The sequence below is a fragment of the Psychrobacillus sp. NPDC058041 genome (assembly GCF_042885655.1).
In the GTDB taxonomy this organism is placed as follows: domain Bacteria; phylum Bacillota; class Bacilli; order Bacillales_A; family Planococcaceae; genus Psychrobacillus.
The window spans coordinates 32,653-90,323 of sequence record NZ_JBHVRO010000010.1; the positions used below are offsets into that span (position 1 = coordinate 32,653).

Consider the following 57,671-nt stretch of genomic DNA (forward strand, 5'->3'; position numbering starts at 1 on the left):
ACTGATTTATGTGGTGCTCAACCTGGGGTATGTGGCAATCAAACTACTTTATGAGGTATTCAGCCTAGATATGTGGTGCTCAGCTGTGGTTATGTGGTATTCAAACTGATTTATGTGGTGCTCAACCTGGGGTATGTGGCAATCAAACTACTTTATGAGGTATTCAGCCTAGATATGTGGTGCTCAGATGTGGTTATGTGGTATTCAAATTGATTTATGTGGTGCTCGTCCCAATTCATGTGGTACTTAACTTGTAGTTTGTACTACTCAAACTACTTAATGCTTTCTTCGCCACAAATAAAAGAGTGAACCGAATTAAAAATTCGACTCACTCTTTATTTTTTACATATTTTTTAACTCTTCTAAACGCTTCATTACTGCGGCGTGTTTCTCTAAATAATCCTGCTCTTTTGCACGTTCTTCGGCTACTACTGCTTCCGGCGCTTTAGAAACAAAACGTTCGTTCGATAATTTCCCTTGAACTAACTTCACTTCTTTTGCCCATTTTTCTAATTCTTTTTCTAAGCGGGCTTTCTCAGCATCAATGTCAATTAGTCCTTGTAATGGTAAGAATAATTCTGCTCCTGAAACAACTGCTGACATTGACTGCTCTGGTGCCACAATTCCTTGGCCAATTACAAGTGGCTCAGGATTGCAGAAGCGTTCTAGATACTTCGCATTTGCCTCTAATACTGTTAAAGTTTCATTATCTTTAGCTGAGATGTACAATGGTACTTTTTTACTCATTGGCGTTTGTACTTCTGCTCTAATATTACGAACGGATCGGATTATTTCCGCTAATAATTTCATACTCGCTGCATCTTCTTTATTGGAAAGTGCCTCATTTACAGTAGGCCAAGGAGCTAATGTAATAGACTCTCCTTCATGCGGAAGGTTTTGCCAAATTTCTTCCGTAATGAAAGGCATAAATGGATGTAACAAGCGCATAGTATTGTCTAATACATAGGCAAGAACAGACCGAGTCATTTTCTTCGCTTCTTCATCTTCTCCATTTAAAGGAAGTTTCGACATCTCAATATACCAGTCACAAATATCATCCCAAATGAAGTTATATAGCGCTCTACCCACTTCGCCAAATTCATATTTTTCGGATAGTCTTGTTACTTGGTCTATTGTTTCATTCAAGCGAGTTAAAATCCATGCATCTGCAACGGACTTTTTACCTTCTAAATTAATTTCATCAAACTTTAAGCCATCCATATTCATTAATGCAAAACGAGACGCATTCCAAATTTTATTAGCAAAATTCCATACTGCTTCTACTTTTTCTGTAGAAAAACGTAAATCTTGCCCTGGAGAAGAACCAGTACTCAAGAAATAACGAAGCGAATCAGCACCATATTTATCTATCACTTCCATTGGATCAATACCATTTCCAAGTGATTTCGACATCTTTCGACCATCTTCTGCTCTTACTAACCCATGAATCAGAACATCCTCAAATGGTCGTGTTCCAGTAAATTCGATACCTTGGAAAATCATACGAGAAACCCAGAAGAATATAATATCATAACCAGTTACAAGAGTATTTGTTGGATAGTATTTTTTAAATTCTTCATTCTCAGCATCTGGCCAACCAAGTGTAGAGAATGGCCATAAAGCTGAGGAGAACCATGTATCTAATACATCATCATCTTGTCGCCAGTTTTCAACATCCGCTGGCGCTTCATGTCCAACATACACTTCTCCAGTTTCATTATGGTACCAAGCAGGAATTCGGTGTCCCCACCATAGTTGACGAGAAATACACCAATCATGAATATTTTCCATCCATTGTAAATACGTTTTTTCAAATCGTTCAGGTACAAAATTTACTTTACCTTCTGCTTGCTGTAATTTAATAGCCTCGTCTGCAAGTGGTTGCATTTTAACAAACCATTGCGTAGAAAGATATGGTTCAACAACTGCTCCACTACGCTCAGAATGACCTACAGAATGAAGATGTTCTTCAATTTTGAATAATACACCAGCGTCCTGCAAATCTTTTACGATTTGTTTACGGCAAGCAAAACGATCCATTCCTTCGTAGCCAGCAGCATTTTTATTCATCGTTCCATCTTCATTCATTACTAAAATACGTTGTAGATTATGGCGGTTTCCAATTTCAAAGTCATTTGGGTCATGTGCAGGCGTAATTTTTACTGCTCCACTACCAAATTCCATATCCACATAGTCATCCGCGACTATTGGAATTTCACGGCCAACAATCGGAAGTTTAACCATTTTTCCAATAAGATGTTTGTAACGAGAATCTTCTGGATGAACAGCTACTGCTGTATCTCCAAGCATTGTTTCTGGTCGAGTTGTTGCAATATTTATAAAACCAGTACCATCTGCAAGTGGGTACTGCATATGATAGAATGCACCCTGTACATCTTTATGGATTACTTCGATATCAGAAAGAGCCGTTTTGGTTGCAGGATCCCAGTTAATAATATATTCACCGCGGTAGATTAGTCCTTTGTTATACAGCTTTACAAATACCTCTTTTACAGCATTTGAAAGACCTTCGTCTAATGTAAAACGTTCACGTGAATAGTCTAAGCCAAGACCTAGTTTTGACCACTGCTCACGAATATGCCCAGCATACTCTTTTTTCCACTTCCAAGTTTCTTCTACAAATTTTTCACGCCCTAAATCGTAACGTGTAATATTTTCTGAACGCAATTTTTCTTCTACCTTTGCTTGTGTAGCAATTCCAGCATGGTCCATTCCCGGTAACCAAAGTGCATCAAATCCTTGCATACGCTTCATACGTATTAGAATATCTTGTAATGTAGTATCCCAAGCGTGACCTAAATGTAATTTCCCTGTAACATTTGGTGGGGGAATTACAATTGTATACGGTTCTTTCGCACTTTCAGGATGCGCTTCAAAGAATTTTCCTTTTAGCCACCACTCATAGCGACCTTTTTCGATCGATTTCGGATCGTACTTTGTGGGCATTTTTGTTTCATTTGTCATAGTTTGCTCCTCCTAAAAAAGAATATAAAAAAACTCCTGTCGTCACTAAAGGACGAAGGAGTTTGTTCGCGGTACCACCTTTATTCGCAGATGCAAATATCACATCACGCTCTCAATTAGATAACGGCTTCAAACCGACTTTTGCTACTAATCGTTCACAAAAGTTGCTCCTGGGCTACCTTCAAACGGTGATTAACAGAAACATTTCAGCAAATTGTTTCCTTTCTTTCGATAACCAATTCATTTTACTCTTCCCAATCTTTGCATCAATATTTAGTTGTTCATATTGTACCTAATCTTATGTTATGTCGTCAAGTCAATTCACGTGAAAGGAGAATGTACGATGAGAAGAGGATATAACCCTCATTTACTCCCAGAGCGGTTACGAATAGTACGTTTTTACGTCAAAGGAATTATTGTTCCTGTTTGTGGGTTTCAAACAATACGTGTATTAATCATACCGTCGACTTGGGATTTCTTTTTACTTGCTTTTTTGTTATTGCTCTGCTTTTTGTTTTATAGAGACATAATTTGATGGAAACGTTAATTTTGACATTCCATCATCTAGATTAAATATAAATTGAAGCTCCGATTCCACAACATTTGAGCTTTCTACATGTTCTGTTTCTTTCGGAATTGTTTGTTTTACTTCTTGTTTTAATTCATGTTCTACTTCATGTTGTACTTTATGTTCTGCTTCTTTTTTTACTTCTTTCACTAATTCCTGCACTACTTCCATTTTCTTTTCTTCTGGAGCTTCGTATTCACAACGTACTAACCAAGCTATTTCAATAGACGCATGCTCGGTTGTATTTGTATTTACATGTTTAACATTCAAAGTTGGAGAACTGCCAGTTTTCACTTTATCTTTTGCGATATCCACACTCATAGGCACAGCATATTCAAAATAGCCTACTTCGCCCTGTACATCCAAATCCTCAATTTGAGTAAACTCACTTGTAGCATGATGTGCATGTTCTCCTTCTTCGAATTCAACATGACATGTGATATGATAGATCCCCATTATTTGAATAGAGTCTCCTGTTACTTTATGTTCGTATTGTGGGGTAACTTCTACCTTTTTAACTTCTTTTGGTATTCCAAAGCTTTTTGGAAAAAGAAACTGTTCTTTTACGTCCCATACTTTCACTTCCATTTGTCATCCTCCTTTATATAGGACAACTTATGTAAGAACTTCTTAAAATATGAAAAAGCCTCATAAATAAATATGAGACTTTATCTTCTTTATTTTTTTGAAAGTTTTTCGAAGACAGTATGGAAAGCTTGTACCGTTTTTTCGATATGCTCTTCAGTATGTGCACTTGATAAGAACAATCCCTCAAATTGAGAAGGAGGTAAATAAACACCTTCTTCGGCCATTAAACGGAAATATTTAGCAAACAGTTCTAAATCAGATGTTTTAGCAGTATCGAAATTAATTACATCCTCATTTGTGAGGAAGAATCCAATCATAGATCCAGCACGGTTCACAGTATGTGGGATATTATATTTAGTTGCTGCTTCACGGAAACCTTTCTCAAGTAAATCACCAAGTTTAATAAAATGCTTATACGAATCTTCCGTTAAACGTGTCAGTGTTTCATATCCAGCGGTCATCGCAAGTGGATTACCGGAAAGTGTTCCCGCTTGATAGACAGGGCCACTTGGTGCAATCATTTCCATAATTTCACGTTTACCACCGAAAGCACCAACTGGTAGACCACCACCAATTACTTTACCGAGGCAAGTTAAATCAGGCGTAACACCAAAATATCCTTGTGCACAATTATAACCAACACGGAATCCTGTCATTACTTCATCAAAAATTAAAACAGTTCCATATTGTTCCGTCAATTCACGAAGGCCTTCTAAGAATCCTTCCACCGGAGGTACAACTCCCATGTTTCCTGCAACTGGTTCTACAATTACTGCGGCTAAGTCATCACCGAAGTTTTCGAATACATGGCGAACACTTTCTAAATCGTTGTACGCTACAGCAATTGTATTTTTCGCAATCGATTCTGGAACACCAGGACTATCTGGTAAACCTAGTGTAGCGACACCAGATCCAGCTTTAATAAGCAAGCTATCACCATGTCCATGGTAACTACCTTCAAATTTCAATATTTTATTTTTCCCTGTATAACCTCGAGCTAATCGAAGTGCACTCATTGTCGCTTCTGTACCAGAAGAAACCATGCGTACCATTTCAATAGATGGAACACGTTCCATCACAAGTTTTGCAAGTTTGGTTTCAATCAAAGTAGACGCTCCAAAGCTTGTACCAGTTTCAGCAACTTGTTGAATAGCTTTGACGACATTAGGTTCAGTATGACCTAAAATAAGTGGTCCCCAAGATAGAACATAATCGATATATTCGTTGCCATCAATATCTGTAAGAATAGCTCCTTTTCCACTTTCCATGAAAATTGGATCCATATCCACAGATTTAAATGCACGGACTGGACTGTTAACTCCACCTGGCATTAATTCTTTCGCTTCAGTAAATGCTTGTTTTGATAACTCATATGATTTAGTCATTTATTTCTCCTCCAACCAACGCGCAACATCTTTTGCATGATATGTCAAAATGATATCTGCTCCAGCACGTTTCATACCTGTTAATGATTCTAGAACAATCTCTTTCTCATTAATCCAACCGTTTGCTGCAGCAGCTTTAACCATTGCATATTCACCACTTACATTATAAGCTACGATTGGCGTAGCGAAGTTGTTTTTTACATCACGAATAATATCTAAGTACGCAAGGGCTGGTTTCACGATTAAAAAATCTGCCCCTTCTTCTACATCAGACGCTGCTTCGCGAATTGCTTCCATACGGTTAGCATAATCCATTTGATATGTTTTACGATCACCAAATTTAGGAGCACCGTCTGCAGCATCACGGAATGGTCCGTAATATGCAGATGCATATTTTACAGCATAAGACATTATTGGTACATCGGCGAACCCGGCTTCGTCTAATCCTTGACGGATTGCTGTTACAAATCCATCCATCATATTTGAAGGTGCAATAATGTCCGCTCCTGCTTGCGCTTGGCTAACGGCAGTTTTCGCTAATAAGTCTAATGATGGATCATTTAAAATTTGTTCGTTAGCATCAACTACACCGCAATGTCCATGATCTGTGTATTCACATAAACAAGTGTCAGCAATGACTACTAGGTGTGGATGACGATCTTTGATTAAGCGAATACCTTCCTGAACGATTCCATGGTCATGGAATGCTTGAGTGCCCACTGCATCTTTTTCTTTTGGAAGGCCAAAAAGAATAACGGAAGGGATTCCAAGGTCAACTACTTCATCTACTTCTTCTCCTAAACGATCTAATGAAAATTGGTAGACACCTGGCATCGAAGCTACTTCATTTTTAATATTTTCCCCTTCTGCCACAAAGATTGGATAAATTAAATCTTCTTTATGTAAATATGTTTCTTTTACCATTGCTCTAATTCCAGCAGTTTTTCTTAATCGACGATGACGTTGAAAAAATAATTCTTTCATTACTCTCTCCCTTTCCAGTCCACTAATTTATGGATTACTTCTGTTAATACATAGACTTCTGGCATTACTTGAACAGAAGCACCTAAAGATTCTAAATGTTCTTTTGTAATATGTCCGATCGCACATACGGTAAGTGCCTTATACCCTGTCCTCTTTCCGATATATTGATGAAAGACATTTACAGTTGATGGACTTGTAAAAATAATAGAACAATTTCCATCGTTTTCAACTAACTCTTTTACTTTTTCAATATTCTCTTCCACTTCTATGGTTTCGTAAATGATCCACTCATCTACATGGTTTAATAAGCCACTTGTAATTGTATCTTTTGCAAGACTTCCCTTTAAAAAAATACATTTTTCATTTGAAGAAGATACAGTAGGAAATTCCTTCACAAATACATCTGCACTAAAAGTGGTTGGCATAAAAGTTACATTTAAGCCTATTTTTTCAGCTGCATATGCAGTTTTAGAACCTACCACTGCAATTTTGGATTTGAACAATGAAGGTTCCAGTCCATGTTTTTTCAATTTCGAATAAAAAGCATGAACACTACTTTGACTAGTAAAAATCAACCAATCATAATTTTTGCATGCATTTAATTGTTCCATATCTGTTCTTGAAACAATTTCTTTTGTCGCAATAAGTGGAGTAACTATTGGGTTTCCTCCATATTGAAGAGTAAGTTCTACAGCCTCTGAAGACCTTAATATACCTGTAAATATGACGTTCTCTCCATGCAAAAGCATCTGTTTAGACATTTAAATCTGCCTTTACTTTTTGAATCAGGTCATATGCTCCTTGCTCTGTAACTAAACGCGCTACTTCTTTACCTGCTATTTCCGCATCTTTACTTGTAACTACTTCTTTAAACACAATAGATGCGTCAGGAGCTGCAACTAAACCAGTCATTGTAATTCCATCGCCACTAATTATTGCATGTCCTGCAATCGGCACTTGACAACCGCCGTCCATCGCTGCTAAAAATGCGCGTTCTGCATGCACGGCATCCCATGTATCTTTATCGGATAATTTTCTCAGCTCTGCAAGTAATTCTGTGTCTTCTTCTCGACATTCAATAGCAAGTGCCCCTTGACCAACTGCTGGAACACAATCTTCAATTGATAAATATTCAGTGACTACTTCATCACTCCAACCAAGACGTTTTAGACCTGCTGCTGCTAGTATAATCGCATCATATTCGCCGTCTTGAAGCTTTTGTAATCTCGTATCTACATTCCCTCTTATCCATTTGATTTCGATATCTGGACGTAACAACAAAAGCTGTGCGCTTCTTCTTAAACTACTTGTCCCAATAACTGCTCCTTTTGGAAGATCAGCAAATTTTACATGTCCTGTTGAGATGAATGCATCTCGCTCATCTACACGTTTAGGTGTACATCCCATTACGAGCCCTGGCGGTAATACAGAAGGCATATCCTTCATACTATGTACAGCAAAATCTATTTCTTTGTCATAAAGTGCTTGTTCAATTTCTTTTACAAAAAGACCTTTTCCACCAACTTTTGATAATGTCACATTTAAAATTTGATCGCCTTTTGTTACGATTTCTTTTACTTCAAATTCAAAAGGTACTCCAATATCTTTCATTTGCTGAATGAACCAATTTGTCTGTGTTAAAGCTAATTTGCTTCTTCTAGAACCTACAATAATTTTACGCATGATTTCTCTACCTTTCTTATTACCAAAGATGAAATTGTGATAATGGACTGATTAATAAAAAATTAATTAAAACAAATAAAAATGCATATATGTGAATCCATGCATAATTCGTTCCTTTAAACCTTGCTTGTTTTCTTAAAAGAAGGACAACGATATAGATTACCAACAAAACTAGGGAACTAACAATTTTAAAGTCAAAAATAGAAAATACACTTAATGATACATATGCCCATTCTAACCCAAGGACCAAACTTACAAACAACAGAGGGATTCCAATTAATATTGCTAAGGTCATACCTGTTTCCGCCTGTTTTAAAGATGGTAACCTTGAAAATTGCTTAGACCATTTTTTCTTTTTTAGTACACGATACAAGATTAAATATAACGATGAAAAAACGAAAGAAAGTGAAAAAGCTGCATATGCTAACATCGCAAATATTATATGAATTACTAATAATTCAGATTGGAGTGCACCACCAACTGCCGTTTGTTCTAATTGATTTGGTGCAAATGTATGTATCGTCATGAAAATAAATCCAATTATATTTAAAAAGAATGCAGGCAAATCAAGTCGAAATACTAATTGCAATATAATGGATAATGTAATAATAAGCCAAGCATAAAAATAAATCCCTTCAAATAGCGATAAAATCGGGAATCTCTTAGTTTCTATAATATACATTACTAAAAAAACCGTCTGAAGAAATGACACTATGGAAAGTAGCAACACTGCAATACGATGTGCACTACGATCTTTATTTAGATAATCGACAAAATAAAAAACAAGGCTAACGGATTGTAGAATGACCATTATCTCGTGTAGCCTTATCATCGCAAGATCAGTCATTAATATGCTCCTTTATTATATATAAAGCGGAAGTGCAGTGTTTAAAGAAATATATTCAAAAATCTCGACATCTTGTGGTCACCAACAGTCATCGCCTAGAAAGGTAATGCTTTTTAATATATAAAAAGACGTTTTCTATATCTATTATGACATACAGATACAAAAACGCCTCCTTTTTTACTTCATTAATATGATACTTCTTCTTGTAGGTTATGGGATGTCAATAATGATTGCTTTATATCAACTTTTGCTTTTTCTGCTTGTACACTAATTTCTCGCTTTACATCCTCTTCAATTCCAAATATTTGTTGGAACAATTGAAGTTGCTCAGTAGATTCTTTAACTGCCGATAATTCTTTCACTTGCAAAATCGGCTCTTTTAACAACTGATTAATGATTGATTTTGTATGCTTACTAAGCACTTTTCGCTCACGTTCTGTTAAATTAGGCAGCTTGTTATCAATTGAAGCCATTGTCTCTTCTTGAATACGATTTGCTTTTTGTCTAAGTGCCGAAATTATCGGTACAACTCCTAATGTAGTAACCCAGTCATTAAATTGGTTTATTTCTGTTTGAATCATCTCTTGAATTTGAGCAGCTGCACGTTCACGTTCTACAAGGTTTGCTTCTACAATGCCTTGTAAATCATCAATATCGTAAAGAAATACATTCGGTAAATCACCGATTCGAGGATCTAAATCTCTTGGCACTGCAATATCTACCATAAATAATGGTTTTCCTTTACGCAGACGTTCTACAAATTGCATTAGCTCATAATCAATCACGAAATCCGTTGATCCAGTTGAACTAATTAATATATCTGCTTCTAATAGAGCACATTGTAGTTCATCCATAGGTTTTGCTGTGCCATCAAATTTAGAGGCTAATGCTTCTGCTTTTTCAAATGTACGGTTAATGACCGTCACTTTACCTGCTCCACTACCATGCAAGTTTTGAATAGCAAGCTCACCCATTTTTCCTGCACCGATAATTACTACATGCTTATGATTTAGTGAACCAAAAATTTTCTTGCCCAGTTCCACTGCTGCATATGAAACGGAAACTGCATTTTCTCCGATAGCTGTTTCTGCATGTGCACGTTTAGCAAATGTAACCGCTTGTTTAAATAATTGGTTGAAAACTGTTCCTGTCGTTCCGTTCTCTTGTCCATTTAGAAAACTCTTCTTCACCTGACCTAATATTTGAGTTTCACCAAGAACCATCGAATCAATTCCAGCCGTTACTTGGAATAAATGATTATTCGCTTGGTCATCTTCGTGAATAAATAAATAGCGGGAGATGTCTTCTAGTGGTATACCAAACCAGTTTGCTAAGAACTGCTTAACATAGTATTTCCCTGTATGTAACTGATCTACAGTCGCATAAATTTCTGTACGGTTACAAGTAGAAACTATCACGTTTTCTAATATGCTTTTTTGTTCTTGTAACGCTTGCATTGCATTCGGAAGCTCTGTTTCAACAAATGAGAGCTTTTCTCGAATTTCCACTGGAGCAGTACGGTAATTGACACCCACCACGATTGTATGCATGGAATAATGCCACCCTTTCACGTTCATTTCTATAAATTCAATTATACCATAGCATTTTCTTTCGATCAGAAACAATTGTGAACAAGCTATGAAATAACTACTACCTAAATTAGAATTATTATAATTTAATTTTAACAAAATACGTTGATCAATACAAGGAAACCAACCAATGTTCCAAAAAACGCATTATTCAAATAACTTTATTCAAATTCAATACTACTGATGAGATCTATAGGAAAAACTCCGAGTTCGAAAATATCATATATGCCAGGTAGATATATTACCGAGGATTTCCGTTTTAGGTGGACGCTTTCCGCGGGGTGAGCGCTGAACCATCACCGCCGCTTTCGCGTCGTTGTGATGGTTCATCTGTCTCACAGAGGAACAAAGGCTAAGAGCGCCACATCGTGTGGCGACGCCTTCGTGACCAACATCCTGTTGGCCTCCCGCTGGAGTCGCCACCTTTCACTACAATCCATTAAGTGTTCACAAAGAGGATTGAATTATTTGTAAACATAGTGAACATTCCATCTTGCAATCCGAAAAAGAGATGCTATTTCACAGGACGATATTCCATAAACTCTCTTTTAAGAAAAGACGCTAGCACCATTTAAGTCTGTTTCTGATCGCATAAAAAAAACTGATTAGTTAGAGGATATTATTCCCTAAATAATCAGTTATAATCTCATTTTTAAATACTATTACATTCTGTTCTCAATTTCTGCCCAAGCAGCATCAAAACCAAGACCGGTTTCAGAAGAAAATACAACTAAAGGATCAGTTTTATCCATTTGCAGTTCATCTCTTACCATTTTCTTATGTTTATCCCATTTTCCTTTTGGAATTTTATCTGCTTTAGTAGAAATAACAATACACGGAATATTATAATGCTTCAAAAAATCATACATCATGCAATCATCTGCACTAGGTGGATGTCTTAAATCAACAATTAATAAAACCGCTTTTAAAATAGAACGAGAAGTAAAATACGTTTCAATCATCTTTCCCCATGCAACTCGTTCTGACTTAGAAACTTTCGCATATCCATATCCAGGTACATCTACAAAAAGTAAATCTTCTTCTAACTTATAAAAATTTAATGTTTGAGTTTTCCCAGGTTTTGATGAAATACGAGCCATGCTTTTTCGACCAATCATTTTATTAATGAAAGAAGATTTCCCAACATTTGATCTTCCTGCTAGGGCAAATTCAGGTAAATCTCCTTCCGGATATTGTGCTGGCCTTACAGCACTTATTAATAGTTCTACATTATTCACTTTCATGCTCTCACTCCTCTAATGCTATTTGAAGTACCTCTTCAGCATCGGAAACAAGCTTAAAAGTTAAGACCTCTCTAACACTCTCTGGTATATCTTCAATATCGCGCTCATTATCTTTTGGACAAATAATTGTTGTTAAACCTGCGCGATGTGCACTTAATGTTTTTTCCTTCAAACCACCAATCGGCAAAACTCGCCCTCTTAGTGTCACTTCACCCGTCATACCGACTTCTCGTCGAATTGGACGTTTAGATAATGCTGAAACTAATGCAGTGACAATTGTAATCCCCGCAGAAGGTCCATCTTTTGGTACTGCTCCTTCTGGAACATGTATATGAATATCAAATTTTTCGTGGAAGTTAGGATCAATTCCAATTTTTTCTGCTTTCGAGCGGACAAATGACAAAGCTGTTTGTGCTGATTCTTTCATAACATCACCAAGCTTACCAGTTAGCTGTAATCTGCCATTACCAGGAGATAAGGAAACTTCAATTTGTAAAGTATCTCCACCTACCGTAGTATAAGCAAGTCCAGTTGCTACACCAATTTGGTTTTCTGTCTCTGCTTGTCCATAACGGAATTTTTTCTTACCAATTGTTTCTTCTAAGTTTTTAGAAGAGATTATCACACGCTTTTTAGTGCCGGAAACAATTTGAAGAGCTGCTTTCCTACAAATATTCGCAAGTACGCGCTCTAAACTTCTCACTCCTGCCTCGCGGGTATAATGACGGATTACGTCAACAATCGCTTCATCTTTTACTTGGAGTTGCGTTTTCGATAAACCATGTTCTTTCACTTGTTTAGGTAGTAAATGATTTTTGGCGATCGAAAGCTTTTCTAATTCAGTATAACCGGCTATCGAAATAATTTCCATTCTATCTCGAAGTGGACCTGGAATTGTACTTAGATCATTGGCAGTTGCAATAAACAAAACATTCGATAGATCATATGTTTCTTCGATATAATGATCACTAAATGTACTATTTTGCTCCGGGTCTAACACTTCCAACATTGCTGCAGAAGGATCTCCTCTAAAATCATTCGACATTTTATCGATTTCATCTAATAAAAATAATGGGTTTATAGTGCCTGCCTTTTTCATCCCTTGAATAATACGTCCAGGCATTGCCCCCACATACGTTCTACGGTGTCCACGAATTTCTGATTCATCGCGAACTCCACCAAGCGAAATCCTGACAAAATTACGTCCCAATGATTCTGCAATCGATTTTGCTAATGAAGTTTTCCCTACCCCAGGAGGGCCAGCTAGACAAAGAATTGGTCCACGAAGTGATTTCGTCAATTGACGAACAGCTAAATATTCTAAAACTCTTTCTTTCACTGACTCCAAGCCTTCGTGATCACGGTTTAATATTTGTTCTGATCTTTTTATATTAAGTGTGTCTGCAGTTGCTTTGGACCACGGTATAGAGACAATCCAATCAATATAGTTTCGAATGACGCCGCTTTCAGGGGCTTGAGTTGGAAGTTTTTCATAACGATCTAATTCTTTTAAAACATTATTTTTCGTAGTTTCTGGTAAACCTGCATCCTCAATCCTTTTCTTCAATTCTGCAACTTCACCGGTTTTACCTTCCTTATCACCTAGCTCTGTTTGAATGGCTTTCATTTGTTCACGAAGATAAAATTCTTTTTGCGTTCTTTCCATTGCATTCTTTACACGGTTACTAATTTTCTTTTCCAAGTTTTGAATTTCTTGTTCATTGTACAGACGGCTTATTAATGTTTCTAAACGCTCTTTTACATCCATAATTTCTAAAATTTCTTGTTTTCCAGAAATTTTTAAGGGTAAATGAGAAGCAACCATATCCGCCAGTCTACCAGGTTCTTTAATATCTACAACCGACTTATAAGTCTCTTCTGAGACGCTCTTCGATGCCTTTGAATACTTTTCAAAATTATGTATTAAAGTTCGCATTAGCGCTTCGTCTTCTTGATCTGCTTTTTCTGGTTCAATATAGGAAGACACTGAAACTTCATCGTACGTTTCTCTTTCTTTGTAGTCATCCCAAATAGCTCTTTGCAATCCTTCAACTAAAACTCGAAAAGTTCCATTTGGCAACTTTACCAATTGTTTGACATCTGCTAAAATCCCAACATCGTATAAATCTTCTACCTTTGGATGTTCTAAATTCATATCCCTTTGGGCAATAAGAAACACTTTTTCTTCACGTAACATTGCTTCGTTTATAGCAGCAACAGAACGTTCTCTACCGACATCCACATGTAGAACCATTGTTGGATACACCAGAAGGCCTCTTAGTGGTAGTACAGGATAATAAGTTTTATTTTTTTCCGCCATTTTGGAAAGTCACCTCCCTTTAATTCTGTCCGATTTATGCACTAATTAAACACTAACCTTCCTTACCAGTTACTATCTTCTCATCCTATTTCTAAGCTCTTTGGAGGAGAACTTCGGCTTGGTCTAAGTGGACTACTTGCGCATTTATAACATAAGGAGAAAAAGCCGACATCCTTGATTGCACTTAGCAAGCGCATATTGGAAGCCAGCTTATTTCAATGGCTTATTAAGCCGATGTTTTTTCATTATCTTTTTTTACTTCAGTTCCATCTTCTAACAAAAGCTTCGGCGTTGCTTGCTCAGTAATTGTTTCTTTTGTAACAACACATTCCGCAATATCATCTCTTGAAGGCAACTCGAACATTACATCAAGCATAATATTCTCAATAATTGAACGAAGTCCACGAGCACCCGTTTTACGCTCGATTGCTTGTTTCGCTATTTCTACTAATGCTTCATCTTCAAATGTTAATTTCACATTATCGAGTTCAATCATTTTTTGATATTGTTTTGCTAGAGCATTTTTAGGTTCCGTTAATATTTGCACAAGTGCTTGAACGTCTAATTGTTCTAGACTAGCCAATACTGGTAAACGTCCTATAAATTCAGGAATTAAACCGAATTTTAATAAATCTTCTGGTATTAGTTGAGCAAGTACAGAGCTCGACTCCACCTCTGCTTTATTAGGATTTGCTCCAAACCCGATAACTTTTTCGCCTAAACGACGTTTAATAATTTGTTCAATCCCATCAAATGCCCCACCAACGATAAATAAAATATTCGTTGTATCAATTTGAATAAACTCTTGATGTGGGTGCTTACGTCCTCCTTGAGGCGGAACACTTGCAACTGTACCTTCTAAAATTTTTAGAAGGGCTTGTTGAACACCTTCACCTGAAACATCTCTAGTAATGGAAGGGTTTTCGGATTTTCGTGCTACTTTATCTATTTCATCGATATAAATAATCCCTTTTTCTGCTCGTTCTATATCGTAATCCGCTGACTGAATTAATTTTAAAAGAATATTCTCTACATCTTCACCCACGTAACCCGCTTCAGTTAATGATGTAGCATCAGCTATTGCAAATGGAACATTAAGAATACGTGCAAGAGTTTGAGCAAGTAATGTTTTACCACTACCAGTCGGACCTATTAACACTATGTTTGATTTAGATAATTCGACTTCATCTATTACGCTATTTGAATTAATTCGTTTGTAATGGTTATAAACAGCTACTGCAAGTGATTTTTTTGCTCGCTCTTGTCCGATTACATATTCATCTAGTATAGATAGTATTTCTTTTGGCTTTGGAACTTCTTTAAATTCTATTTCTTCTTCTACACCAAGTTCTTCTTCTACAATCTCCGAACACAAGTCGATACATTCATCACAAATATATACTCCTGGTCCCGCGACTAACTTACGAACTTGTTCTTGTGGTTTACCACAAAAAGAACATTTTAAGTTCCCTTTTTCATCATTAAATTTGAACAAAATATTCACCCCTATTCAAGCAATTATCTTACAAGATTCTTTAGAAGGAATCAAATAATAAGTTTAAGTATGTCTAATAAAGTCAGAAAATTTATGTATAGATAAAACAAGGCACAGACAATAATACTGTACCTTGCTCTATTTATTATAACGCTCTTTACTCGAATTATGAAATTTTTGCGTTTTCTACTAAGAAGTCAACTGTTTTTTGGAAACGTAAATCGTTTTCAAGTACAGCAGTACCACCAAGTGCTTTCTTAATATCTTCAGCTGACATATTAAATTGTGCACCCATTTTTTCAAGTTCTGCATTTATATCTTCTTCATTTACTTGAATTTCTTCTTTTTCGCCAATTGCTTCAAGTGTTAATGAAACTTGTACGCGTTTTTTAGCATCTTCTGCCATTTGTCCACGTAGTGCTTCTTCATTTTGACCTGAGAACTGATAGTAAAGATCTAAGTTCATACCTTGTTGTTGTAAACGTTGACCAAACTCTTGTAGCATGCGATCAGTTTCAGACTCGATCATTACTTCTGGAATATCGATTGTTGCGTTTCCAGCAGCAGCCTCTACTAGATCATCACGAAGAGTTTGTTCAGCCAATTGTTTTTTCTCTTCAGCAGTTACTTCTTTTAGTTTTGCGCGTAATCCGTCGATACCTTCTACTTCAGCATCTACTTCTTTTGCAAAGTCATCATTTAATTCAGGAAGTTCTTTTCCTTTTACTTCCTTCACAGTTACTTTAAATACAGCCTCTTTACCAGCTAATTCAGTAGCGTGATATTCTTCTGGGAAAGTTACTGTTACGTCTTTTTCTTCACCAGTTTTTGAACCGATTAACTGTTCTTCAAAACCTGGGATAAATGTGTTAGAACCGATTTCTAAAGAGTAATCTGTTCCAGCTCCACCTTCAAACGCTTCTTCTCCAACAAAGCCTTCAAAGTCAATAACTGCAGTATCGCCTTCAACAATTGCATCTTCTTTTACTACAAGTTCTGCTAATCGAGCTTGTTGACTTTGAAGTTGCTCTTCGATTTCTGCATCTGTTACTTCTGTTTGTAGTTTAGTTACTTCTAAACCTTTGTAATCTCCAAGAGTAACTTCCGGTTTTACAACAACTTTTGCAGTAAACACAAGTGGTTGTCCTTTTTCCATTGTTACGATATCGATTTCAGGACGATCAACTGGATCAATCCCAGCTTCTTCTACAGCACTTCCATAAGCATCTGGAAGAATGAAATCTAAAGCATCTTGGAATAAAGATTCTACACCATACATTTTTTCAAACATTGGACGTGGCATTTTCCCTTTACGGAAACCTGGTACATTGATTTGTTTTACTACTTTTTTGAACGCTTGGTCTAAACCTTTTGTTACTGCATCTGCAGAAACTTCCACAGTTAAAAGACCATTATTTCCTTCTTGTTTTTCCCATTTCACTGACATATATTCTACCTCCAAAAATAAATTACATAATTTAGCAGCCTGTAAAATAAGTAACAGGACAGGTTTTCACTAATTATATTGACAACTTGTATATTATAGCATAGTTGAATAGACTTTCAACATTAATCATTATCTATTATTGCGGTAGACTCGTCCAATATTTTGATGAAATCATACAACTCATTTGGTTGCTCGTTTTCTTTTCCTAATAATGTCTCTACATAATTTATATAGCCCTCTGCTACCTCTTCATCACTGTATCCCTTCCAATCGAACGGGAACAATGAATAAGCATGACTACGAACTAATCCAATTGTCATCTCGAATTTAGAAGGATTTTTTTCCGAAAATTTATGAACACACTCATTTATAGATTCAATTCTATCCACTGCATTTGGTGCTGGTGGCATTACCGGGTTGATCTTTTCTTTAAAGCCAAACTTTTCAATTAATACCTCTGTTGTTTCACCAATTGCTCCAAGGACTAATAAAGCAAGTGACTGAACTGCGGGATAAACTTTTTTGCTTTCAGCAATTTGAATTATATTCGGTATAGCTTCCGTTACATCTTGGAAAAAGGAATCTTGCAATAATTGCTCTTGCTCCTCTAATCGTAGCTTTGTAAATACATCTAATTTGAATTTTTCCAATTCTATATTAGACGTATAAGAACTATTCTTCTCTAATAGACTTTCCTGCTCCATTGCTAGTTTTCCACTTAGTTCTTTTAACTGAAGGAAATTTTTTTTCCTTTCCTTCGAAAATCTTTTATCTACCAGTAGTTTATTTAATACAGTATCAATTTCATTGTAGTCTTTCAAATCAAGTAAAATAGTTAAATATAATTCAACAATTTGTTCAAGCATAGGAGATTTTTTCTTCATTAATCTCTCACAAATTTCTTTTGCTTCTTGTTGACGTTTTGTTTCTAACAAAGTAAGTATATAAACACTCAAAATCATATCATCTAGTTCCACATGCTTCTTCGCTTCATCAAAACATCCTGCCGCTTTCACATAGTTATTTTCTTCAGCAAAAGCTAAACCATCATTTATTAATTTATTAACCATTCCTGGAAAGAAAATAACATTTTCATTGTTTTTTAGGCCATATTTTTTTTCCTTCATTTTACTCGCCTACCTTTACCATCGATATGTATATACTATATCATTTTGTACTTTTTTCCTATGCTTTCTTCAAAATAATTGTAAATACTCTCCTATCTTTGAGAAAAGGAGGGTATAAACTTAAATGCTGGATAAGAAAAACCGGGCAAAAAAACGCCCGGTCCTTTTAAGATGAGTAATCTAGAAATGTCTTTGATTGCCGCTATGGCGGACGCTTTTCGCGGGCATGGCTTCAGTCTCCTAGGCCAACAGGATGTTGGTCATGAAGGCGTTGCCTCAGGGAAGAGGCGCCTTTAGCATTCCTTCCCTCTCCTGCGGTGCCTTCCGCGCGTATAATCAAGCTCGCTATTTATATTCCCACTATAGATTGTATTAAACATATTTTTTTATATTTTATATCCATTACATCTCGGTGTTATTTCCACTTCTTTTTGTTCTACTCAAATATAGTCACGTCAACTATTTCACTCAAAGTTAATGTAAATGATTGAAAGGTATCTTCCATTTCAATTACTCGTCGATTTAAATCCACCCAAGTAATCCTACCCGCCCGATAAAAAAATTCACCGTCTTTCCATGTTTTCATTTCCACATCTACATTTCTTTTCATAGCAATTTCTATTAGTTCTTGTATTGTTTCTAAATCCCATTCATCTAATTGTGGACGTGGTGCTTTCTTGGATTCTTCGTTATATTGTCGAATGAGTTTAACATGTTCCGGTAACATCATGGCCACCCACTTTTTTGAACCTCTATCTTGGACTTTAGATAAATCGAGTTTTTCATCGAAGTGATCATTTAAATAAGTCATTAGATTATATCCTTCTTTCTGTTCATGACAGGAATGCAAGCGAGAATATTTTCAATAAGGAAAGTACGTTTTGCATGTCGCGTGAAACAATATGCTTGAAATGATTCACCTTGTAACTTCAATACTTTTATCCGCCGTTTCGTGACTTCGCCACTTCTCGATAAATACATAACATCCATTAATTGTCCATAACGCATGGTTTTCAAAAGACTTTCTTTCACATTGACCCCTCCACAAAGAACGTTTGTTCTTATTTTATACAAACATATGTTTTATATCAATGGAAAATACTTCTGTACTCAAATTATTTATTCTTTAACTGGTTAAGAACATTTGCAAACTTTTGACCATCTATTTCTTGTCGAAAACCATGAAATGGATTAGCTTGCTTATTCAAACGATCTAGAACGGATGGAATTGTAAATAAATCAGGCTTAAGTGAATCGCACACTTCATCCCATTTTAACGGGGTCGCAATTAACCCCTGCTCATTCCCCCTTGGAGAATAGGGTGCAATTATCGTTTTACCTTCATGATGCTGAACATAGTCCAAGTACAGTTTATTATTACGATTCTTTTTTAATCGTTCAGTAGTAAACCATCGTGGATCTTGTTCACATAAGAAATCACAAACAAACTTCGTAAACACACGAGTATCCTCATAGGAAAAAGTATTTATAGGCAGCGGAATATAAATTTGAATTCCTTTACCGCCAGAGGTTTTCACAAAAGATGGTAGTTCAAAATGATCAAATATAGCTTTCATTTGTAATGCTGCTTCGACTGCTAAAGAAAATTCTTTAACAGAAGGTGGATCCAAATCAAAGACAATTTCGGTCGGTTTGCTTGTTTGGATAGTTTGGAAAGGAATGTGTAGTTCTAAAGCAAGTTGGTTTCCAAGCCACAATAAAGATTCCACATTATTACATAAAACAAAACAGTTATCATCAACTTTCTCTGTTGTTATAAAACTAGGGAGATTATCCGACCAATTTTTTTGATAAAATTTTTCTCCTGGAGATCCATGTGGAAATCGAATGACAGTAAGTAGTCGGTCCCTTAAAAATGGAAGAAGATAAGGAGAGACAATTTGTAAGTAATATAAATAATCATCTTTTAAAATATTTGTTGCTGGCCAAACTGGTTTTTTAGGATGAGTTACTTGTAATTTTTCAGGAAGTGGATAAAGTTGCCTTAGCATTTGCTGCCAATAACATTCGCTTGCCTCCTTTTCAAAATTAAATGCATGAAAACTTGGTTCTCTTAAACTTTTTCCATCAAAATCTATACAAGCTATCTCTACACAAATGGATGGCTCAAGAATCCAAACATTTTCAGATGTTTTTGTTCCATTGGCTTGAAATAATGCATTTAAAGTTTTTAACTCCTCTTCTTTAAGACCGTGACGGAAAGTAACTACTTCCACAAGTTGTTCATTATGATATACGGAACCATGAAAATAGCTATTGCTTTTATCATATTTTATTAAGACAACACTTACATATCTCCAGTTCTTTATTTTTAACCAGTTAGCACTGCGTTTATCTTTATCCCAACTACTTGTTTTCCTCTTGGCAATTATCCCTTCTCCGTTATTTACAACTATCTCGTCCCACAATATTTCACTATTTTGAAAAACATTTATTGCTTGTATACGATTAATATCTTCATAATCTATTGAAATAGGTAGATTAATGCTTTGAAAGAGTTTACTCAATTGTTGCTTTCGTTTTGTAAAAGAATTACTAGTTTGGCTTTCTCCTTTAAATTTCAGAAGGTCAAAAGCAATATAATGGCAAGGAAAAGATTGAGAGTGATTCCTAATACTATTTTCATTTTTCATTCGTCCTCTTGCTTGAACAGTAGAAAAGTTACTTTGAAAATTATTCTTCAAGTAAACCAACTCCCCATCAAATGTTAATGGCAAGAAAGGACAAATACGTTCATACATTTCCTGACAAAATCGAATGATCTCAGGAAACATTGAATTTAAATTTTTTCCATTTCGGCTTATAAGAATTGGTTCGTTTTCCCAAATTAATATACACCGAAAGCCGTCGTATTTTGCTTCATATAACCATTCTTTACCTATCGGGATTTCCGTTGCATCCGTTAGTAGCATTGGCTTCAATTTTTTCCCCTCTTTTCTATCTCTTTCTTCTAGCTTTTGATTATTTATCATGACTAATACATAAAATCATCAAAAGATTACATAGTAAGAATAAAACGAAGAAGGTGAAGATATATGCATACGGTTTGGAAAGGAAGTATTAGCTTTGGTCTAGTCAATATTCCTATTAAGCTTCATTCTGCGACCGAGAATAAAGATATAAAACTAAGACAATTGCACAAAGAATGTCATACCCCAATTAGTTATCAAAAGGTTTGTGAAGGTTGTAAAAAAGAAGTGCAAAACGAAGATATTGTAAAAGCATATGAGTACTCTAAAAATAAGTTTGTCATTTTAGACGACGAAGAGTTGGAGAAATTAAGAAAAGAAAACGAAGACAAAGCAGTGGAAATAATTGATTTTGTGAAATTAGAGGAAATTGATCCTATTTATTTTGAACGTAGTTATTTTATGGCTCCGGATAGTGGTGGAGGAAAAGCCTACTCACTTTTGAGAAAAACTTTGCTCGATTCCGGGAAAATAGGAGTAGCCAAAATAATAATCCGCTCCAAAGAGCAATTGGCTGTCGTTCGAGTATATAAAGATACACTATTGATGGAAACTATACATTTTCCAGATGAAGTGAGAAGCAGTGCAGATGTTCCCAACATCTCGAGTGAACAAATAGTTGTTCAAAAAGAACTTGATACAGCGCTTCTATTAGTAGAACAACTAACGACAACTTTTGATCCCGAGAAATATACAGATGACTACAGAACCGCATTAATGGATTTAATTGAAGAAAAGAAAGCTGGTAATAATACAATTACAACTACCGAAAAACAACCAGTCGTAGCATCTAATGTGACCGATTTGATGGCAGCTCTCCAGGCATCCCTTGATAAAACAAAGAAGAAAAAGCCTACTACAAGAAAAAGAACAGCGAAAGCAAAGACATCATAAAACTAAGAAAAGCGTAAGAGTCTTTAAGGTGCATCTTGTTCTTCAGTATTGCCCGTAGATTGGCTCGTGAAATGACGGTGTCGCTTTAATAGCGCCAACCATGACAGGTATCAAGTCTGTGTATGTATTTCCAATATCACATACTCATCGGAGAGATCTAAAACTTTTTCAAAAGTCATGCCATGATAATATGTCTGCATGGTCGCTTGTATGATTAGTAATAGATTTCCAACCATGGGTATTTCACCAGTTTCATTTTCCTCCTAATATAAAAGCACCCTCGAATGAGAGTGCTTTTTTTGATATTTATTATTCATTTAAAGCATCTGGATAAACGACAGTATCTAATACTTCTCCTGAAGTTTCATCTTTAATAATAATTGTAACTTTATAGTTGTCTGGATTAACACCATTAAATAGTTGAAAATACATACCAGATATACCTAAACCAAAACCAGCAATCCCGTCAAAGCTATTTTGAAATTTTTCTTTATCTACAAGCAAAACAAATTCAGAGAAATCTTTATTGTACGTAACGTCTTTTATAGAGACGAAGTCATCGCTGTTCTTTGTTTCTTCTATCCCTTCCAAAATGCTGTCCTGCATTTCTTTCAACATTTCTTTATGTTTAGCCTTAGACATCTTATAAGTGAGTGAACCATCATCGTTTTTTGTAACTTCATCTACACCATCTTTTTTTGCTTCTGAAATAACTGACTCAATGTCTTGTCCTTCGAACATTGAAGCTGGCAACTTAATTTCCACGTTCAGTAATCCCTTATCTACTTCTATTTTTTCGCTTTTTGTTTCACTTTTTTCTTCTTTTTCAGTATCTGCTTGCACTGAGTCACTTTCTTGAATACTTTTAGTGTCTTCTTTCCCACAAGCTACTAACACAGACCCCATCAGCATAATCAATATTAATACTAAAACCTTTTTCACGTACTCTCCTCCAAATGTGTTCAAATATGTGAAAATCTTACCACAATGTGTAGGTTGATCCAACAAATTTTAAACTCCAGTAGGGTTTGTGACAGTGATATCACTTTGCAAAATCATCCCTGCCGTGACAGTCATTGCCGTATTAACTGCTGCGGAATCAATCTTCACATTTAAATACGCATTAAATTGAAGTCCTGTTCCATCTGGATATTCAACTTTAATTCTTCTTGTAAACCTCTTAAAACAAGGTAGTTACTAGTTGCAGTTTCGATGTCATACAGGAACTTAAAATGCTAGATCTTCTAAATCAAGGATTCCTTGAATGTGAAGTGTTAGTATCTTTTCATTTAAAATCTGTTTTAAAAGGTTTCTTAAATAAAATAAAAAACCTCATAAACGTTGGCGCAACAACATTTACGAGGTTTTTTATATATACTCATTTGTACTAATTTGTTACTGTAAACGTCCCAGGAGAGATTCGAACTCCCGACCGACGCCTTAGAAGGGCGTTGCTCTATCCAGCTGAGCTACTGAGACTTAAGAAAAAATAAAGTAAGCTTCATTGGAACAATATCTTCATAACGACCAAATTTAGCTACTTAATTATTATAATGGAAATATAACTTTTTGCAAGCATTAAATAACTTTTTTAATGCGGATGATTTGCTCAAATAGCAAATTAGAATCTAAAAGTTGCTAGTAATACAGTTTTTATCATTCATTTACTAAACTATAAGCACAAGGGATTAGCACAGATGACCCCACCCTATTAAAAAATCGGACATTAAGAAAATTGCACTTCATTACTCAGCGTCAACGAGTGGTGACTATTTTGCTTTTTGTAATAACAGATGAAAAGATAGTCTTGATTTTTATCAAAATAAAATTCAACTCTGTTAGACCAAGTAATTTCTTAAACAGAAGTGAACTCTCAGTCAGTAAATTGTATTAGTAGCTGGTTAAACTTATCTTTTTCTTCCAAGAAAGGAGCGTGACCGCTGTATTCAAATGGAACAAGCTGTGAATTTTTTATTAGCTTGTTAGTTTCTTGCGCTTTACTAAACGAAACAACTTTATCGTGTATGCCGTGAACAATTAGTGTAGGAACTAATATTTTGTCCAGGTCATTGTACACATTCTCATCTCTTAATGTCATCATAATCGCAGCAGTCGACCAACCTGCAGCTTGTAATCCTAGCTGAAATAACCAATCGGATAATGGGGCAGTAATATACTGAAAGAAGAAAATATCCGGTACTCCTCGTAACATTTTAGGACGATCATTAAGTGTTTCTGTAATAAACATGTTTGCGAATTCTTTTGCAACACTAGAAGGAGACGCAGCGTCTATTAGGACTAGTTTTGACACACCATAACCTTGATATCGAGCCATATATCGAATCGATATCGCGCCTCCAGTGGAGTGTCCTGCGAGTGTGAAATCTTCTAACTGCAAAGCTCTTATTACTACATGAATATCATCTGCCAATCTGTCAAAATTGTAGCCACTGATTGGTTTATCCGATTTACCATAACCCCTCCAGTCAATTGCTACACATCTATATCCCATTGATGCAAGAACATTAAACTGATATTCAAACTGCTTATGATTTAATGGCCAACCATGTATAAATAGTATTGTTTTCTTTCCCTCTGGGTTGACATCCTCTACGTATATATTGACTCCTTGCTCTACTGTAACAAAGTACCCCACACAATCCCCTCCAGTTGTTCAAAGTATTATTAACAATAAGATACTCTTCTGGGGAGCTATAGGTGAATACCTATCTTTTTTTAGCGATGATTGCATAGCTGGGCAGATATTACTGAACAATCCGTTATCTCATTCGGTCCTTCACTATCGTTCTTTGTTTTTTGGATACGCTCCTGATTTGTCATGTTTATTCTCATTTTAATCGACTTGCCTATTACGTTCTTCCCATATCTGCATAAATTATTTTGAAGCCTTTACTTGCTATTACTTTACTCAAAAGAGAGGAGTATTAAAATGAATATCGACAACCAACCACCTAATCCTCAACAACAAATTCTTGCTATCATAAGTCCAGCTGTTAGACACGGATTACGAGAAGCTCAATACCTGGGGTTTGATCACGCGTTAACAGAAGCAGTTTCTATTGGATATTTAATGGGGAAAGGTTACAGCTATAATGATTCCTGGAAGATTGTTGAATCTTGGTGGAGACCGCAGGGAACTCCATTACCTCCAATGTATTAAGGTAAATATGAGCTGTTTGAAAATAAAGCTTACTTATTGATTCAAACAGCTTTTGTCGCACGTAAAAAGTCATTACTGAATATTAAACTGGCCTGCCTCTTTAGTTTGATAAGAAAAATCGAAATTTAGATAATCCGGTACATCTTTTTTGTAAATGGTTCAACTTTCTTAGGGAATATGTGAATAGTGAAATAAAACTTGTTAGACCTTGAAAAAGGTATAACAAGTTTTATTTAGCTTCAAGTCTGGTTATTATAGGACCTACCTAATAATATCTTTATAGATTAACTGTTCCTTTTAAGGACAGTTCTTTTTATTATAGATAACTACTTTGGTGCACATTTTGTTTCGAACTGTTCACTACTTAATTTCTTTTACATATTCCCCACAGTCCAAATACTAATCTGAAGAGTGATTTAACAAATGCTGATAATGGCGTTCTGTATGCACATAATTTATTAATACACCTGCAAACGACTTAATAACCAATTCCCCTATGTGTAAAATCTACTTACTAATAACTCAATCTTTTATCCTGTATGATATAATTTTTTAGGTTCCATACATACAGAAAGGAAGATTAGATGTCCAAAATATCAAATGTATATATACGTCCGCTTATCCTCTCAGATGCTGCCGAATTACTAAGTATAGAAAAGCGAAATCGAGCTTTTTTTGAAAACTATTCCATTACTCATCCAGAAAATTACTGGACTTTAGAAACTCAAAAAGAATTAATCGAAAAATGGGAACAAAATACAAAAAAAGATATAGAATATCGATTCGGAATTTTTAAAATAAATGGTGATGTTCTTATAGGTACCATCGGCTTATTTCAAATTTTTCGTGGACCTCGTGAAAGTGCGCTTTTAGGCTATTCCTTAGACCAAGAACACAATGGCAAAGGTTATACTACTGAAGCTACCAATTTGGTTGTTAATTATGCTTTCGAAATTCTTAACTTACATCGAATTGAAGCTGGAGTGATGCCAAATAATATTGGTTCCATTCGAGTATTAGAAAAAGCTGGTTTCCATAAAGAAGGAATAGCTAAGAAAAACGTTAAAATTAATGGGTCTTGGGAAGATCACCAAATGTTAGCTATAATAAATCCGAATGACTAACCTTGTAATTCATACTAATTATTAGTCAATCTTTATCTCCACTCATTTAAATTATGAGTGGATTTCTTATTGTTTATGACGTATTTTGTGTTGCGGTTACACACTGGCTTAATCCATCATCTGTAGTTACGCTGCTATCTTCTACGATTGAGATAACTGAAATATTATACCTATGTTTTAAAAGAGATAAGAAAAGAAGAGGAAGAAAAATCAGGTAGTGTAGTGTGAAGTGTTTGTGTAGTATCTTTTCGTTTTATATGGTTTCTTTAAAAAATAAAAAGCCTCATAAACGTTGATGAAACAACATTTACAAGGCTTTTTATATATTCTCATTTCTTACTGTAACGTCCCAGGAGAGATTCGAACTCCCGACCGACGCCTTAGAAGGGCGTTGCTCTATCCAGCTGAGCTACTGAGACAAGTACTCCCCCACCACACAGATAGGAAAGACAAGATTTATTATATAATGACAAACAATTTAAGTCAACGCTATTTCGAATTTTTTCTATAAATTTAATAATATGCATTGATCCTGACTTTTAGAATAATGAAAAAGTAGAGAGTGGATTGGTTAAAGCTCCTATTCTTCTTTTTCAATTTTAGTAGATCCAATTACACTTTTTCAGATGATACCTTGAGTTGTTTGGAGAAGCGTCCGCTCGTCTCCTGCGGGAAAGCGGAGTAATCGAGACCCCGCAGGAGACGAGGATAGGAAGGAAGGCTAAGGGCGCCTCGTCCTGAGGTGACGCCTTCATGACCAACATCGTGTTTGCCTAGGAGGCTCGATTCTTCGCCCGCGGAAAGCGAGCGGTAAGCTTCGGAAAACATAAGCTATTTTTAGATTGACTTACAAATTAATAACCCATTTTAAGCTTAAAATTCAAAATAAACTTGTTCTAGTAATTGATGTTCTGAGGAAAAAAATAACACAACACATTTTTTGTCCAACTTTTCAACGATTGCATAGCTTTTTTCTTTTCTTCCCCGTGGCAAATGTAAGCTACCTGGATTCACAAAAAGAATGCCATTATTTACTTCAGCACCGAGTAAGTGTGAATGACCAAAGCATACTATGGACGCTTGTACTTCTTGTGCACGATAAAATAATGGCATAAGCGTCGATTTTATTTGATATAAATGACCGTGAGTAACATAGATTGTTTCGTTTTCCACTTGAAAAATAACTTCATTAGGAAAGGAAGTATCAAAATCACAATTTCCTTTCACTACATGGATTTGCTTGTCCTCAAAATAAGAAAAGTCCAGCTCACTATCACCACAATGAATAACAGCATCCACGTCTTTGTGATACTGCATAACCTGCTCCATCGTTTTACTATTGCTATGGGTATCACTCATTATTAGTAATTTCATCGGAGTACCTACTCGATTTAAAATAATTCTGCAAGATTTTCGGACAATTTTTTAATCGCGTTTCCACGGTGAGAAATCGCTCCTTTTTCATCCGAGGAAAGCTCTGCCATCATTCTATTTTCAGAAGGAACATAAAAAATTGGGTCATATCCGAATCCATTAGTCCCTTTTCTTTCTTTCGCTATGACGCCTTCACATGTACCTCTTACCGTTAATGGTTCAAGGTTAGGAGATACTACTGCAATAGCACAGACGAATCTAGCAGTTCTTTCCGACTTTTCTACGTTAATAAGCTCTTCAAGTACTCTATCGATATTCGCCTCGTCACTTTTCTCTTCTCCTGCGTATCTCGCAGAATAGATACCTGGTCGACCGTCTAAAGCGTCAATTTCAAGTCCACTATCATCAGCTATCACCATTGTTTGTAAGCGCTCAGAAAGGGCTGTCGCTTTAATTAATGCATTCTCTTCAAACGTAGTGCCTGTTTCTTCGACATCCATATCGTCTGCCACATCATGCAATGTTAGTACTTCATATCCGAGAGGTCCGAATAGTGCTTCAAAGTCCTTTGCTTTCCCTTTGTTCTTAGTAGCAATAATTATATTTTTCATTCTGTTCCCTGCCCTTTATCACCAATTTTAGCCGCTAAATCACCAAGTGCAACACGCTGCAATTCCATTAATTGCTGAATACCAACTTCCCCGTATTCAAGTAACTCCAATAATTGATTTTTCGAGAAAGTTGATTCCTCACCTGTACCTTGAAGCTCTACATATTCTCCACTGCTCGTTTGAACAATGTTCATATCAACGGATGCTGTAGAATCCTCTTCATAATTTAAATCTAATACTACTCCAATATTCTCTACGATCCCAACGCTTGTTGCAGCTAAATATTCACGAACTGGAAATACTGGTAAACCCTTTTCGTAGTATAGTTTTCCAAGTGCGATAGTAAGGGCGACAAAAGCTCCTGTAATACTTGCAGTTCTTGTCCCGCCATCCGCTTGAATTACATCGCAGTCAATCCAAATGGTTTTCTCTCCAATGCTTTCCAAATCTACAACAGAACGCAATGCTCGTCCTATCAGACGCTGAATTTCCATTGTTCGACCTGTTACTTTCCCTTTTGAGGCTTCTCGTTGTGTACGGGATTCTGTAGCTCGTGGAAGCATGGAATATTCCGCGGTAATCCATCCTTTACCTTGTCCTCTTAAAAAAGGTGGTACCCGATCCTCTATCGTTGCATTACAAATAACTTTTGTTCTACCTACCGTTATTAAAACGGAGCCTTCTGGATGAATTAAATAATCGGTTTCAATTTGAATCTCTCTTAATTGATTTACTTCTCTACCATCTGTTCTCATTGTTATAAATATCTCCTTTTTCAAACTGACACATAAGCAAAAGAAAACCCCGTTATTCGAGGCTTCTCAAGCTAACAGGGTCATGTGAATGATATGGTTCTTACATCTGCATTCGTTAATTCCAACCACTTTTCTACAATTGTTTTAAAAATAGGAATAGATCCAGTTGTATAAAATATTGGTTTTTTATAGCCAACAATCGGATTATGCATGTGATGGAAATTTAAGTATTCCAATACTTCTTGGGCTGTTTCCTCTGCAGAAGAAAGCACTATCACATGGGGACCAACTGATTCCTCAATATATTTTTGTAATAAAGGATAGTGTGTACAACCAAGAATAACGGTGTCAAATTGTTCGTTTTTTAATGGTAATAACGTGTTAAAAACCATATTACGAGCAAACTCACCTTCATACTCATTACTCTCGACAAGAGGCACAAAAGTAGGACACGCAAGTGGAATAACTCTGCTCGACGAATTTAAGGACGCTATCGCCATTTCATAAGCTCCACTTTTTATTGTACCGCTTGTACCTAACACTACGATTTCATTTTTTTTTGTAGCTTTCATAGCTGCACGTGCTCCCGGAAAAATAACGCCAATTACTGGAAAAGGCATTTTTTTACTCAATGAATTAAGTGCTACTGCAGTAGCTGTATTACAAGCTATGACAAGCATTTTTATATTCATCTTAGATAAAGCAATTGCCAGCTGCCAAGTAAATTTTCGTACTTCTCCCTCAGAACGTGGTCCATATGGACATCTTGCAGTATCACCTATATAAATAATTTCTTCATTCGGCAAAAGTCGCATAATTTCTTTTGCGACAGTTAAACCGCCAACTCCAGAGTCTATAACGCCAATCGGGGCTTTCACTTGAATTCCTCAGTTCTTTTTCATCTCTTGGTGTAGTTTTCCTAATAATGTAGATAGATTTGCTACTTCGTCTGAATTAAATTGATCTAGTATGTCTTCTAAATACTGTTGTCTTTTAGCAATTACTTCTTCAATAATACGTTCGCCTTCTTTTAACAAGTGTATACGCACTACTCGACGATCTTGTTCATCTCTAACCCTTTGAACAAGTGCGCTCTTTTCCATACGATCAATTAAATCTGTCGTTGTACTAAAAGCTAAATACATTTTATTTGATAAATCACCAATTGTCATGTCTCCGTGTTCAAAAAGCCATTGTAATGCCACAAACTGTGGGGGAGTAATTGTATAGGCATGTAACATTTGACGCCCTTTTTGCTTAATAATACCGGATATATGTCTAAGTTCTTTTTCTAAAAATGCAACCTCTTCATGATTATGATTTACATTCTTTATTTCTTCTGCCATCTGATCCTTCACTCCTCAAAACAATACATACTAGTTATTATTGTGACGTGTTCTGAGGAAAATGGCAAGGATTCTAAATAAAATACGTCTTTAGCCGCTCAGATAATGTAGCATACTACATAAATCATTACTAACAAAATCTGCGGCTACCGACCGAATGACCTACCTTATTCAACAAACATTGCTTCGAGTTTCTGGATAAGGTTAGTTTAATGATAATTCACCTAAACGTAATAATTCAACAATTGCTTGCGACCTACCCGATACTCCTAATTTCTGTATCGTATTAGAAATATGATTTCTCACTGTTTTTTCACTAATAGATAACTGAATAGATATTTCTTTCGTAGAATGATCTTCTACTAATAACTGAAAAATTTGACGTTCCCTGTTCGTCAATATTGATCGATGCTGATTACTATCATACAATGCCATAGCCCCCTATCCACTCTTCTACTAACGTATGTAGTATAGGGAGAGTAGGTGACGGCTAGTTATGCTTACTTTTTAAATTTTTTTATTTCTTCATCAGACCATTTTGAACCCTTTCCAGTCTTTTTATCAATTTGAACAATTGTTCCTCTACCAGTAAAAGTAATTTCATCTTTTTCATTTTTTGCCATGTAGTGGAGATCAACGGAAGACGAACCAACTGAATTGGCTTTTACAAAGATCCGAAGTTTTTCATCAAAAAAGACCTGCTTCATGTAATCACATTGTAAATCAGCTACAACTGGAATTTTTTCACCGTTTGGGTTCAACCAATCATTCATTAATTGTATATGTTTTAAATATTCTATACGTGCATACTCAAAATATGCAAAAGTTACTGTATTATTTAAATGACCGTACATATCCGTTTCTGAAAAACGTACAGATACCTCTGAATAAAAAGTAAATTCCTTTTCCCAACTCTTAATATCTTCTATGTAACTCGATTTCAAGCTAACAACCTCCCAATAAATGATGACTATTCACTTATTGTATCAAAATGAGAAAAACCGGGCAAAAAGACGCCCGGTCCTTTCAAGAAGAATGGCATATGAATGTCGTTGCTTTCCGCTAGGGCGGACAATTTATAATTGACTAAATAAGATAGATGACATTTAAATCCTATGTTAGGGAACTACAGAATGGAATGATCACTACTCTTATCCCCTTAGCGATAGCTGGACTAAATCTTCTCGTTAGGTACTACTCACTTAATGGATTGTAGTGACAGGTGGCGACTCCAGCCGGAGGCCAACAGGATGTTGGTCACGAAGGCGTTGCCACACGTTGTGGCGCTCTTAGCCTTTGTTCCTCTGTGAGACAGATGAGCCATCACACCGAACGCATAGCGGCGGTGAGGGCTCATCGCTCACCCCGCGGAACGCGTCCACCTGAAACGAAAATCCGAGGTATTATTTAATTCTTTAAAGTACTATCAACATTAGTTAGGGAACGATATATTATCCGGATACACAAAATTTTATAAGGAAATGCATCTCTTATTCAACAACGATTACAGAATGGCATGTAACTACGTTTACTTAAACATTTCTACCCGCTTAGCGATAGCTGAGCTAAATCCTCTATTAGTTACTACTCACACAATGGATTGTAGTGACAGGTGGCGACTCCAGCGGGAAGAGTGAGACAGATGAGCCTTCGCAACGAACGCGTAGCGGCGGTGAGGGCTCATCGCTCACCCCGAGGAAAGCGTCCACCTAAAACGGAAATCCCGGTATTATTTAATTCTTCAAAGGACAATGCACACTGGTTTCGCAGGACGCTAATCCATATACTTTCTTATCTTTAAACAAAAAATCTGCATAGAAATATATTCTACACAGATTTTCTATTATTTAATTAGTCTACCATGTGATCGCTTCCGAAGAAGTTTTTGAACATTTGAACAGTTGTATCACGGTTTAAAGCTGCAATGGAAGTAGTTAACGGAATACCTTTAGGACATGCAACAACACAGTTTTGTGCGTTACCACAGTTTGCAAGGCCTCCATCACCCATAATAGCGTTTAAACGTTCGTCTTTATTCATAGCGCCAGTCGGATGTGCATTAAATAAACGAACTTGTGAAAGTGGTGCTGGACCAATAAATGAAGAACCACTATTAACGTTAGGACAAGCTTCCAAACATACTCCACAAGTCATACATTTTGACAACTCATATGCCCATTGACGTTTACGTTCAGGCATGCGAGGACCTTCTCCAAGATCATAAGTTCCATCGATTGGAACCCAAGCTTTTACCTTTTTCAATGAGTCAAACATACGAGTTCTATCAACTTGAAGATCGCGAACTACTGGAAATGTTTTCATCGGTGCTAAACGAATTGGTTGAGTCAATTTATCTACAAGTGCAGAACAAGATTGTCTCGGTTTATCATTAATGACCATTGAACAAGCTCCGCAAACTTCCTCTAAACAGTTCATGTCCCAAGTTACAGGAGTTGTAGCTTTTCCATCTGCATTAACAGGATTTTGACGAATTTCCATTAAAGCAGAAATAACGTTCATATTAGGACGATAGTTCACTTCGAACTTTTCCCAATATGGTGTAGATTCAGGTGTATCTTGACGTAAAATTTCAAATGCTACTTTTTTTGTCTCAGTTGCTGTAACCATTATTAATGCTCCCCTTTCGAAGAATAATCACGAGTACGAGGCGCAACTAGAGAGATATCTACTTCTTCATAATGGAAGATAGGTGCTCCAGTTGTTGGATCGAATTTAGCCATAGTTGTTTTCAAGAATTCTTCATCATTACGTTTTGGGAATTCCGGTTTGTAATGCGCTCCACGGCTTTCATTACGATTAAGTGCACCTAGTGTAATTACACGTGCTAAATAAAGCATATTTTTTAATTGACGAGTGAATGATGCACCTTGGTTAGACCATTGTTGTGTATCATCCATATTAATATTTTCAAATCGTTCAAGTAACTCTTGGATTTTTTTGTCGGTAGCTTCAAGTTTGTCATTATAACGAACAACCGTTACATTATCTGTCATCCACTCACCTAGTTCTTTATGAAGTAAGTAAGCATTTTCAGTACCTTTCATCGCTAACGTTTGATCCCATTTCTCTTGCTCAAGTTTAACTTCCGCTTCAAAAATAGAAGCATCCATATCTTCAGCATGTGTATCCAGTTCACTCATGTATTTAACTGCATTTGGACCTGCTACACTACCACCAAATACGGCAGAAAGTAAAGAATTTGCTCCTAAACGGTTTGCTCCATGTTGAGAATAATCACATTCACCTGCAGCAAAAAGTCCTGGAATATTCGTCATTTGATCTTCGTCTACCCATAGTCCGCCCATTGAATAGTGAACTGCTGGGAAGATTTTCATCGGTACTTTATGAGGGTCATCACCAGTGAATTTCTCATAAATTTCGATGATACCACCAAGTTTAACATCAAGTTCATGTGGATCTTTATGAGAAAGATCTAGATAAACCATGTTCTCTCCGTTAATACCTAATTTTTGGTTTACACATACATCAAAGATTTCACGTGTTGCGATATCACGTGGTACTAAGTTCCCGTATGCAGGGTATTTTTCTTCCAAGAAGTACCAAGGTTTTCCGTCTTTATATGTCCAAATACGTCCACCCTCACCACGAGCAGATTCAGACATTAGACGTAATTTATCATCACCAGGAATTGCAGTTGGGTGAATTTGAATAAATTCACCATTTGAATAATATGCACCTTGTTGATAAACAATAGATGCTGCCGATCCTGTATTAATGATAGAGTTTGTAGTTTTGCCGAAAATAATACCAGGACCACCTGTAGCCATAATTACAGCGTCGCCACGGAATGCACGGATTTCCATTGTTTGAAGGTTTTGTGCTTTGATACCGCGACAAACACCTTTTTCATCTTTAATTATTCCAAGGAATTCCCATCCTTCAAATTTCGTCACAAGTCCATCCACTTCATAACGACGAACTTGCTCGTCTAAAGCGTAAAGTAATTGTTGACCAGTAGTCGCACCAGCAAAAGCCGTACGGTGCATTAAAGTACCACCGAAACGACGGAAATCTAATAACCCTTCAGGTGTACGGTTAAACATAACACCCATACGATCAAATAATTTTATAATTCCAGGTGCCGCATCCGCCATTGCCTTAACAGGACGTTGGTTTGCTAAGAAGTCTCCACCATAAACAGTATCATCTAAATGAACTGCTGGTGAATCACCCTCACCTTTTGTATTTACAGCTCCGTTAATACCGCCTTGAGCACAAACAGAGTGTGAGCGTTTTACAGGAACTATTGAAAATAGGTCTACGTGCGTGCCATCTTCGGCTGCTTTCATTGTTGCCATTAATCCAGCTAATCCACCGCCGACAACAATTAGTTTACTTTTTGCCATGCTAATCTCACTCCTCATTTAATAGTAGTTGAACTTGTAGAAGGATCTTATCTAAACGCCAATAGAGCTTGTACACCAACTACAGATAACGCTAAGAAGATTACTAATGTTACATATGTTACAACTTGTTGCGATTTAGGTGAATGCGTGATACCCCAGCTAACTAAGAATGACCAAATACCATTAGCTAAATGGAAAGTAGCAGCTACTATCCCTACGATATAGAAGCCTAACATCCACGGATTTGATACAATATTTGCCATCATATCATAATTAATTTCTTCCCCTGCCATTGCCGTTTGAATCTTCGTTTCAAAAACATGCCAGGCAATAAATACAACAAGAAAAATTCCAGTAAAACGTTGTAAAATGAATAAATAATTACGAAGAGTACCAAAATTTTTCGGATTATTTTTCGCTGTAAATGCAATGTAAATTCCGTAAAATGCGTGGAACAATAATGGTAAATAAATTATGAAGATTTCCATTATAAGCAAAAACGGCAAACTTTCCATAAAATTCGATGCGTTATTAAATGCATCTGCTCCTCTTGTAGCAAAATGGTTTACTACTAAATGTACCGTCAAAAACAAACCAACAGGAATTATTCCTAAAAGTGAATGTAATCGACGCCAGTAAAATTCGCGATTTTTCGACAAAACAGTTGCCCCCCTCAATTTTCCGTTTGGCTTTCTTGAATACTTTTGTAAAAAAGCAATTGTGTACATTACTTTTTCACATCATCATGTTACGTATTTATGACATATCCATTGTACTCTCATCATTTTAGAGCGTCAAGGCATCTTTATTTTTTTCTATAAATCTTAAAGGCTTCATTTTTTAATAATGATTCGTTTAATTTTTCACAAACAATTCCTTTACCAACTGAAATTTTTTCTGATAAAATAAACAAGAACAAAAGAAATTTCCTTTTAGAAAGAAGGGTTGCTACTTGAATGAAAAGGAACATTCACATGTAACTTCCTTTGGATATGAATTAATACGAGATCACGTTCTTGCTTCTATTCTCGGAAAACATGAAAAAGATATTTTATACTGGGCTGGTAAGGATCTTGCCCGAAAGTTTCCACTATATACTATGGAGGAAGCAATGACATTCTTTCACGAAGCTGGTTGGGGTACTTTGCAATTGGAAAAAACAGCAAAGGATTCCGCTTACTATACTTTAGAGACGTATAATATGCCACAAAGTGGGATTAGTAGAAGTCATCGATTGGAAGCTGGTTTTTTAGCTGAACAACAACAAAAAATTGGTGGATATATGGCAGAGTGCTTTGACGAACAAGTAAAGAAAAATGGAGTTGTTACATTCCATATCAAATGGGATTTGAAAGCAACTATCTAAAATTGACAGATATTTGCTAGAAAATTATTAAGAAAAAGGCTAGCTTCCTTTAAATGCATCTTATCTTTACTGTTTCCAGATTGCATTGGACAAAATATTAGCTACACTATTAACGTAAGAGTAATGGATCGTGAAGTGACTGCGTCACTTCATGATCCATTTTTTCGGTCATCTTGTGGCGAATGTTTGTCCGTCCCCCTCTTGGAATTTGTGAAGACATGATGCGTTTGGTTTGGGTAATTAGAGAAAAAATACTTTCATACTCGTTTAAAAGCGGACGAAGATACAATTTCGTCCGCGGCTTCACTACTATAATAAACGATACTTCCTATTTTTCTCTAAGTCTATATGACATTTAAATCCTATGATCATTAGTTTGAGAACTACTTGTTATGTAATACCCACTTTATGGATTGTAGTGTAAGGTGGCGACTCTGGCGGGATGAGTGAGACAGATGAAACATCACAACGAACGCGCAAGCGGCGGTGATGGTTCATCGCTCACCCCGCAGAAAGCGTCCACCTGAAACGGAAATCCGCTGTATTATTTAATTCTTTAAAGTACTATGAACACAGGTTTCGCTGGGCAATACTGCATTTACTTCTTTCAAAAAAAGGATCTGGAAGCGAAGTAGTCGCTTCCAGATCCTCTTTAATAGTCTTCGTTAAAAGTGTAACTTATGTCTAGTTCAAATCACTCGACCAGTTGCACTTAAAGTGTACCTGCGCTTTTCTAATTAAACAATAGCTAACCCGAACTCATCATGCAAAGCATTTGCAGCTTGTATCATTTCGTTTTGAGGTACGACAACAGAGACTTTTATTTCCGATGTGCTTACCATTTTCACTGGAATATTCTCTTTTCTAAGGCGATCAAACATCTGTGCTGCAACACCAGGATTAGAAACCATTCCCGAACCAACAATGGACACTTTTGCAAGCCCAACTTCAAAATCTGCAAAAGTGAATCCTAGCACTTGTTTATTGGATTCCAAAACGGTTATTGCTTCCGCTAACGATTCTTTTTTTATTGAGAAAGAAACAGCAGGCTTTACGTGATCAACAATTGATTGAACAATAATATCCACATTTATATGATTTGCTGCAAGGGTAGTAAATATAGATGCCAATGAACCATTAAATGGAACATCATATTCTATTGTTAAACGTACAATATCAGATTCAAACGCTACCCCACGAACAACTAAGTTATTTTCCACATCTACTTCCTCCTTTAAAATGGTTCCCTCTTCTTCGTTATAGCTTGAGCGTACTCGTAAAGGGATTTTATAATTTTTAGCAAACTCTACTGCTCTCGGATGTAAAACACCTGCCCCTAAATTAGCTAATTCAAGCATTTCATCGTACTCTAATTGCGTTAACTTTCTAGCATTTGAAACAAACCTAGGGTCAGAAGTAAATACACCATCTACGTCTGTATATATATCACAAATGTCTGCTTCAATAGAAGCAGCAATAGCTACAGCAGTTGTATCAGAGCCGCCTCTACCTAGAGTAGTAACTTCTCCATATTCGGACACACCTTGAAAGCCTGCAACGACCACCACTTTATTATCAGAAAGCAGGTTCAAAATTTTAGATGCCTCTAACTTAACTACTTTTGCATTCCTATGTACTTCATCTGTCTGTAAACCTGCCTGCCAACCGGTTAAAGAAATAGAATCTATACCTATTGAATTTAATTTTATTGAAAGCAAAGACATGGTTACTTGCTCTCCTGTGGATAGTAGCATATCCATTTCCCTTTTATTTGGTGATTCAGACAATTCATAAGCTAAACCAACTAAATCATCTGTAACCTTACCCATAGCGGATACAACAACTACAATATCATGCCCTTTTTCTTTCTCACGTTTTATGCGCTCTGCAATATTTGCAATTTTTTCGGTTGTTGCAACCGACGTTCCACCAAACTTCATTACAATTTTGCTCATGAACATCTTCTCCCTAATTTCAATGATAAGCTAAAGATAAAAAAATGCTTTTCACATATTGTGAAAAGCATTGTCTCATACACGGTCAAAAAATTGTCCATGTGAGATAGCCCTCCAGAATACTTCATTCTGACAATTCTACATTTATTAAATGCAGAACCAACATAAGAAAAGGAAAAGCTTTTCTATGTTTCGGCGAATGATCCTTTCCTCAACGATTACAGGATCTTTTCATCCTCCCGTTAAGTACTCTTATCAGTTCGCACCTCTATCTTCACTTGTTAAGTGAATATTAAATTGTTTCAACCATACCACAACATTATTCAGAAGACAATGAACTTTTCTGAAAATGATTAACCATTATGTCTGCTAACTTCTCTGGAAGTCCAGCGTCTATAAATTCCTCTTTAGTAGCTACTTGCATTTTTTTCAACGAACCGAAATGTTTTAATAATAACGTCTTTCGCTTTGGTCCTATACCTTCAATACCATCTAAGGAAGATGCAATAGTATGTTTCCCTCGTTGTTGACGATGAAAGGTGATCGCAAAACGATGCACTTCATCTTGAATTCGTTGTAATAAATAAAACGCTTCACTTGTACGTTTCATAGGGATAATATCCATCGGATCACCAAATAATAGCTGAGAAGTTTGATGCTTACCATCTTTTGCAAGCCCAGCAATAGGTATTTCTAACCCAAGTTCATCTTCGACAATTTCTCTGGCAGCTTCTATCTGTCCTTTTCCACCATCAATTATTATTAAATCTGGCAGTGGTAAGTTTTCCTTTAAAACACGGGTATATCTTCTCCGAACTACCTCACGCATTGCACCATAATCATCATGTTTAGCAGCAGTTTTCGTTTTATATTTTCGGTAGTCTTTTTTATAAGCCTTTCCATCGACGAAAACTACCATAGCCGAAACTGCATCCGTGCCGTGAATATGGGAATTATCAAACGATTCTATTCGATTTGGTGTAGCAATCCCCATAAGTTCCCCTAATTCTTGAACAGCTCCAATTGTTCTTTCTTCTTGTCGCTCGATAAGATGAAACTTTTCCTTTAGGGCTAATATTGCATTTTTTTCGGCAAGGTCGACCAAATTCTTTTTTGTCCCTTTTTGAGGAATAATTACTTTCATCTCTAAAAGTTCCGTTGCCAAATGCAAATCTGTATTACTTGGCACGAAAATTTCTTTCGGCTTAATATGTTCCACTTTTGCATAAAACTGCCCTAAAAACGTAAGAAACTCTTCCTCCGGATCTCGATAGATCGGAAATAAAGACACATCTCGTTCTATTAACTTTCCTTGACGAATGAAAAAAACTTGGACACACATCCAACCTTTGTCTACTGAATATCCAAATACATCGCGACTTGTAAAATCATTCATCGTCATTTTTTGCTTTTCCATCACCAGTTCGATATGAGAGATCTGATCTCGATATTCTTTGGCACGCTCAAATTCTAAGCTTTCAGCCGCTACATGCATTTTTTCCGTTAACTCTTTTTTAACTTGTAAGTGCCCGCCATTTAAAAAACTAGTAATTTCTTGAATTATTTCAGTGTAAACGGAATCCTCGATTTGTTTCACACAGGGAGCTAAGCATTGCCCCATATGATAATATAAACAAACTCTGTTCGGCAACTTTTGACATTTTCGTAAAGGATATAATCGATCAAGTAGTTTTTTCGTTTCATGAGCTGCATGAGAATTAGGATAGGGCCCGAAATATTTACCCTTATCTTTTTTTACTTGTCTAGTAATAATAAGTTTAGGATTTTTCTCGGCTGTAATTTTAATGTATGGATACGTTTTATCGTCTTTTAGCATAATATTGTACTTCGGATCATGTTTTTTTATAAGGTGAAGTTCAAGTATCAATGCTTCTAACTCTGACGATGTAACAATATATTCGAAGTCAACTATTTCTTGGACAAGTCTTTGTGTTTTTCCATCGTGAGAACCAGTAAAATATGATCGTACACGATTTTTTAATATTTTCGCTTTCCCAACATAAATTATTGTTCCTTGTCGGTCTTTCATTAAATAACATCCCGGCTGATCCGGTAGGATTGCACATTTTTGTTGAATTAAATCATTCATAATATCACCTATTATCAAATTAGCCTTGGTTTATTTGCGTCCAGATTTTGCACCTAGCTTGCTAGGTGAACTCCTTCCAAAATCTGTGACATCCGTCGGAGGCTTTAACTTTATTAAGCCAAGGAATCACCCCTGCTGAATTGTGTAAATGCTTCATATTAATCTAACCTCTTATAGAAGTGGATGACTTTGACTGAATTAAGTTAAAAAAACCGGGCACCATTTAGGACCCGGTTTATTATTATGCGTTTTTCTCTACAAATTGAACTAAAGCTTCTTTAGGTTGGAAACCAACTGCTTTGTCTACTGGTTGACCATCTTTAAATAATACTAAAGTTGGGATAGACATAATACCGAATTGACTTGCAGTTGCTTGGTTTTCATCAACATCTACTTTTACTATCTTTATTTTATCGCTCATTTCAGCATCCATTTCTTCTAATACAGGAGCAATCATTTTACATGGGCCACACCATGTTGCCCAAAAATCTACTAATACTAAACCTTCTTCTATTTCTTGATTAAATGTTTGATCTGTTCCGTGAACAATTGCCATTTTAAAATTCCTCCTTAGTCTAACTATGTTTTGATTATATCAGACTAAAATAACTACTTCTACATTTTAGCTTGAAAGAAAAGAACTTGGCTCTTTTTAATAGAGCCAAGTATCTTATTAAGCATTTACTTGAAGTTTTTTAAATTCTTCAGTAAGCATAGGAATTACTTCAAACAAGTCTCCAACAATACCGTAATCAGCTACTTTAAAGATGTTTGCTTCTGGATCTTTATTGATAGCTACGATTATTTTCGAGTTTGACATTCCTGCCAAATGTTGGATAGCACCTGATATTCCAGCTGCAATATAAAGATCTGGCGTTACTACTTTACCAGTTTGACCGATTTGTAAAGAATAATCACAGTAATCTGCGTCACACGCCCCACGTGATGCCCCAACTGCTCCACCAAGTACTTTGGCAAGCTCTTTTAAAGGCTCGAAACCTTCTTCACTCTTCACTCCACGTCCACCTGCAATTACTACTTTTGCTTCTGATAAATCAACACCTTCAGAAGATTTACGAACTACTTCTTTAATGATTGTACGTAAGTTTGTTATATCAACAGTTAATGAAGTAACATCCGCTGATTTGCTTTCATCTTTTGTAAGAGGTGCAATATTATTTGGACGGATTGTAATAAATTCCATTCCATCTTTCACTTTTACTTTCTCAAAAGCCTTACCTGAGTAAATCGGGCGAATATATATAGCAGCATCGCCTTCACCCTCAATGGAAGTAACATCGGATACTAAACCAACTTGCAATTTACTAGCAACTTTTGGCGATAAATCTTTACCAAGTGCAGTATGTCCAAATACAATTGCTTCTGGTTTTTCTTGATCAATTACAGCAAGTAGCGCTTGTCCGTATCCATCAGAAGTGTATTGTTTTAAATGTGGATGTTCTACAGTGATAACTCGGTCTGCACCATATTTTCCTAATCCGCCTGCTAAATCCTTCACTGAATCTCCTAAAAGAACACTAACTACTTCACCGCCACTAGATATTTGTTTTGCAGCAGCAATTGCTTCGTATGAAACATTACGTAGAGCACCTTCACGTGCTTCTCCTAATACTAATACTTTTTTAGACATGTTAATTTCCTCCCATTTTGAATGTAACTTTAATTAGAATCAATTACGCCATAGCGACCCGGCATTCATCCCTCCATTTTTGATCTGGGGGCTTCTGCACTAGAAAATTTAAATCACTTTTGCTTCTGAATGAAGTAAATGAACTAATTCTTTTACTTGGTCAGCTAAATCTCCTTCTAATACTTTACCTGCTTCTTTTTTAGGAGGTAAATAAATCTCAATTGTTTCTGTTTTTGCTTCTACATCATCTTCATCAATATCTAAGTCATCTAGTTCTACTTCTTCTAGAGGTTTTTTCTTAGCTTTCATAATTCCAGGTAAAGAAGGATAGCGTGGCTCGTTTAAACCTTGTTGAGCAGTAACTAACAATGGTAATGATGTTTCTAGAATTTCTGTATCCCCTTCTACATCACGTTTAATCGTCACATTAGTTCCATTGATTTCAAGGCTTGTAATTGTTGTTACATAATTAATACCTAATAATTCTGCTACACGTGGTCCAACTTGACCTGAACCACCATCAATCGCAACGTTACCAGCTAAAATTAAATCTGCATCTTTATCCTTTAAATATTCAGAAATGATTTGAGCAGCAGTAAATTGATCTACTTCTTCTAAATCATCTTCTGTATTAATAAGAACAGCTTTATCAGCACCCATTGCTAATGCTGTACGTAATTGTTTTTCCGCGTCTTCACCGCCCATTGTTAAAACGGTTACTTCTCCACCATGAGCATCTCGGACTTGAATTGCTTCTTCAATCGCATACTCATCATAAGGGTTAATGATAAATTCTGCTCCGTCTTCTTGGATTTTACCGCCACTTACTACTATTTTTTCCTCTGTATCGAATGTACGTTTTACTAATACAAAAATATTCATCTAGAATTCCTCCCAATGCATTATATTATTATTTCCCTTTAAAAACGGGATCTCTTTTCTCTAAAAATGCTGATATTCCTTCTTTAGCGTCTTCCGAAACGAAAACCGTTCCAAAAGCATTCGCTTCTGCTTTAACTCCGTCATGATACGAGGCAGGTTTAACGAACTGAAGCATCTCAAGTGCTGCCTTAACAGCAACCGGGCTCTTCTTCGCAATTTTTTTTGCTAGTTCCTGCGCACGTTCAAACAACTCTTCTTCTGGATATGCATGATTAGCTAGACCGAATGCGGCAGCATCTATCCCGCTTATAGGATCACTTGTTAAAAGCATTTCAGCTGCTTTAGCTAAACCAACGTAACGAGGCAAACGCTGGGTTCCAGCAAAACCAGGTATTAATCCTAATTGTAATTCCGGAAGACCAAGTTTAGCATTTTCAGCAACAAGTCGGATATGACAGCTCATCGCTAATTCAAGTCCGCCCCCTAGTGCTGCTCCATGAATCGCAGCTATCACCGGTTTTGAAAACGTTTCCAATCTTTCGAAAATAGATTGCCCACTAGCAGATAGCTCGGAGAATTCTGCCCCAGTAGAAATAGAAGTAAATTCTTTAATATCTGCTCCCGCAGAAAAGAATCTTCCTTCACCTTTCAATAAAATAACTCGTACGGATTCATCTTTTTCAACAGCATTTAGCATATCATTTATTTCTAAAATAACCCCTCGTGCCAATGCATTTGCTGGCGGACGATTAATTGTAGCAGTTGCTACTCCATCCTCAATAGTCCATGATAAAAACTCCATTTGTTCACTTCCCCTTTGCTAAGCTTTGATACCTTTTAACAATAGACGATGTACTTTTCCTGCAAGGTCTACTAAGTCATATTTATGCTCATTCATAACCCAGCTTGTAGTCGTCTCATCAATTGTACCAAAAACCATCTGTCTTGCTAAGCGAATATCGATGGATTGATCAAATTCTCCATTTTCAATCCCCTCTTTTAATATAGCATCTAACCAAATCAAGTAAGTCTTTAATATTGAATTAATCTTTTGTCTTAATACTAAATTCGATTGTCGTAGCTCTAATTGAGTAACAGTAGCTAGATGATGATTGCTAGCAAGAACACTAAAATGGTTCTCAATCATTTTGAACAACTTCATAGATGCGCTAATATCTTCTTTGACAATTTCATTTAAATTTTCAGCAAACATCTCCATTTTTTCCTCAAAAACGGAGATTAATATATCTTCTTTGTTTTTAAAATACAAATAGATTGTTCCATCAGCTACGCCAGCTTGCTTTGCTATTTTAGAAACTTGTGATTGATGGTAACCATTTTCTGCTATAACAATGATTGCAGCGTCGATAATTTGCTTATATTTAGGTTTATCTTTCTTCAATGAATACACCACCAAAATAAAAATATGAATGATTATTCATTCATATTTTTATATTATATTTAATTTTTTATTATGTCAATCATCATTTAACTGTTAACTATTTGTTTTAACTTTACTTTTTCTTCTTCTATTAAAGTTCTTCTTAAAATTTTTCCTACCGCTGTTTTTGGTAGTTCTGTTCTAAATTCATAGATTCGAGGAACCTTAAAGGCAGCTAGATTTTCTCGGCAAAATATGTTTAATTCTTCTTCTGTAATATTTGCCCCTTCTTTGATGACAACATAAGCTTTCACAGTTTCACCACGATATGGATCTGGAACTCCTGCAACTACACATTCTTGAACGGCTGGATGTTCATATAGAACTTCTTCTACATCTCTAGGATAAATATTATATCCTCCAGCAATAATCATATCTTTTTTACGATCAACCACAAAGAAGAAACCGTTTTCATCCATATACCCCAAATCGCCTGTTAGCAACCATCCGTCGCGCATAGTCATTTCAGTATCTTCAGGCCTATTCCAGTAGCCTTTCATTACTTGTGGTCCTTTTACTGCAATCTCTCCTATTTCTCCAGGAGGTAATGGCACGGAAGAATCAATTCCAAAAATAGCAGAGTCGGTATCTGGCCATGGTATTCCTACAGAACCTTTGACTCTTTCATTACTATAAATTAAATTTGAATGAGTAACGGGCGAGGTCTCTGTTAGTCCATAACCCTCTACTAATTTACCACCAGTTACTTTCTCAAACTTTTCTTGCACTTCTAATGGTAATGCAGCTGAACCACTTAGACAAGCAACTATTGAAGATAAATCGTACTTTTGAACATCTGGATGGTTCAAGATTGCAATATAAATAGTTGGAGCACCTGGAAACAAAGTGGGTTTTTGTTTATCAATCGTTTTAAGGGCAGTTTCTACATCAAACTTAGGTAATAATATCATTCTATTTCCTAACATTACAGATAGGATTAATACAGTAGTCATCCCATATACATGAAAGAATGGTAGTATACCTAATATACTCTCTTCCCCTTCTTTACATTTGTATAGCCATGCATTACACATGGATGCATTAGAGATTAGATTTTTATGTGTTAACATTACACCTTTTGGAAATCCTGTTGTCCCACCTGTGTACTGAAGAAGTGCAATATCATCTTCAAAATCAAATGTTAGATTAATAGAATCCGCTTTTGCAACTTTCATTATTTCAGGAAATAAATGATTCATTCCTCTATGTTCTACTTTCACACTAAATCCATATTGCTTCTTCTGTATGAAAGGATATATCTTGTTTTTTGGAAAAGGTAAATAATCTTTTATCCCAGTGATAATAATGTTCTCTAATTCTGTCTCTTTTAAAATTTTTGAGATTCTTGGAAAAAGGATATCTAATGCTAAAATTACTTTCGCACCAGAATCTTTCATTTGATAAGAAATTTCTCTTTCAGTATACAATGGATTTGTTTGAACCACAATTGCTCCAGCGTATAACGCCCCGTAGTAACCTATCACTCCTTGTGGACAATTCGGCAACATAATTGCTACCCGGTCACCTTTTTGCACTCCTAGCGTTCGTAAGTAATTTGCAAATTTCAACGATGATTCATACAGTTCTTCGTAAGTTAGATCTTTACCCATGAAATGTATCGCAATTTTGGAAGGAAACTTATTATACGCCCTAGTTAAGTATTCTTGAACGGGTATATGTTCATAGTTGAGCGTATGTGGTATCTCTGGTGGATAATTGGAAAGCCACTGTTTTTCTGTCATTTTTAAAACCCCCTCTATAATATAATTGTATGAATATTCCTATTATTTATTATAAATAAAAATGAATGACAATTCAATTTATTCGAGAGCCTTATTCTGTAATTGTTTTGGTACCATTGCAGTACACTACTTGATAAAGACATAGAAGAAAAAGATGCTAGACTCGTGAGGAAGAACGGACTAACGAGACCCCGCACGAAACGAAAAATACGAAGGAAGGCTAAGGGCGCCTCGCCCTGAGGCGACGCCTTCACGACCAACATCGTGTTGGCCTAGGAGGCTCGTCGCTCGCCCGCGGAAAGCGATTGCCAGGCGCTAAATCTTTAGAGGAACGTCTTTGTTACGATTATTTTCAGTGCCCTCAAGCGAAAACATTTGGAGGCTAGGTACGTCCACGGAAAACGAGTTTCTTTTTCCTACTCACCTTTCTTACTTTACATTTTGAAAGAAAAAGACTGTAGGCAACTTCGATTTTTGTCGAGGATGTCTACAGTCTGAGAATTGTATCTTACTAATTCACTCAATACTATTATTTAATTCATTACTATATATACTATTCCAACTAGTACAAAACATATACCTACAGCAATTAATACTTTCGATAATTTTTCCATTGTTATCTCTCCTAAGAAATACTTGCTCCAATGACAAATGACAAACCTACTGAAATTATAAGAGAAATAAACCCTACCGAACGATTATCTTCTTCAATCTCTTTGTCCACATGAAAACTTGGCGTTAAAAACTCAAATAACCAATACGCAAGAATTAGTAATGTGAAACCAAAAAGTCCCCAACCTATCATTTCAAATAATGAATTATGTTGTTCAATAGAATAGCGGAATATATTACAGACACCGAAAATTTTTCCCCCAGTTGCCATTGCTACTGCAACATTCCCCTTTTTTATCTCTTCCCAGTTTTTGTATTTTGTAACGATTTCGAACAAAACCATGGAAACAATTAAACATAAAACCACAACGCTAAAATAACCAGCAGAATCTACTAATGGGTTTGACCAAAAACTAGAAAGTACCATGTTAAAAACCCCTTTAAACTTTTCTTACTCTACGTTCTAACAAATAAAAAGTTTCAAAACTCGACTGTTATTTTAATTCAACAACAGTTACCCCGTGCCCACCTTCTCCGGCTTCTCCATATCGATAACTTTTAACGCGAGAATGATTTTTCAAATATTGTTGAATGGCTTGTCTTAAAACACCAGTACCTTTACCATGAATAATAGACACGCGAGGATAGTTTGAAAGTATAGCATCATCTAAATACTTTTCTGTTCGAATAATTGCGTCCTCATACCGCTCTCCACGAAGATCAAGTTCTAACTTCACATGGGAATCTCTCCCACGAACCGAATTTACAGATACCGTTTGTTTTTGCTTTTCCGGTTTAATAAATTCTAAGTCTGCTTCGTCTAATTTCATTTTTAACATACCGATTTGAACAGACCATTCTGATTTCGATAGCTTTTGCAGTAAAGTTCCTTTTTGACCAAAGCTTATCACCTTTACTTCGTCTCCAACTTTCAGTTCTTTTGAGACCTCGTTAAGCTTCTTTTGTTTTTTCAATACAGGATTATTCGGCAATGCTTCATCCAAGCGTTTTTTTACATCTATAAGCTCATGTTCTTTTATAAATTGATGTGTATTCGTTTGCATTTTACGTAACTCACGAATAATTTCATCTGCTTCACGTCTAGCATCTTCTACTATTTTCTTGGCTTTTTCTTTTGCTTTTTGCTCTAATTGTTCTTTCTTTTGGTCTAATTGTGCAAGTTTTTGCTCTAGTTCTTCTTTTACTAATCGCGCTTCCTCTAACTTATCTTCAGTTTCTTCTGCATCTTTCTCAGCTTGTCTTCTACTTTCTTCTAACGAGGCAATCATCGAATTGACTTCTCCTCTGTCCGTTCCTGTAAATGACTGTGCTTGTGCAATAATATTTGATGGCAGTCCAAGTCTCTCAGAGATTTCAAACGCATTACTACGCCCAGGTACTCCTATTAATAACTTATAAGTCGGACTTAATGTTTCAATATCAAATTCCACACTTGCATTCGCAACACCTGGACGATTATACCCATATGCTTTTAGTTCCGGGTAATGAGTAGTTGCCATTACTCGTGCACCTGTACCATGAACTGCATCCAAGATGGAGATTGCAAGAGCAGCTCCTTCTTGAGGATCTGTTCCAGCTCCAAGCTCATCAAATAAGATTAATGATTTATCGTCATACTTTTTTAGAATATCTACAATATTTACCATATGGGAAGAGAATGTACTTAAGCTTTGCTCAATAGATTGTTCATCGCCAATATCAGCAAATACCGTTTCAAATAACGAAACCTCGGAACCATCTAAAGCAGGAATTGGAATTCCACTTTGTGCCATTAATGTACACAGTCCTACTGTTTTAAGTGTTACTGTTTTACCACCTGTATTAGGACCTGTAATAACGATGGCAGTAATATCTTTCCCAAATTCAATCGTATTTGGCACAGCTGTTTCTATTGGAATTAGCGGGTGTCTCGCTTTAACTAAACGAATATATCCATCATTATTAATTTGAGGCATTGTGCATTTTTCTGCTTGTCCATACTTCGCCTTTGCTAAAATAACATCTATTTCCCCTAAAATGCCGACTAATAAGAAAATTTCATGTCCAACTACTTCTACTTCAGCAGTTAGTTTTATTAAAATACGTTCAATCTCCTCTTGTTCCTTTACCTTTAACCCACGTATATCATTATTTAGCTGAACAACTGCGGATGGTTCGATAAATAAGGTTTGTCCAGAAGAAGATTGATCATGGATGATTCCGCCATAATGACTTCGGTATTCGGACTTAACTGGAATTACATACCGATCATTACGAATCGTAATAATGGAGTCAGAAAGCATTTTGGATGCATTTGCACCTCTTGTATAGCTTTCTAGTTTTTCACGTACTCGACCTACCTGCATTCTGAGTTGTTGACGAATCGACCGTAGAGTACTACTTGCACTGTCTAAGACAGTTCCGTTTTCATCAATACAATTATTTATTTCATGTTCTAGAGCGGTAAGAATTGGTATTGCATCTTTTTTCTCTAGGAAATGTGGAATTTTAACGTCCTCAGAATCTGCAACATTCTCAAGAAATTGACGTAAGATTTTACTCGATCGAATTGTACTAGCTGTTTCCATTAATTCAACTGGGCTTAACATTCCACCAATCTGCGCTCGTTTTGCATGCGGTCGTATATCTGTAATGCCACCCATCGGAACATTTCCTCTAATTCGAAGAACTGTTAAACCTTCGTCCATCTCTTCTAAAAGTTTTGTCACTTCTGCGAAATCTACAGAGGGGACAAGTTTATCTATATGATTTTTTCCAACAGAAGAAGTACAATACTTCGCAACTTCTTCCCGAATTTTAAAGTATTCTAATGTTTTCAGTGCTCTTTCAGCTATCAATGTGGCACCTCCTAATTACTTCATAATAAATTGCTTAAATTTCTCTAATGTCCATGTATTTACAACATTTTCTTTGTGAAGCCAAGCTTTTTGTGCATAACGTATACCAACATCCATATATTTAAGTTGGTCCATATGATGGGCATCTGTATTAATTGCAATTGGAACTGAAGCTTCTTTTGCTAAATGTAAGTATTCGGTTTTTAAATCCAGTCGATATGGACTAGCATTTAGCTCTAGAATTTTTCCATATTCCTTTGCCCACTTTATTAACTCAGGTACATCTGGATTATACCCTTCACGTTGTTCAATAATTCTTCCTGTTGGATGAGCAATCATATGTACATATGGATTTTTTATAGCATTATATAAACGCTCCATTATTTTTTCTTGCGGTTGACTAAAACTTGAATGGATGGAAGCTATAACAAAATCTAACTGCTTTAAAACTTCATCATCAAAATCAAGCGAACCATCAGGTAGAATATCCATTTCCGTACCTGCAAATATTTCTATATCTTTATACTTAGCATTTAGTTCTTGAATTGTTTCTATTTGCTGTAGTAAGCGTTCTTTGGAAAGACCATTTGCTACCTTTAAGTAATCAGAATGATCCGAAATGACCATATGCGAATAACCTTTTGCCAAACACGCTTCTACCATTTCTTCTATGGAATGTGCTCCGTCTGACCAAGTCGTGTGCATATGAAAATCACCTTTTATATCATCTAATGTCACGAGAAATGGTAGTTGATCTAGTGTGCCAAGCTCTGATCCGTCTTCTCGTACAGTAGGGGGGATAAATGGTAAACCAAAGTAGTTATAGAATTCATACTCGGACTCAAAATGTTGAATGGTTCCATCTTCTAACTCCACTCCATACTCACTTATTTTCTTCCCTTGGTCTTTTGCGATTTGTCTCATTTTTATATTGTGATCTTTGGAACCTGTAAAATGGTTTAAAGCAGAAGCATATTGGTGTATTTCTACTAAACGGAAATCTACGTCCACTTCATTTTCTACATCCAGTGTAACAGACACTTTTGTATCGCCAGCTGCAATGACTTTTATAATCGGAAGTACCTTTAATAACTCTTCTCGGACTTCTTGTGGTGAACTTGTCGCAATAATAAAATCTATGTCTTTACTTGCTTCCTTTACTCTTCTATAAGAACCTGCTACTGAAAACTTTTCGATCATAGAGATATCTAAAAGCTTTTTTCTGATCATTTCTACGATTGGTTCTAACTGCCAAATTGCTGTTCTTTCTGGCTTCGATTGGAAGCTTTCAATTTCAGCTAATATTTTCTCTTCTGTCTTCGCAGCAAATCCTTCTAAAGTTTGTACTTTCTTTGCCACACAAGCTTCTTTTAAAGCGTCTATCGAATCAATTTGTAATTCCTTATAAAGCTTAGCTATTTTCTTCCCGCCAAGTCCTGGTATTTTTAACATAGGAAGTAGTCCACTAGGTACCGTTTTTTGAAGTTCTATTAACAAGGAAGAATGGCCTTCATCTATTAAGTCCTTAATAACCGCACCAGTTGCAGCACCAATTCCTTTTAAAGACAAAATATTATCCATTTCAGCAAGACTACGTGCATCTAGTTCTAATACTTGTGCAGCTTTACGAAATGCTGAAACTTTAAAAGGATTTTCTCCTTGTAATTCCATGTATAGAGCAATTTTTTCCAATGTGCGAATAATAGTCTTTTTATCCATCCATAGAACCCCTTTCATTCGAAAAAAAACTCCCCTCTACTGAGAGAAGTTATTTTTCGATATAGATATACCACCAATTTTTCACTGTCTCTGATAGTAGTGGCGTGTGATTAAGAATCCAAGACGTTAAACTAGATTTTGATATAAAACTTTGAATAATATCGATAGGTAGTAAAGCAAAAATGTACAATAACACAAAAATAATGAAATAAAACTCAATAAATCCTAAAACTGCCCCAATCATATTGCTTATAAAACCAAGTATAGGCAAATACTTTAAAAAATCAAACATCGACGCTAATAAATGAAGTGCAAATTTGACGACCATAAATATAAGCGCAAACGCAATAATACGATAAAAGGTTTGGTCTAAATCTAAACTCTCTACAGCTATAGTAAGCTTAGACCCGGTAGTTACAGCAGGAAATGGAATCCATAAAACAAATTTCTCTGCAAGTGGTTTATAATAAGTATAAGAAACGATGAGTGCGATGATAAAACCAGTCATGTGAATGAGTTGTACAACTAACCCTCGTTTTGCGCCAGTTATAAAACCAGCGACAAGTAATATTAAAATCAGAATATCTAACATTTTTTCAGTCCTTTAACTTTTTCAATTCTTCTTCTAGAAGTTCTAATTGTTCTTTTACTTTTATGTAATCGTTTACTGCATTGACGGCTGTTAACACTGCCAATTTAGCAATATCTAATTTACCGTTATGAGAATGTATTTCTCTCATTTTATCATCTACCATGGAGGCAACAAGACGCATATGACCAGAAGTTTCGGAACCTACCATTTTATAATTCTGTCCATATATATCAACAGAAATTCTCGTTTTTTGTTGTTCTGACAAAGATGATCCCTCCCCCAGAAAATCCTATTAATAATAATAACACGAAATAGATTGTGATGTGAAGAAAGGAACGAACGAATGTCAAATGAAGTTTTAGTAATGCAACCTAATGAAATAGAAAAAGTGAAAGCTCATTACGCACAATATAAAGTTGAACGATCTGCTCCTGGAGTATTATTTGCTGCAAAACTCTCGGATACAGCTATTACTATTTATAAGTCTGGTAAAGTAATGTTTCAAGGAAATGGTGCTTCCCGTGAAGTTTCCTTATGGGGAGGAATCTCCAATGCATCAATAGAAAAGGTTTTTAGTAGTGCTACAAAAGGAGACACATTACCACCCAACTTCTCCTCTTTCTCAGTCATTGGATCAGATGAAACGGGGACTGGTGATTATTTTGGTCCAATTACAGTAGCAGCTTGTTATGTTCGCTCAGATCAAATTGAATTGATACAAGAACTTGGTGTAAAAGATTCAAAAATGTTAACGGATGATGTTATGAGGAAAATGGCTCCAGATTTAATGGCTACTTTAACCCATAGTGTGCTCATTTTAAAAAATGAAAAATATAACAACATTCAAAGTCGAGGTTGGTCCCAAGGGAAAATAAAAGCCCTTATGCACAACCAAGCACTTAAACATGTGTTGAATAAAATGAATCCGGATAAACCTGCATATATATTAATAGACCAGTTTGCTGAAAGAGGCATTTACTATAATCATATTAAAACGGAAAAAGAAATCGTTCGTGAAAATGTATTGTTTTCTACAAAAGCTGAACAGTTGCATGTATCTGTTGCAGCTGCATCCATTATTGCAAGATATGCTTTTTTGAAAGAAATGGACCGTCTTAGTGAAATTGCAAATACGACTATTCCGAAAGGAGCAAGCTCAAAAGTCGACGAAATTGCAGCAAAAATTCTTTTAAAACATGGAGAAACATTTTTAAAAACCATTACGAAGTGGCATTTTGCTAATACCCAAAAGGCAATTACAATTGCCAACAAGAAAAGATATTAAAAAATCTAGATAAAAGTATTTTCATTTTAACTAATTCCAATTTTATAAGAAACACAATGATTTAACACTCATTTCAACAAAACATTAATCACTTTTTTCTTCTAAAATTAAGAAAACCAAGCGAAATGACACCCATTCTTTTTTTAGAAGAGTAACCATAAATACCGTTGATTCCGTTATGGTGGACGCTTTTCGGGGGCAAGGATTCATTCTCCTCGACACTGCGTTCCTGCGGAGCCTTCGCCACCTCCGTTTCAATCAACTTGTGCACTATTGGGGATGAAGAGATAAAAAACAACTTTTTAAAAGGAAATAGCTTCCGATGTTTGCATGGCAGAAAAAAGCCATCTCCTCCTCTTTATCCATAGTTGCTACCTATTTTTTCTCAGTTTCCAATTGCCTTAATAAGTATTCTGAGGCGACGCCTTCATGACCAACATCTTGTTTGCCCAAGACTCGTCGATCGCCTTGAGGAAAGCAAATAACGTAGTGCTAAGAAGTTGAAATAATACGTCATTCAATTACATTAAAATAATTCTTAATATTCATTTATTTCTATTAAAACATGTCGAAAATTGTAGTATAATTAAGGATGTCATAATGTAAGCGTTCTCAAATTAACGTAAGACAAAATGAGGAGGTATACTATGGAACTCATACTTACACAAAAACAAGAACAAAGTTTAGTCATGACTTTTCAATTAAAACAAGCTATTGAATTATTGCAATTCTCCACTTTCGATCTTTATCAATACATAAAGGAGCAAGAGTTACAAAATCCATTAATCGAATTGGAAGAGCAACCTCAAGACTTTTTAATTCCAGAGAGATCACATGGAAAAACTATATTAACTGGCTCCTCCCAACAACTTATAGACTACGCACAAAGTAGTGACATTAATATGAGACATAACTTAGTTGAACAAGCAAAGTTACTATTCAAAATGGAAGAGGATCAGAAACTTGTAAAATATCTTATACACAATCTAGATGATAGTGGATTTTTACAGTTAACTAATTATGAGCCATTTGATGAAGCAACTGTAGTGAGAGGGATTCATCTTCTTCAACAGATTGGACCTATTGGATTAGGTGCAAGAAATATAAGGGAATCTTTGCTTTTGCAAATAACTTACAATTATCCGGAAGAAAAATTAGCAAAAAGACTTATTGAAAATCACTTAGAATTATTAGCAAATAGAAAGTGGAATGACATATCTCGTTGTATGAAAATTTCGTTAGAAAGTGTAAAAAAAACGTATGAATTCATTCGAACACTAAATCCAACTCCTTGCATTGGTATTTCAGATTTTTCAGTAGAATATTTAGTTCCGGACATTGTTGTTGAAATTAAAGATGACAAACTTATTTATTACTTAAACGAAAGTTATCTACCCGAAATCCATTTTAACAATCAGTACTCGGACTTGATGAATGTTAAAGATGAAACATCCAAATATATTAACAATCAATTCGCAAACTACAAATGGTTGCTAAGTAGTATAGAACAGCGCCGTTTGACCATTTTAAAAATAGTCGAAGTCTTAATAAAAAAACAAGAAAGCTTTTTCAGAGAAGGCTTCAGTTCACTGAAGCCTTTAACCTTAAAAGAAGTTGCCAGTGAGATAGAAATGCATGAGTCAACAGTTAGTAGAGCAACTACTAATAAAGTCATACAAACACCTAAAGGTTCATTTGACCTTCGTAAATTATTTACTTCTAAGCTAGAAACAAACGATGGAAATTTAATTTCCCAGACAGAAGTTAAATTACTCTTAGAAAATATCATAAAGAAAGAAAATAAATGTAAGCCTTTTTCTGATCAACAAATTGCAAATCACTTTAATAACGAAAAAGGGATTACAATTGCAAGGCGAACTATTAGTAAATATCGTGAGGAATTAAATATTCCTCCCGCAAGCCGTCGTAAAGAGATAAGTGTATAAATGAGAATAATAAAAGAAAGTTAGGTATTCAAATAAGAAAAACGCAAGCGACTGTAAGTGCATCTTGTTCTTTACTATTTCCAGAGTGCTTTGGACTAAACCTCAGCTATACTATTACCAGAGAAGTATGGCTCGTGAAGTGACTGCGTCACTTCACGAGCCTTTTTCGGTAATCTTATGGCGGATATTTGTCCTTCGCCCTCTTGGAATATGTGAAGACATAATGCTTTTGGTCTGGATAATTAATGATAAAATCCTGTCTTACTCTTTTAATAGCGTCCGAAGATACATTTTCGGACGCGGTTTCGCTTCTTTAGGTATGGATACTATCTATTTTTCCTTCTTCCAGCCACAAATAGAAAGCACTGCTAAGCGCTATGAATACTGGATTCCTAGCATCCAACTGCATATAATTTCTTATCTTTGTAAAAAGCACAAGTGCCATTTAAGTGCATCTTGTCTTCGCTATTTTTAGGTTGCTTTGGATGTAACATCTGCTTCAACTATTACAGTTGGAATTGTGTAGCTGGAAGTGACTGCGTCACTTCCAGCTACACTTTTTTCGATAATCTTGTGGCGTATGTTTGTCCGTCTCCCTCTTGGAATGAATAAAGACATGATGCTTTTTTGGATAATGAGAGATAAGATACCTTCCTACTTTTTTAAAAGCGGACGAAGATACAATTTCGTCCGCTCAGCGCATCTTTATCAATAACAACTGCTTATTTTTCTCTACTCGCACTTCCTCTATTAATAATTAAAGCAAAGTAACGGTTCATACATTCTCTCTGAAAAAAACCAATCCTAACTGTTCTTTATATATCAACAGTTAAAATCGGTTTTCCTAGGATTATTTTAAGTCGTCTGCTCGTAAGATATATTGTGCCAGTTCTTCCATTTGGTCAGAAATCGCTCGGTCACCGTCTAATGGAGGGCAAATTCCTCGTACGATTTCTAGGTATTTTCTTGTTGCTGGAGCTAATTGGTTTTCCGCTTTTTCTAAGTAAATAGCTTGAGAAGCACAGATTAGTTCAATCGCTATTACACGAGCACTATTATGAATAATTTCTCGCGCTTGACGTGATCCAATTGTCCCCATACTTACATGATCCTCTTGGTTAGCCGAAGTAGGAATAGAGTCAACGCTTGCTGGATGAGCTAAAACTTTATTCTCCGAGACAAGAGCCGCTGCCGCATACTGAACTACCATCAAGCCACATTCTAAACCTGGATCCATTGCTAAAAATGGTGATAAGCCACTTAACTGTGGATTCACAAGTCGTTCTGTTCGACGCTCCGAAATATTAGCCCATTCTGCAGCTCCTACTTTCAAGAAATCCATAGCGAGCGCAATCGGCTGACCATGGAAATGACCTCCAGAAATAATCTCTCCGTTTTCTAATATTACAGGGTTATCTGTCGCAGAATTAATTTCAACTTTTAATCTATCATCTACATAATTAAATGCTTGCCAAGATGCCCCGTGTACTTGTGGAATACAACGAATCGAATATGCATCCTGCATTCGAACTTCCCCTTGATGGGTAATACGTTTACTTCCTTCTAACCAATTTCTCATTCGAGAAGCAACGAATTCTAGCTCTGGATGGGGGCGAACTGCTAATAATTCAGGATCGAATGCAGAAATTATTCCTTGAAGAGCTTCCATCGTTAAACAAGCAGCCATATCTGCAGCTAAACCAAGACGCTCTGCCTCATTAATAGCGACAACTCCTACTCCAGTCATTGCTTGTGTTCCATTAATTAATGCAAGTCCTTCCTTTGCTTCTAAAGTAACTGGCTTTAGTCCAGCTCTCTTTAATGCTTCTCCACCTGAAAGAATCTCTCCTTTGTATTCTGCTTTCCCCTCACCAATTAAAACAATTGCGATATGAGATAATGGAGCTAAATCGCCGCTAGCACCAACTGATCCTTTACTCGGAACTACTGGATGAACACCTTTATTAATCATCTCGACTAATAATAAAAGTGTATCTTCTTTAATTCCTGAAAATCCTTTCGCAAGCGCATTTGCACGCAGCGTCATCATCGCCCGTACTATTGGAGTTGGCAGTGGATCACCTACACCAACTGCATCTGCACGAAGTAAGTTTAATTGCAACTTAGCAATATCTTCTTTTTCTATTTCAATGTCACTTAATTTTCCAAATCCCGTATTAACTCCGTAAATAACTTTTCCATCTCTTAATTGTTTTTCAATTCGTTCGCGACTTGCTCGAACTCGGATTAAATCTGCTTCAGGAACTACTACTTTTGCTGATCCATAAACAACGTTTTCGATTTTATGTCTGTCTAATGTAAGACCATCTAATTCTACTAATTTTTCATTCGTCATGTATGCCCACTCCTGTATGTTGTATGTTATAAACTATAAGTTTTCATTAAACAGATAACTATAGAAAATTACTCTTTTTTATGATTGGTGTACCATTGTTCAATTAATCCCGCCGTAAGTCGACCAGTATTTATTAGGTTTTCTACACTCAGGCATTCTCTAAAAGAATGAATGTTTTGGAAACCATTTCCTAGCGTAATACATGTTAATCCATTCTCATTTAACACATTC

Annotated in this window: 49 protein-coding genes, 2 tRNA genes, 1 riboswitch and 1 other annotated feature (1 of these 53 running past the window's edge); of the genes, 6 read left to right on the forward strand and 45 right to left on the reverse strand. The window is 36.0% G+C overall.

What is annotated here, in order from left to right; translation table 11 throughout:
• Window positions 1-342: 342 nt before the first annotated feature.
• The 16 genes from ACFVR1_RS15145 to ACFVR1_RS15220 form a co-directional block, all read right to left on the reverse strand.
• Window positions 343-2,985 (reverse strand): valine--tRNA ligase, encoded by a 2,643-nt coding sequence (locus tag ACFVR1_RS15145; RefSeq protein WP_387585197.1) that lies wholly within the window; start codon window positions 2,983-2,985, stop codon window positions 343-345.
• A gap of 45 nt (window positions 2,986-3,030) precedes the next feature.
• Window positions 3,031-3,256: a binding site (T-box leader), on the reverse strand.
• A 225-nt stretch (window positions 3,257-3,481) separates the two neighbouring features.
• Complete coding sequence (locus ACFVR1_RS15150; protein WP_387585199.1) at window positions 3,482-4,141, reverse strand: hypothetical protein; 660 nt, start codon at window positions 4,139-4,141, stop codon at window positions 3,482-3,484.
• 89 nt (window positions 4,142-4,230) lie between these two features.
• Window positions 4,231-5,526 (reverse strand): glutamate-1-semialdehyde 2,1-aminomutase, encoded by a 1,296-nt coding sequence (gene hemL / locus ACFVR1_RS15155; RefSeq protein WP_387585201.1) that lies wholly within the window; start codon window positions 5,524-5,526, stop codon window positions 4,231-4,233.
• A complete protein-coding gene (hemB, locus tag ACFVR1_RS15160; RefSeq protein WP_387585202.1) occupies window positions 5,527-6,510 on the reverse strand; it encodes a porphobilinogen synthase in 984 nt (327 codons plus the stop codon).
• On the reverse strand, window positions 6,510-7,271 hold the full coding sequence (locus ACFVR1_RS15165) for a uroporphyrinogen-III synthase (protein ID WP_387585204.1): 762 nt from the start codon (window positions 7,269-7,271) through the stop codon (window positions 6,510-6,512). The genes hemB and ACFVR1_RS15165 overlap by 1 nt, the downstream gene beginning before the upstream one ends.
• Entirely contained in the window at window positions 7,264-8,193 is a 930-nt protein-coding gene (hemC, locus tag ACFVR1_RS15170) for a hydroxymethylbilane synthase (protein WP_387585205.1), read from the reverse strand. Before hemC ends, ACFVR1_RS15165 begins: the two co-directional genes overlap by 8 nt.
• A gap of 19 nt (window positions 8,194-8,212) precedes the next feature.
• A complete protein-coding gene (locus ACFVR1_RS15175; RefSeq protein WP_387585206.1) occupies window positions 8,213-9,040 on the reverse strand; it encodes a cytochrome C assembly family protein in 828 nt (275 codons plus the stop codon).
• 185 nt (window positions 9,041-9,225) lie between these two features.
• Entirely contained in the window at window positions 9,226-10,590 is a 1,365-nt protein-coding gene (hemA, locus tag ACFVR1_RS15180; RefSeq protein WP_387585207.1) for a glutamyl-tRNA reductase, read from the reverse strand.
• Window positions 10,591-11,291: 701 nt separating this feature from the next.
• Entirely contained in the window at window positions 11,292-11,873 is a 582-nt protein-coding gene (yihA, locus tag ACFVR1_RS15185; RefSeq protein WP_387585209.1) for a ribosome biogenesis GTP-binding protein YihA/YsxC, read from the reverse strand.
• 4 nt (window positions 11,874-11,877) lie between these two features.
• A complete protein-coding gene (lon, locus tag ACFVR1_RS15190; RefSeq protein WP_387585210.1) occupies window positions 11,878-14,193 on the reverse strand; it encodes an endopeptidase La in 2,316 nt (771 codons plus the stop codon).
• A gap of 226 nt (window positions 14,194-14,419) precedes the next feature.
• Window positions 14,420-15,688, reverse strand: coding sequence for an ATP-dependent protease ATP-binding subunit ClpX (clpX, locus tag ACFVR1_RS15195; RefSeq protein WP_387585212.1), 1,269 nt, complete (start codon window positions 15,686-15,688; stop codon window positions 14,420-14,422).
• A 166-nt stretch (window positions 15,689-15,854) separates the two neighbouring features.
• Window positions 15,855-17,135 (reverse strand): trigger factor, encoded by a 1,281-nt coding sequence (tig, locus tag ACFVR1_RS15200; protein ID WP_387585213.1) that lies wholly within the window; start codon window positions 17,133-17,135, stop codon window positions 15,855-15,857.
• A gap of 122 nt (window positions 17,136-17,257) precedes the next feature.
• The gene (locus tag ACFVR1_RS15205) at window positions 17,258-18,262 is read right to left on the reverse strand and encodes a hypothetical protein (protein ID WP_387585214.1); all 1,005 of its coding nucleotides are present in this window, start codon (window positions 18,260-18,262) and stop codon (window positions 17,258-17,260) included.
• A gap of 436 nt (window positions 18,263-18,698) precedes the next feature.
• Complete coding sequence (locus ACFVR1_RS15210; protein WP_387585215.1) at window positions 18,699-19,073, reverse strand: YolD-like family protein; 375 nt, start codon at window positions 19,071-19,073, stop codon at window positions 18,699-18,701.
• Window positions 19,073-19,294: a transcriptional regulator gene (locus ACFVR1_RS15215; RefSeq protein ID WP_387585217.1), complete on the reverse strand. Its 222-nt coding sequence runs from the start codon at window positions 19,292-19,294 to the stop codon at window positions 19,073-19,075. The genes ACFVR1_RS15210 and ACFVR1_RS15215 overlap by 1 nt, the downstream gene beginning before the upstream one ends.
• Window positions 19,295-19,377: 83 nt before the next feature.
• A complete protein-coding gene (locus tag ACFVR1_RS15220; RefSeq protein ID WP_387585218.1) occupies window positions 19,378-21,204 on the reverse strand; it encodes a DNA ligase D in 1,827 nt (608 codons plus the stop codon).
• Between the two features lie 114 nt (window positions 21,205-21,318).
• Here ACFVR1_RS15220 and ku point away from each other — a divergent pair, with 114 nt between their 5' ends.
• Window positions 21,319-22,146: a non-homologous end joining protein Ku gene (gene ku / locus ACFVR1_RS15225; RefSeq protein WP_387585219.1), complete on the forward strand. Its 828-nt coding sequence runs from the start codon at window positions 21,319-21,321 to the stop codon at window positions 22,144-22,146.
• A gap of 309 nt (window positions 22,147-22,455) precedes the next feature.
• Here the strand turns inward: ku and ACFVR1_RS15230 are convergent, their stop codons facing one another.
• The 3 genes from ACFVR1_RS15230 to ACFVR1_RS15240 form a co-directional block, all read right to left on the reverse strand.
• On the reverse strand, window positions 22,456-23,088 hold the full coding sequence (locus ACFVR1_RS15230) for a hypothetical protein (protein ID WP_387585220.1): 633 nt from the start codon (window positions 23,086-23,088) through the stop codon (window positions 22,456-22,458).
• A gap of 463 nt (window positions 23,089-23,551) precedes the next feature.
• Window positions 23,552-23,625 (reverse strand) — tRNA-Arg (locus ACFVR1_RS15235).
• A 394-nt stretch (window positions 23,626-24,019) separates the two neighbouring features.
• Window positions 24,020-24,802: an alpha/beta fold hydrolase gene (locus ACFVR1_RS15240; RefSeq protein WP_387585221.1), complete on the reverse strand. Its 783-nt coding sequence runs from the start codon at window positions 24,800-24,802 to the stop codon at window positions 24,020-24,022.
• Between the two features lie 294 nt (window positions 24,803-25,096).
• Between ACFVR1_RS15240 and ACFVR1_RS15245 the strand changes: the two genes are divergently transcribed.
• Both ACFVR1_RS15245 and ACFVR1_RS15250 read left to right on the forward strand, forming a co-directional pair.
• On the forward strand, window positions 25,097-25,327 hold the full coding sequence (locus tag ACFVR1_RS15245) for a hypothetical protein (protein ID WP_387585223.1): 231 nt from the start codon (window positions 25,097-25,099) through the stop codon (window positions 25,325-25,327).
• 584 nt (window positions 25,328-25,911) lie between these two features.
• On the forward strand, window positions 25,912-26,451 hold the full coding sequence (locus ACFVR1_RS15250; protein ID WP_387585224.1) for a GNAT family N-acetyltransferase: 540 nt from the start codon (window positions 25,912-25,914) through the stop codon (window positions 26,449-26,451).
• Between the two features lie 345 nt (window positions 26,452-26,796).
• Here ACFVR1_RS15250 and ACFVR1_RS15255 read toward each other — a convergent pair.
• The 11 genes from ACFVR1_RS15255 to ACFVR1_RS15305 all read right to left on the reverse strand — a co-directional run bounded on the left by ACFVR1_RS15255 (window position 26,797) and on the right by ACFVR1_RS15305 (window position 35,584).
• A tRNA-Arg gene (locus tag ACFVR1_RS15255) sits at window positions 26,797-26,870 on the reverse strand.
• A 454-nt stretch (window positions 26,871-27,324) separates the two neighbouring features.
• The gene (locus ACFVR1_RS15260) at window positions 27,325-27,825 is read right to left on the reverse strand and encodes a metallophosphoesterase family protein (RefSeq protein ID WP_387585225.1); all 501 of its coding nucleotides are present in this window, start codon (window positions 27,823-27,825) and stop codon (window positions 27,325-27,327) included.
• 17 nt (window positions 27,826-27,842) lie between these two features.
• The gene (locus ACFVR1_RS15265; protein ID WP_387585226.1) at window positions 27,843-28,436 is read right to left on the reverse strand and encodes an XTP/dITP diphosphatase; all 594 of its coding nucleotides are present in this window, start codon (window positions 28,434-28,436) and stop codon (window positions 27,843-27,845) included.
• Complete coding sequence (rph, locus tag ACFVR1_RS15270) at window positions 28,433-29,191, reverse strand: ribonuclease PH (RefSeq protein WP_387585228.1); 759 nt, start codon at window positions 29,189-29,191, stop codon at window positions 28,433-28,435. Before rph ends, ACFVR1_RS15265 begins: the two co-directional genes overlap by 4 nt.
• A gap of 80 nt (window positions 29,192-29,271) precedes the next feature.
• Window positions 29,272-30,069, reverse strand: a complete 798-nt coding sequence (gene racE / locus ACFVR1_RS15275; RefSeq protein WP_387585229.1) for a glutamate racemase — start codon at window positions 30,067-30,069, stop codon at window positions 29,272-29,274.
• Between the two features lie 9 nt (window positions 30,070-30,078).
• A complete protein-coding gene (locus ACFVR1_RS15280; RefSeq protein ID WP_387585231.1) occupies window positions 30,079-30,537 on the reverse strand; it encodes a MarR family winged helix-turn-helix transcriptional regulator in 459 nt (152 codons plus the stop codon).
• 204 nt (window positions 30,538-30,741) lie between these two features.
• Window positions 30,742-30,972, reverse strand: a complete 231-nt coding sequence (locus ACFVR1_RS15285) for a helix-turn-helix domain-containing protein (RefSeq protein WP_151700519.1) — start codon at window positions 30,970-30,972, stop codon at window positions 30,742-30,744.
• Window positions 30,973-31,037: 65 nt separating this feature from the next.
• Window positions 31,038-31,481 (reverse strand): acyl-CoA thioesterase, encoded by a 444-nt coding sequence (locus tag ACFVR1_RS15290; protein WP_387585232.1) that lies wholly within the window; start codon window positions 31,479-31,481, stop codon window positions 31,038-31,040.
• Window positions 31,482-32,388: 907 nt separating this feature from the next.
• Window positions 32,389-33,165, reverse strand: coding sequence for a succinate dehydrogenase iron-sulfur subunit (gene sdhB / locus ACFVR1_RS15295; RefSeq protein ID WP_387585234.1), 777 nt, complete (start codon window positions 33,163-33,165; stop codon window positions 32,389-32,391).
• A 2-nt stretch (window positions 33,166-33,167) separates the two neighbouring features.
• Complete coding sequence (gene sdhA, locus ACFVR1_RS15300) at window positions 33,168-34,925, reverse strand: succinate dehydrogenase flavoprotein subunit (RefSeq protein WP_387585235.1); 1,758 nt, start codon at window positions 34,923-34,925, stop codon at window positions 33,168-33,170.
• Window positions 34,926-34,972: 47 nt separating this feature from the next.
• Window positions 34,973-35,584, reverse strand: a complete 612-nt coding sequence (locus ACFVR1_RS15305) for a succinate dehydrogenase cytochrome b558 subunit (protein WP_387585237.1) — start codon at window positions 35,582-35,584, stop codon at window positions 34,973-34,975.
• A 293-nt stretch (window positions 35,585-35,877) separates the two neighbouring features.
• On the opposite strand from ACFVR1_RS15305, the gene ACFVR1_RS15310 reads away from it, so the two are divergent.
• Window positions 35,878-36,291, forward strand: a complete 414-nt coding sequence (locus ACFVR1_RS15310) for a YslB family protein (protein ID WP_387585239.1) — start codon at window positions 35,878-35,880, stop codon at window positions 36,289-36,291.
• 737 nt (window positions 36,292-37,028) lie between these two features.
• On the opposite strand, the gene ACFVR1_RS15315 is transcribed toward ACFVR1_RS15310, so the two are convergent.
• From ACFVR1_RS15315 to zapA, 13 genes are all read right to left on the reverse strand, one after another.
• The gene (locus ACFVR1_RS15315) at window positions 37,029-38,246 is read right to left on the reverse strand and encodes an aspartate kinase (RefSeq protein WP_387585241.1); all 1,218 of its coding nucleotides are present in this window, start codon (window positions 38,244-38,246) and stop codon (window positions 37,029-37,031) included.
• Window positions 38,247-38,345: 99 nt separating this feature from the next.
• Window positions 38,346-38,525: riboswitch (Lysine riboswitch) on the reverse strand.
• Between the two features lie 40 nt (window positions 38,526-38,565).
• Window positions 38,566-40,356, reverse strand: a complete 1,791-nt coding sequence (uvrC, locus tag ACFVR1_RS15320) for an excinuclease ABC subunit UvrC (protein WP_387585243.1) — start codon at window positions 40,354-40,356, stop codon at window positions 38,566-38,568.
• A 241-nt stretch (window positions 40,357-40,597) separates the two neighbouring features.
• Window positions 40,598-40,939, reverse strand: coding sequence for a thioredoxin (gene trxA / locus ACFVR1_RS15325; protein ID WP_387585368.1), 342 nt, complete (start codon window positions 40,937-40,939; stop codon window positions 40,598-40,600).
• A gap of 90 nt (window positions 40,940-41,029) precedes the next feature.
• The gene (locus tag ACFVR1_RS15330) at window positions 41,030-42,007 is read right to left on the reverse strand and encodes an electron transfer flavoprotein subunit alpha/FixB family protein (protein WP_387585245.1); all 978 of its coding nucleotides are present in this window, start codon (window positions 42,005-42,007) and stop codon (window positions 41,030-41,032) included.
• Between the two features lie 108 nt (window positions 42,008-42,115).
• Window positions 42,116-42,889 (reverse strand): electron transfer flavoprotein subunit beta/FixA family protein, encoded by a 774-nt coding sequence (locus tag ACFVR1_RS15335; protein WP_387585246.1) that lies wholly within the window; start codon window positions 42,887-42,889, stop codon window positions 42,116-42,118.
• 28 nt (window positions 42,890-42,917) lie between these two features.
• Window positions 42,918-43,691: an enoyl-CoA hydratase gene (locus ACFVR1_RS15340; protein WP_387585248.1), complete on the reverse strand. Its 774-nt coding sequence runs from the start codon at window positions 43,689-43,691 to the stop codon at window positions 42,918-42,920.
• A gap of 18 nt (window positions 43,692-43,709) precedes the next feature.
• Window positions 43,710-44,291 carry a fatty acid metabolism transcriptional regulator FadR gene (locus ACFVR1_RS15345; RefSeq protein ID WP_387585249.1) on the reverse strand — a complete coding sequence of 194 codons (582 nt, stop codon included), beginning with the start codon at window positions 44,289-44,291 and terminating at the stop codon, window positions 43,710-43,712.
• A gap of 86 nt (window positions 44,292-44,377) precedes the next feature.
• A complete protein-coding gene (locus ACFVR1_RS15350) occupies window positions 44,378-46,072 on the reverse strand; it encodes a long-chain-fatty-acid--CoA ligase (protein ID WP_387585250.1) in 1,695 nt (564 codons plus the stop codon).
• 625 nt (window positions 46,073-46,697) lie between these two features.
• Window positions 46,698-47,111, reverse strand: coding sequence for a DUF350 domain-containing protein (locus tag ACFVR1_RS15355; RefSeq protein ID WP_387585252.1), 414 nt, complete (start codon window positions 47,109-47,111; stop codon window positions 46,698-46,700).
• 67 nt (window positions 47,112-47,178) lie between these two features.
• Window positions 47,179-49,542: an endonuclease MutS2 gene (locus ACFVR1_RS15360; RefSeq protein ID WP_387585253.1), complete on the reverse strand. Its 2,364-nt coding sequence runs from the start codon at window positions 49,540-49,542 to the stop codon at window positions 47,179-47,181.
• A 15-nt stretch (window positions 49,543-49,557) separates the two neighbouring features.
• Complete coding sequence (gene polX / locus ACFVR1_RS15365) at window positions 49,558-51,261, reverse strand: DNA polymerase/3'-5' exonuclease PolX (protein WP_387585255.1); 1,704 nt, start codon at window positions 51,259-51,261, stop codon at window positions 49,558-49,560.
• A gap of 49 nt (window positions 51,262-51,310) precedes the next feature.
• Window positions 51,311-51,853, reverse strand: coding sequence for a CvpA family protein (locus ACFVR1_RS15370; RefSeq protein ID WP_387585256.1), 543 nt, complete (start codon window positions 51,851-51,853; stop codon window positions 51,311-51,313).
• A 4-nt stretch (window positions 51,854-51,857) separates the two neighbouring features.
• Window positions 51,858-52,118, reverse strand: a complete 261-nt coding sequence (zapA, locus tag ACFVR1_RS15375; RefSeq protein ID WP_387585258.1) for a cell division protein ZapA — start codon at window positions 52,116-52,118, stop codon at window positions 51,858-51,860.
• 78 nt (window positions 52,119-52,196) lie between these two features.
• On the opposite strand from zapA, the gene rnhC reads away from it, so the two are divergent.
• The gene (rnhC, locus tag ACFVR1_RS15380) at window positions 52,197-53,138 is read left to right on the forward strand and encodes a ribonuclease HIII (RefSeq protein ID WP_387585260.1); all 942 of its coding nucleotides are present in this window, start codon (window positions 52,197-52,199) and stop codon (window positions 53,136-53,138) included.
• Between the two features lie 647 nt (window positions 53,139-53,785).
• Window positions 53,786-55,084, forward strand: coding sequence for an RNA polymerase factor sigma-54 (rpoN, locus tag ACFVR1_RS15385; RefSeq protein ID WP_387585261.1), 1,299 nt, complete (start codon window positions 53,786-53,788; stop codon window positions 55,082-55,084).
• Between the two features lie 850 nt (window positions 55,085-55,934).
• Here rpoN and hutH read toward each other — a convergent pair.
• On the reverse strand, window positions 55,935-57,440 hold the full coding sequence (hutH, locus tag ACFVR1_RS15390) for a histidine ammonia-lyase (RefSeq protein WP_387585263.1): 1,506 nt from the start codon (window positions 57,438-57,440) through the stop codon (window positions 55,935-55,937).
• A 68-nt stretch (window positions 57,441-57,508) separates the two neighbouring features.
• Window positions 57,509-57,671: the 3' portion of a M20/M25/M40 family metallo-hydrolase gene (locus tag ACFVR1_RS15395; protein ID WP_387585264.1), read on the reverse strand. Its footprint extends 1,004 nt past the window's final position; the window shows 163 of its 1,167 coding nt (coding positions 1,005-1,167); its start codon lies beyond the right edge, outside the window; it ends in the stop codon at window positions 57,509-57,511.

Excerpts from the sequence above, each read along its gene's own strand:
- rph (WP_387585228.1), bottom strand. The coding sequence starts at position 29,191 with ATGAGAACAGATGGTAGAGAAGTAAATCAATTAAGAGAGATTCAAATT.
- ACFVR1_RS15285 (WP_151700519.1), bottom strand. The coding sequence starts at position 30,972 with ATGGCATTGTATGATAGTAATCAGCATCGATCAATATTGACGAACAGG.
- rnhC (WP_387585260.1), top strand. The coding sequence starts at position 52,197 with ATGTCAAATGAAGTTTTAGTAATGCAACCTAATGAAATAGAAAAAGTG.
- ACFVR1_RS15260 (WP_387585225.1), bottom strand. The coding sequence starts at position 27,825 with ATGAAATTACTAATAATGAGTGATACCCATAGCAATAGTAAAACGATG.
- ku (WP_387585219.1), top strand. The coding sequence starts at position 21,319 with ATGCATACGGTTTGGAAAGGAAGTATTAGCTTTGGTCTAGTCAATATT.
- lon (WP_387585210.1), bottom strand. The coding sequence starts at position 14,193 with ATGGCGGAAAAAAATAAAACTTATTATCCTGTACTACCACTAAGAGGC.
- polX (WP_387585255.1), bottom strand. The coding sequence starts at position 51,261 with ATGGATAAAAAGACTATTATTCGCACATTGGAAAAAATTGCTCTATAC.
- ACFVR1_RS15340 (WP_387585248.1), bottom strand. The coding sequence starts at position 43,691 with ATGGAGTTTTTATCATGGACTATTGAGGATGGAGTAGCAACTGCTACA.
- hemL (WP_387585201.1), bottom strand. The coding sequence starts at position 5,526 with ATGACTAAATCATATGAGTTATCAAAACAAGCATTTACTGAAGCGAAA.
- rpoN (WP_387585261.1), top strand. The coding sequence starts at position 53,786 with ATGGAACTCATACTTACACAAAAACAAGAACAAAGTTTAGTCATGACT.
- ACFVR1_RS15250 (WP_387585224.1), top strand. The coding sequence starts at position 25,912 with ATGTCCAAAATATCAAATGTATATATACGTCCGCTTATCCTCTCAGAT.
- sdhA (WP_387585235.1), bottom strand. The coding sequence starts at position 34,925 with ATGGCAAAAAGTAAACTAATTGTTGTCGGCGGTGGATTAGCTGGATTA.
- ACFVR1_RS15145 (WP_387585197.1), bottom strand. The coding sequence starts at position 2,985 with ATGACAAATGAAACAAAAATGCCCACAAAGTACGATCCGAAATCGATC.
- uvrC (WP_387585243.1), bottom strand. The coding sequence starts at position 40,356 with ATGAATGATTTAATTCAACAAAAATGTGCAATCCTACCGGATCAGCCG.
- ACFVR1_RS15370 (WP_387585256.1), bottom strand. The coding sequence starts at position 51,853 with ATGTTAGATATTCTGATTTTAATATTACTTGTCGCTGGTTTTATAACT.
- hutH (WP_387585263.1), bottom strand. The coding sequence starts at position 57,440 with ATGACGAATGAAAAATTAGTAGAATTAGATGGTCTTACATTAGACAGA.
- ACFVR1_RS15280 (WP_387585231.1), bottom strand. The coding sequence starts at position 30,537 with ATGGCAGAAGAAATAAAGAATGTAAATCATAATCATGAAGAGGTTGCA.
- yihA (WP_387585209.1), bottom strand. The coding sequence starts at position 11,873 with ATGAAAGTGAATAATGTAGAACTATTAATAAGTGCTGTAAGGCCAGCA.
- hemB (WP_387585202.1), bottom strand. The coding sequence starts at position 6,510 with ATGAAAGAATTATTTTTTCAACGTCATCGTCGATTAAGAAAAACTGCT.
- ACFVR1_RS15335 (WP_387585246.1), bottom strand. The coding sequence starts at position 42,889 with ATGAATATTTTTGTATTAGTAAAACGTACATTCGATACAGAGGAAAAA.
- ACFVR1_RS15175 (WP_387585206.1), bottom strand. The coding sequence starts at position 9,040 with ATGACTGATCTTGCGATGATAAGGCTACACGAGATAATGGTCATTCTA.
- ACFVR1_RS15350 (WP_387585250.1), bottom strand. The coding sequence starts at position 46,072 with ATGACAGAAAAACAGTGGCTTTCCAATTATCCACCAGAGATACCACAT.
- ACFVR1_RS15210 (WP_387585215.1), bottom strand. The coding sequence starts at position 19,073 with ATGACTTATTTAAATGATCACTTCGATGAAAAACTCGATTTATCTAAA.
- hemA (WP_387585207.1), bottom strand. The coding sequence starts at position 10,590 with ATGCATACAATCGTGGTGGGTGTCAATTACCGTACTGCTCCAGTGGAA.
- ACFVR1_RS15205 (WP_387585214.1), bottom strand. The coding sequence starts at position 18,262 with ATGAAGGAAAAAAAATATGGCCTAAAAAACAATGAAAATGTTATTTTC.
- ACFVR1_RS15265 (WP_387585226.1), bottom strand. The coding sequence starts at position 28,436 with ATGAAAAATATAATTATTGCTACTAAGAACAAAGGGAAAGCAAAGGAC.
- ACFVR1_RS15330 (WP_387585245.1), bottom strand. The coding sequence starts at position 42,007 with ATGTCTAAAAAAGTATTAGTATTAGGAGAAGCACGTGAAGGTGCTCTA.
- ACFVR1_RS15315 (WP_387585241.1), bottom strand. The coding sequence starts at position 38,246 with ATGAGCAAAATTGTAATGAAGTTTGGTGGAACGTCGGTTGCAACAACC.
- ACFVR1_RS15245 (WP_387585223.1), top strand. The coding sequence starts at position 25,097 with ATGAATATCGACAACCAACCACCTAATCCTCAACAACAAATTCTTGCT.
- ACFVR1_RS15150 (WP_387585199.1), bottom strand. The coding sequence starts at position 4,141 with ATGGAAGTGAAAGTATGGGACGTAAAAGAACAGTTTCTTTTTCCAAAA.
- ACFVR1_RS15355 (WP_387585252.1), bottom strand. The coding sequence starts at position 47,111 with ATGGTACTTTCTAGTTTTTGGTCAAACCCATTAGTAGATTCTGCTGGT.
- ACFVR1_RS15165 (WP_387585204.1), bottom strand. The coding sequence starts at position 7,271 with ATGTCTAAACAGATGCTTTTGCATGGAGAGAACGTCATATTTACAGGT.
- sdhB (WP_387585234.1), bottom strand. The coding sequence starts at position 33,165 with ATGGTTACAGCAACTGAGACAAAAAAAGTAGCATTTGAAATTTTACGT.
- hemC (WP_387585205.1), bottom strand. The coding sequence starts at position 8,193 with ATGCGTAAAATTATTGTAGGTTCTAGAAGAAGCAAATTAGCTTTAACA.
- tig (WP_387585213.1), bottom strand. The coding sequence starts at position 17,135 with ATGTCAGTGAAATGGGAAAAACAAGAAGGAAATAATGGTCTTTTAACT.